Annotated in this window: 48 protein-coding genes and 4 pseudogenes (2 of these 52 only partly in view); 30 read left to right on the top strand and 22 right to left on the bottom strand. The window is 69.5% G+C overall.

Annotated features, from left to right (window positions below):
- The 3 genes from pdxR to OIE69_RS40885 all read left to right on the top strand — a co-directional run.
- Positions 1-1534, top strand: the 3' portion of a protein-coding gene (gene pdxR, locus OIE69_RS40895) for a MocR-like pyridoxine biosynthesis transcription factor PdxR (RefSeq protein ID WP_392567631.1). 35 nt of this gene lie to the left of the window's left edge; only the last 1534 of its 1569 coding nucleotides appear in the window; its start codon lies off the left edge, out of view; the stop codon is at positions 1532-1534.
- Positions 1535-1947: 413 nt separating this feature from the next.
- On the top strand, positions 1948-3066 hold the full coding sequence (locus tag OIE69_RS40890) for a hypothetical protein (protein WP_326580515.1): 1119 nt from the start codon (positions 1948-1950) through the stop codon (positions 3064-3066).
- Positions 3063-4241 (top strand): ankyrin repeat domain-containing protein, encoded by a 1179-nt coding sequence (locus OIE69_RS40885; protein WP_326580514.1) that lies wholly within the window; start codon positions 3063-3065, stop codon positions 4239-4241. The genes OIE69_RS40890 and OIE69_RS40885 overlap by 4 nt, the downstream gene beginning before the upstream one ends.
- A gap of 179 nt (positions 4242-4420) precedes the next feature.
- On the opposite strand, the gene OIE69_RS40880 is transcribed toward OIE69_RS40885, so the two are convergent.
- The 4 genes from OIE69_RS40880 to OIE69_RS40865 form a co-directional block, all read right to left on the bottom strand.
- A complete protein-coding gene (locus tag OIE69_RS40880; RefSeq protein ID WP_326580512.1) occupies positions 4421-5587 on the bottom strand; it encodes an ROK family transcriptional regulator in 1167 nt (388 codons plus the stop codon).
- 279 nt (positions 5588-5866) lie between these two features.
- A complete protein-coding gene (locus tag OIE69_RS40875; RefSeq protein WP_326580510.1) occupies positions 5867-9175 on the bottom strand; it encodes a PQQ-dependent sugar dehydrogenase in 3309 nt (1102 codons plus the stop codon).
- A 140-nt stretch (positions 9176-9315) separates the two neighbouring features.
- On the bottom strand, positions 9316-10284 hold the full coding sequence (locus OIE69_RS40870; protein WP_326580508.1) for a sugar phosphate isomerase/epimerase family protein: 969 nt from the start codon (positions 10282-10284) through the stop codon (positions 9316-9318).
- Positions 10285-10378: 94 nt separating this feature from the next.
- Entirely contained in the window at positions 10379-11329 is a 951-nt protein-coding gene (locus OIE69_RS40865) for a hypothetical protein (RefSeq protein ID WP_326580506.1), read from the bottom strand.
- A gap of 1046 nt (positions 11330-12375) precedes the next feature.
- On the opposite strand from OIE69_RS40865, the gene OIE69_RS40860 reads away from it, so the two are divergent.
- The gene (locus OIE69_RS40860) at positions 12376-12687 is read left to right on the top strand and encodes a hypothetical protein (protein WP_326580504.1); all 312 of its coding nucleotides are present in this window, start codon (positions 12376-12378) and stop codon (positions 12685-12687) included.
- Positions 12688-12717: 30 nt separating this feature from the next.
- The gene (locus OIE69_RS40855) at positions 12718-13212 is read left to right on the top strand and encodes a hypothetical protein (protein WP_326580503.1); all 495 of its coding nucleotides are present in this window, start codon (positions 12718-12720) and stop codon (positions 13210-13212) included.
- Positions 13213-13323: 111 nt separating this feature from the next.
- On the opposite strand, the pseudogene OIE69_RS40850 reads toward OIE69_RS40855, so the two are convergent.
- Positions 13324-13686 (bottom strand): annotated as a pseudogene (locus OIE69_RS40850) (transposase); the annotation flags it as partial.
- On the opposite strand from OIE69_RS40850, the pseudogene OIE69_RS40845 reads away from it, so the two are divergent.
- Positions 13686-13781 (top strand): annotated as a pseudogene (locus tag OIE69_RS40845) (IS5/IS1182 family transposase); the annotation flags it as partial. The pseudogenes OIE69_RS40850 and OIE69_RS40845 sit on opposite strands and share 1 nt — an antisense overlap.
- A gap of 372 nt (positions 13782-14153) precedes the next feature.
- Positions 14154-14888, top strand: coding sequence for a polyamine aminopropyltransferase (locus OIE69_RS40840; protein ID WP_326580499.1), 735 nt, complete (start codon positions 14154-14156; stop codon positions 14886-14888).
- A gap of 274 nt (positions 14889-15162) precedes the next feature.
- On the opposite strand, the gene OIE69_RS40835 is transcribed toward OIE69_RS40840, so the two are convergent.
- From OIE69_RS40835 to OIE69_RS40825, 4 genes and pseudogenes are all read right to left on the bottom strand, one after another.
- Positions 15163-15627 (bottom strand): DUF1153 domain-containing protein, encoded by a 465-nt coding sequence (locus OIE69_RS40835; protein ID WP_455550607.1) that lies wholly within the window; start codon positions 15625-15627, stop codon positions 15163-15165.
- 208 nt (positions 15628-15835) lie between these two features.
- Positions 15836-16381, bottom strand: coding sequence for a hypothetical protein (locus tag OIE69_RS40830; RefSeq protein ID WP_326580495.1), 546 nt, complete (start codon positions 16379-16381; stop codon positions 15836-15838).
- Positions 16382-17214: 833 nt separating this feature from the next.
- Positions 17215-17532, bottom strand: a pseudogene (locus tag OIE69_RS44960) (transposase); the annotation flags it as partial.
- 411 nt (positions 17533-17943) lie between these two features.
- A complete protein-coding gene (locus OIE69_RS40825; RefSeq protein WP_326580493.1) occupies positions 17944-18465 on the bottom strand; it encodes a hypothetical protein in 522 nt (173 codons plus the stop codon).
- Between the two features lie 234 nt (positions 18466-18699).
- Between OIE69_RS40825 and OIE69_RS40820 the strand changes: the two genes are divergently transcribed.
- A complete protein-coding gene (locus OIE69_RS40820) occupies positions 18700-20112 on the top strand; it encodes a transcriptional regulator (RefSeq protein ID WP_326580491.1) in 1413 nt (470 codons plus the stop codon).
- A gap of 65 nt (positions 20113-20177) precedes the next feature.
- Here OIE69_RS40820 and OIE69_RS40815 read toward each other — a convergent pair whose 3' ends face one another.
- The gene (locus OIE69_RS40815) at positions 20178-20753 is read right to left on the bottom strand and encodes a TetR/AcrR family transcriptional regulator (RefSeq protein ID WP_326580489.1); all 576 of its coding nucleotides are present in this window, start codon (positions 20751-20753) and stop codon (positions 20178-20180) included.
- A gap of 28 nt (positions 20754-20781) precedes the next feature.
- On the opposite strand from OIE69_RS40815, the gene OIE69_RS40810 reads away from it, so the two are divergent.
- From OIE69_RS40810 to OIE69_RS40780, 7 genes and pseudogenes are all read left to right on the top strand, one after another.
- The gene (locus OIE69_RS40810) at positions 20782-22290 is read left to right on the top strand and encodes an aldehyde dehydrogenase family protein (RefSeq protein WP_326580487.1); all 1509 of its coding nucleotides are present in this window, start codon (positions 20782-20784) and stop codon (positions 22288-22290) included.
- Between the two features lie 176 nt (positions 22291-22466).
- A complete protein-coding gene (locus tag OIE69_RS40805; RefSeq protein WP_326580485.1) occupies positions 22467-23417 on the top strand; it encodes a quinone oxidoreductase family protein in 951 nt (316 codons plus the stop codon).
- 16 nt (positions 23418-23433) lie between these two features.
- Complete coding sequence (locus OIE69_RS40800; protein ID WP_326580483.1) at positions 23434-25020, top strand: MFS transporter; 1587 nt, start codon at positions 23434-23436, stop codon at positions 25018-25020.
- Between the two features lie 330 nt (positions 25021-25350).
- Positions 25351-26745: a pyridoxal phosphate-dependent decarboxylase family protein gene (locus OIE69_RS40795; protein ID WP_326580481.1), complete on the top strand. Its 1395-nt coding sequence runs from the start codon at positions 25351-25353 to the stop codon at positions 26743-26745.
- 128 nt (positions 26746-26873) lie between these two features.
- Positions 26874-27224, top strand: coding sequence for a sigma-70 family RNA polymerase sigma factor (locus OIE69_RS40790; protein ID WP_326580479.1), 351 nt, complete (start codon positions 26874-26876; stop codon positions 27222-27224).
- Positions 27208-27981 (top strand): hypothetical protein, encoded by a 774-nt coding sequence (locus tag OIE69_RS40785; protein WP_326580477.1) that lies wholly within the window; start codon positions 27208-27210, stop codon positions 27979-27981. Before OIE69_RS40790 ends, OIE69_RS40785 begins: the two co-directional genes overlap by 17 nt.
- Before the next feature lie 61 nt (positions 27982-28042).
- Positions 28043-28344 (top strand): annotated as a pseudogene (locus tag OIE69_RS40780) (ATP-binding protein); the annotation flags it as partial.
- Between the two features lie 1103 nt (positions 28345-29447).
- On the opposite strand, the gene OIE69_RS40775 reads toward OIE69_RS40780, so the two are convergent.
- The 5 genes from OIE69_RS40775 to OIE69_RS40755 all read right to left on the bottom strand — a co-directional run bounded on the left by OIE69_RS40775 (position 29448) and on the right by OIE69_RS40755 (position 33327).
- Positions 29448-30182 (bottom strand): translation initiation factor IF-2, encoded by a 735-nt coding sequence (locus OIE69_RS40775; protein ID WP_326580475.1) that lies wholly within the window; start codon positions 30180-30182, stop codon positions 29448-29450.
- Between the two features lie 364 nt (positions 30183-30546).
- Positions 30547-30918: a toxin Doc gene (locus OIE69_RS40770; RefSeq protein WP_326580473.1), complete on the bottom strand. Its 372-nt coding sequence runs from the start codon at positions 30916-30918 to the stop codon at positions 30547-30549.
- Positions 30919-31164, bottom strand: a complete 246-nt coding sequence (locus OIE69_RS40765; protein ID WP_326580471.1) for a YlcI/YnfO family protein — start codon at positions 31162-31164, stop codon at positions 30919-30921.
- 372 nt (positions 31165-31536) lie between these two features.
- Complete coding sequence (locus tag OIE69_RS40760) at positions 31537-32193, bottom strand: TetR/AcrR family transcriptional regulator (RefSeq protein WP_326580469.1); 657 nt, start codon at positions 32191-32193, stop codon at positions 31537-31539.
- Between the two features lie 198 nt (positions 32194-32391).
- Complete coding sequence (locus tag OIE69_RS40755; protein WP_326580467.1) at positions 32392-33327, bottom strand: SDR family NAD(P)-dependent oxidoreductase; 936 nt, start codon at positions 33325-33327, stop codon at positions 32392-32394.
- A 446-nt stretch (positions 33328-33773) separates the two neighbouring features.
- On the opposite strand from OIE69_RS40755, the gene OIE69_RS40750 reads away from it, so the two are divergent.
- The 4 genes from OIE69_RS40750 to OIE69_RS40735 all read left to right on the top strand — a co-directional run bounded on the left by OIE69_RS40750 (position 33774) and on the right by OIE69_RS40735 (position 38428).
- Complete coding sequence (locus tag OIE69_RS40750) at positions 33774-34772, top strand: RNA polymerase subunit sigma-70 (protein WP_326580465.1); 999 nt, start codon at positions 33774-33776, stop codon at positions 34770-34772.
- 5 nt (positions 34773-34777) lie between these two features.
- Positions 34778-35083, top strand: coding sequence for a hypothetical protein (locus tag OIE69_RS40745; protein ID WP_326580463.1), 306 nt, complete (start codon positions 34778-34780; stop codon positions 35081-35083).
- A complete protein-coding gene (locus tag OIE69_RS40740; protein WP_326580461.1) occupies positions 35080-35535 on the top strand; it encodes a DUF6069 family protein in 456 nt (151 codons plus the stop codon). Before OIE69_RS40745 ends, OIE69_RS40740 begins: the two co-directional genes overlap by 4 nt.
- A gap of 196 nt (positions 35536-35731) precedes the next feature.
- Complete coding sequence (locus OIE69_RS40735; RefSeq protein ID WP_326580459.1) at positions 35732-38428, top strand: DEAD/DEAH box helicase; 2697 nt, start codon at positions 35732-35734, stop codon at positions 38426-38428.
- 971 nt (positions 38429-39399) lie between these two features.
- On the opposite strand, the gene OIE69_RS40730 is transcribed toward OIE69_RS40735, so the two are convergent.
- Positions 39400-41499, bottom strand: coding sequence for a restriction endonuclease (locus tag OIE69_RS40730; RefSeq protein WP_326580457.1), 2100 nt, complete (start codon positions 41497-41499; stop codon positions 39400-39402).
- Between the two features lie 399 nt (positions 41500-41898).
- On the opposite strand from OIE69_RS40730, the gene OIE69_RS40725 reads away from it, so the two are divergent.
- Positions 41899-42552 carry a class I SAM-dependent methyltransferase gene (locus OIE69_RS40725; protein ID WP_326580455.1) on the top strand — a complete coding sequence of 218 codons (654 nt, stop codon included), beginning with the start codon at positions 41899-41901 and terminating at the stop codon, positions 42550-42552.
- A gap of 176 nt (positions 42553-42728) precedes the next feature.
- Here the strand turns inward: OIE69_RS40725 and OIE69_RS40720 are convergent, their stop codons facing one another.
- On the bottom strand, positions 42729-43520 hold the full coding sequence (locus OIE69_RS40720; RefSeq protein ID WP_326580453.1) for an MmyB family transcriptional regulator: 792 nt from the start codon (positions 43518-43520) through the stop codon (positions 42729-42731).
- Between the two features lie 118 nt (positions 43521-43638).
- Here OIE69_RS40720 and OIE69_RS40715 point away from each other — a divergent pair, with 118 nt between their 5' ends.
- Positions 43639-44259: a GNAT family N-acetyltransferase gene (locus OIE69_RS40715; RefSeq protein ID WP_326580451.1), complete on the top strand. Its 621-nt coding sequence runs from the start codon at positions 43639-43641 to the stop codon at positions 44257-44259.
- Between the two features lie 228 nt (positions 44260-44487).
- On the top strand, positions 44488-45438 hold the full coding sequence (locus OIE69_RS40710) for a patatin-like phospholipase family protein (RefSeq protein ID WP_326580449.1): 951 nt from the start codon (positions 44488-44490) through the stop codon (positions 45436-45438).
- On the opposite strand, the gene OIE69_RS40705 is transcribed toward OIE69_RS40710, so the two are convergent.
- Together OIE69_RS40705 and OIE69_RS40700 are read right to left on the bottom strand one after the other, a co-directional pair.
- Positions 45355-46059: a nitrilase-related carbon-nitrogen hydrolase gene (locus tag OIE69_RS40705; protein WP_326580447.1), complete on the bottom strand. Its 705-nt coding sequence runs from the start codon at positions 46057-46059 to the stop codon at positions 45355-45357. The two genes, OIE69_RS40710 and OIE69_RS40705, sit on opposite strands and share 84 nt — an antisense overlap.
- Before the next feature lie 384 nt (positions 46060-46443).
- On the bottom strand, positions 46444-46641 hold the full coding sequence (locus tag OIE69_RS40700; RefSeq protein ID WP_326580445.1) for a hypothetical protein: 198 nt from the start codon (positions 46639-46641) through the stop codon (positions 46444-46446).
- Positions 46642-47355: 714 nt separating this feature from the next.
- Here OIE69_RS40700 and OIE69_RS40695 point away from each other — a divergent pair.
- Entirely contained in the window at positions 47356-47574 is a 219-nt protein-coding gene (locus OIE69_RS40695; protein ID WP_326580443.1) for a PLD nuclease N-terminal domain-containing protein, read from the top strand.
- 668 nt (positions 47575-48242) lie between these two features.
- On the opposite strand, the gene OIE69_RS40685 is transcribed toward OIE69_RS40695, so the two are convergent.
- A complete protein-coding gene (locus tag OIE69_RS40685) occupies positions 48243-49040 on the bottom strand; it encodes a maleylpyruvate isomerase family mycothiol-dependent enzyme (protein WP_326580441.1) in 798 nt (265 codons plus the stop codon).
- A gap of 229 nt (positions 49041-49269) precedes the next feature.
- Here OIE69_RS40685 and OIE69_RS40680 point away from each other — a divergent pair, with 229 nt between their 5' ends.
- From OIE69_RS40680 to OIE69_RS40670, 3 genes are all read left to right on the top strand, one after another.
- Entirely contained in the window at positions 49270-49626 is a 357-nt protein-coding gene (locus tag OIE69_RS40680) for a hypothetical protein (RefSeq protein WP_326580439.1), read from the top strand.
- A gap of 471 nt (positions 49627-50097) precedes the next feature.
- Complete coding sequence (locus tag OIE69_RS40675; RefSeq protein WP_326580437.1) at positions 50098-51399, top strand: amidohydrolase family protein; 1302 nt, start codon at positions 50098-50100, stop codon at positions 51397-51399.
- Positions 51400-51497: 98 nt separating this feature from the next.
- A complete protein-coding gene (locus OIE69_RS40670) occupies positions 51498-52361 on the top strand; it encodes an LLM class flavin-dependent oxidoreductase (protein WP_326580434.1) in 864 nt (287 codons plus the stop codon).
- A gap of 328 nt (positions 52362-52689) precedes the next feature.
- On the opposite strand, the gene OIE69_RS40665 is transcribed toward OIE69_RS40670, so the two are convergent.
- Positions 52690-53121 carry a hypothetical protein gene (locus tag OIE69_RS40665; protein WP_326580432.1) on the bottom strand — a complete coding sequence of 144 codons (432 nt, stop codon included), beginning with the start codon at positions 53119-53121 and terminating at the stop codon, positions 52690-52692.
- 137 nt (positions 53122-53258) lie between these two features.
- On the opposite strand from OIE69_RS40665, the gene OIE69_RS40660 reads away from it, so the two are divergent.
- Both OIE69_RS40660 and OIE69_RS40655 read left to right on the top strand, forming a co-directional pair.
- Positions 53259-53858: an SMI1/KNR4 family protein gene (locus OIE69_RS40660; RefSeq protein ID WP_326580430.1), complete on the top strand. Its 600-nt coding sequence runs from the start codon at positions 53259-53261 to the stop codon at positions 53856-53858.
- 255 nt (positions 53859-54113) lie between these two features.
- Positions 54114-54650: a hypothetical protein gene (locus OIE69_RS40655; RefSeq protein WP_326580428.1), complete on the top strand. Its 537-nt coding sequence runs from the start codon at positions 54114-54116 to the stop codon at positions 54648-54650.
- A gap of 66 nt (positions 54651-54716) precedes the next feature.
- Here OIE69_RS40655 and OIE69_RS40650 read toward each other — a convergent pair whose 3' ends face one another.
- Complete coding sequence (locus OIE69_RS40650; protein ID WP_326580426.1) at positions 54717-54989, bottom strand: DUF3253 domain-containing protein; 273 nt, start codon at positions 54987-54989, stop codon at positions 54717-54719.
- 606 nt (positions 54990-55595) lie between these two features.
- Here OIE69_RS40650 and OIE69_RS40645 point away from each other — a divergent pair.
- Both OIE69_RS40645 and OIE69_RS40640 read left to right on the top strand, forming a co-directional pair.
- A complete protein-coding gene (locus tag OIE69_RS40645) occupies positions 55596-56717 on the top strand; it encodes a sensor histidine kinase (RefSeq protein WP_326580423.1) in 1122 nt (373 codons plus the stop codon).
- An 8-nt stretch (positions 56718-56725) separates the two neighbouring features.
- On the top strand, positions 56726-57671 hold the 5' portion of the coding sequence (locus OIE69_RS40640) for an endonuclease/exonuclease/phosphatase family protein (protein ID WP_392567700.1). 185 nt of this gene lie beyond the right edge of the window; 946 of the gene's 1131 nt are visible here — the first part of the coding sequence; the start codon lies at positions 56726-56728; the stop codon falls past the right edge of the window.

Genomic DNA, 57671 nt, shown 5'->3' with positions numbered 1-57671 from the left:
GGGGAGGTCCAAACAGACGGAGGATCCAGCGGACAAGGCGCCGGACCGCGGCACTTCACTCGGCTCGGACTTCCTGCAGCTGGAGATCGGCCAGGTACCCGCAGGCGGCCGCACCGCCTGGCTCACGGACCAGCTGCGGACCGCCATCGCCGACGGCCGGTTGCGTGTCGGAGCGAGGCTGCCCGCCAGCCGGGTCCTGGCGGAGGAGCTGCACGTCACCAGGGGCATGGTCACCGAGGCCTACCGGCGGCTCGCCGAGTCGGGACAAATCGCCGGTCGCGGCCGACAGGGGACGGTGGTCGTAGCGGCTCCCGCCGCTCCGCCCGGACGCGCACACGACATGCCGGAGACCGGAGCCGGATCCGGCACCGCGATCTTCGACTCGGGCGACCGCGAGGGCGCCGTCGACATGCTGCGGGCCATGCCCTGCCGAATCGACCTGTCACCCGGTGTCCCCGACCTCGCCGCCTTCCCGCGCCCCGGGTGGCTGCGCGCCGAGCGTGCCGTCCTCGCGGACGCCGCCCCGGCAGACTTCGGCTACGGCGATCCCAGGGGCGCGCCCGCCCTGCGCCGAGCGGTCGTGGGCTGGCTGGCGCGCAACCGTGGAATCCGCGCCGCCCCCGACGAGGTCGTGGTGGTCGCGGGTGTGGCACAGGCTCTGAGCCTGCTCGCGCGGCTTCTCCTGGCGGACGGGATCCGCCGTATCGCCGTCGAGGACCCCGGATCCCTGGGGGCACGCCAGCAGTTGGAGTACGGAGGCCACTCGATCGTGCCGATCCGTGTGGACGCCGGTGGCCTCGACGTCGGCGCGCTGCGTGCCAGTGGCGCCCGGGCGGTACTACTGACCCCGGCCCACCAGTTCCCGACCGGTGTCGTCCTCGACGGGGAGCGCCGCCGAGAGCTGCTGGACTGGGTCGCCGAGGGCGGGGTGGTGATCGAGGACGACTACGACGCCGAGCACCGCTACGACCGGCCGCCCGTGCCGGCACTGCGCTCGTTGATGCCCGAGGGGGTCTGCTACGCGGGCAGCGTCTCCAAACTGCTCGCGCCCGCACTCCGCATCGGATGGCTCCTCGTACCGCCGGACCGGCTGAACGCCGTCGTGACCGCCAAACGGTACGCCGACCTGGGCAACGGCGTCCTCACTCAGCTGGTCCTCGCCCGGCTGATGGACTCCGGTGAGCTGGAGCGGCATCTGCGCCATGTCCGGGGGCGCCACCGCCGGCGCCGGGACGTGATGCTGAAGGCCATCGAGGAGCACCTCCCCGGTGCCCACGTGCACGGGACAGCCGCCGGCCTGCACCTCATGGTCACCTTCGGCAACCCGCCCGACGGCGCCCCCGACCCCGACCTGCGCGACAGCGCCCTCGCCGCGGCGGCCCTCGACCGGGGTGTGAAGGTACATCCGCTCTCCTGGCACCGCATCGGCCCCGGGCCGCCCGGCCTGGTACTCGGCTACGCGGCGGGACCCGCTCACGACATCGAGCAGGGCATCGCCACCATTGGTGCCGCCCTGCGCGGGCTTCTTCCCTGACGCCCGTGCGACTCAACGATCAGGACGGTCAGCCGGCCCCGCGACGCGCCGGGCCTGCGTGACCGGTCTCGGCGTCAACATGTCGGCCCCGTACCCGCCGGCTTGGGTACAGGGCCGATGGGCAACGCAGATGCCACGCCCCCTCCCGTCAGGCCGATCCACAGGTACCGAGCACTGCTCCGCTGCCCTCGGCCGCCGCAGCATCTTCATCGGCGTAGCTCGCTGTTCCGGACCGGCGCCCTGGAGGATCAGGCGGTCCCGCAGCCGGCGCGGCCGGGGGACCTCGCGCTCTTGGGCAGGGGCCAAGGTCTTGCCGTCCGTGGGTGACGCCAGATGAGAAGTCCATTGCCTCGGGAGGTCTGGGCCGGCATCATCCCTGGCATGATCAAGAGAATCGAGTCCTCCGTCCGCCGGTGAGCGTGACGACCGAGCGTGGTCCGCTCGGATCCCGGACGACACTGTTCGAGCACGCTCTGCGTCTGCATCGGCACGATCCTGACAGCGCCCTGCCGCGGGACGGCGAGCCGTATCCGGACGACGACGTCCACCGTCGCCGGCAACCGCCCTGCTCGCCGAAAGACCGGCGCCTCAGGGGCACCGAGGTTGCCGTCATTCTCGACGCGTACTTCGACACGGCTGATGCACCACCCAGTCAACTCGCCGATGCCTTCCATGATGTCGACGTCCCGATCCACCGCAACGAGCACATCGCCGCCGCGGCGCTGCGTGCGGACAGGCAGCGGGTGCGACAGACCGGTCGGTGGCTCGTGCGGCACAGCGCGGATCGATGCTCTGCCACCGTCGGCCTTGCACTGCTGGCAGCGGACTGGGCGGAGGAAGACATCCCGCTGATCCAGACCATAGGCCTGCTGTCGAACCAGTTCGGTGCGTTGGCCGCCCATGCGCTGCGACGTCGCCGCGGCGGCGACCAAGCCCTGTTGTGGCTTGCCCAGCGAGTTGCCGGCTGGGGCCGGGTCTACGTCATCGAGGCACTCTGCCAGCACCCGACGTTGGAGTCCCGCCGGTGGCTGCTGCGGCACGCCTGCGACGGCGACTTCCTCAACGGCTACTTCGCCGGCCAGGTCGCCACCGCCGCTCACCTGCATGAAGCCATCGTGGCCACCGAGGTCGACGACGACCTGGTCGATCACACCGGTCGGCTCTTGAGGTTGATGGCCGATTGCGGCGGCATGGGCATGACCTTGAAGCAGTATCCACCGGCGCCCGACGTGCTCGCCGCACATGCCGCGCACCTCGGCCTGCGGGCACCGACCGCGGGCAGATACGTCGACGCCGCAATGATCGTCGACCACCTGACGGACAAGGCCCCGGAACACGGCGGGTGCACCGCCGCACAACGTGACCGCATCGTGCAGCACTACCTTGCGGTACTCAACCGGCAGGACTGGTGCGACACGGTCCGCGCGGACCTCGACGCGGACACCGACTTCTTCGCCTGGTTCACCAGCAATGTGGCAGCGCGGCTGCACCTGCGAGCTTTCACTGACCTGACGAGTGGTGACGACCGATGAATTCTGCAGACGATCAGCGCCTGATCGAGGCGGTGCAGGCCCGTGACGAGACGGCCGTCGGACAGGCGCTGGCCGACGGTGCGGACCCGAACGTAACGGTCGGCCGGTTCCGGGGGTCAGTGCTGGCCGAGGCTGCGCGCGACGGCAAGCTGGGGATCGTACGGCTGCTGATGGACGCCGGCGCCCGCATGGAGCCCGCTGACCCCTACACCGCGTCGCCGCTGCGCTCGGCCGTACTCGAGGCGCACACGGAGGTGGTGCAGTTCCTCGTTGCCCGCGGAGCCCTCGCGGCGGAGCCCGCCACCAGGTCGAGTGTGCTGACGGACGCCGTGTCCCACACCTCGTTCCACCCGAGACCAGCGGCTCTTGCCACGCTGCGGGTGCTGCTGGAAGCGCGGGCGGCCCCGGGCCCGGCCGACGAGGCACCTCTTGTCACCGCCGTCATGCGTCCCGTCGCGCCGGCCGCACTGCGCCTTCTCCTCGCGCACGGTGCGGACCCCGACCAACGCCGCTCCGACGAAACACCAGCCATCGTCATCGCCGCCCGCCGAGGCGATCACGCCGCCGTGGACGTACTCCTGCAGGCCGGCGCAGACATGGAAGCCCGAGACCGCCAGGGACGAACCGCGTTGATGCACGCGGTGGAACGCAACGAACGACCAGTCATCACCGCCCTTCTGCTGGCCGGCGCCGACACGGACGCCGTCAGCGCCGACGGCATGACCGCGCTGCACCTCGCCCGCGGCTGGCAGCGCCAGAACGTGCAGTTCATGCTGGGCGAACGGCACGCCGGCCTGGACGACGTACCCATCGCTCGCACCGCCGTCCGCCTCACCCCGACCCACGTTCGCCTCACCGGCGATCCGCAGATGCTTCAGCTACTGGCGAGCGTCATCGACATTGCACTCGACGACCTCGGTGACGACGAGTGGCAGTGTCGGACCGGCACAAACGCCGAGACAGCGCAATCCGTTGCGGCCCGGCTGCGCGAGGACATGGTCCGAGCGGCCAACGCATCGTGGCATCAGCTGGACGTGACCGCAGACGAACTCGGCGCCGCGCGCTCGGCTTTGGTCGAACTCGCCTACGGCACCACGCGCGGCACGCCGGCCGGCACCAACCGACTGGAGATCATCGACCTCCTTGCGGAGCTCGATCGACAACTCAGCCGTTGAGACTCCTATAACGGAATGAGAGGAAACGCGTCCTCCTTGTCGCGGCCGTTGCCGCCCGGCCGTGACGGGTCGGCCCGATCGGGCGAGGACCCGGGACGCACGCCGAAGCAGGCTGGCTCTGGCCACGCCGCCGGGGCTGAGTACCGGGGCCGGGGCGACCGGCGCATCCGTGCTTTCCGTCAGAGATGTTGCTGGAAGTCCAGTTCGCTGGCCAGCAGAGCGGCACCGGCGACACCGGCGCGCGGGCCGAGTTCTGACAGCACGATCTGCAGGTTCCCGGTGGCGAGCGGCAGCGAGCCCTTGTACACGACGCTGCGGATCTCGGCGAGCAGCAGATGGCCGAGGCCGGAGACGCCGCCGCCGATCACAATCATCGACGGGTTGATGAAGCTGACCAGCGTGGCGAGGACTTGCCCCACCCGGTGGCCGCCGTCCCGGATCAGGTTGACGCACGTGACGTCCCCGCCGGCCGCGCACTCCGCCACGTCCACGGCGGTGAGGAGGCCCTCCGCGGCGAGGCGTTCGGCCAGCGCCGGCGACTGCCCCGAACGGGCGGCCTCGGTGGCGTCGCGGGCCAGGGCCACTCCTCCGAAGAGGGCTTCCAGGCAGCCGGTTCTGCCGCACGAGCAGGCAGGTCCCTCAGCCTCGACCTGGATGTGGCCGATGTCGCCCGCGGATCCTTCCGACCCGCGGTAGATCTGGCCGTTGACCTGCACACCGCAGCCTATTCCGCTGCCGATCTTGACGAACAGCAGGTTGTCGACGGTCTTGGCGACCCCCGCGTACCTCTCGCCGAGGGCCATCACGTTCACGTCGTTGTCCACCACGACCGGGCAGCCGTGCGCGCGGGTGAGGGTGTCCCGGACGGGGAAGCGGTCCCAACCCGGCATGATCGGCGGGGAGACCGAGATCCCCTCCTTGAAGCTGACCGGCCCCGGAAGGCCTATGCCTATGGAGTTGAACCGCGCGCACCCGGCCTGGTCCGCCATTTTGTTCAGGAGTTCGTTGACCCGGTCCAGGACCGCGCGCGGGCCTTTGCGGATATCGGCCGGCTCGGCATAGGAGGCGATGGGTTCCAGTCCTCCGTCGGTGATCTCGATGTCGATCGAGCTGGCCCCGAGGTCCACCGCTGCGAATCGGATTTCGGGATCGAGTTGGACGAGAGTGGAGGGGCGGCCGCCTCGAGAGGTGGCCGGTCCCGCTTCGAGCACTTTCCCGGCGGCGATCAGGCGGTCGAGTTCAGCCAGCAGCCTCGGCCTCGCCACTTCCAGCTGGTCGGACAGCTGTGCGCGCGACAGCGGCCCGAGGTCGCGCAACAGGCTCAGCGCGCGGTACTGGATGGTCACAGGCTCACTTCCCGGGTATCAGCCGCATGTGTGACAAAACGTTAGGGGCGTTACGTCATAAGCGTCAATGGCTTTCGCGCGAATCGCCGAAAGTTAAATCAGAAACAAAAAAAGCATCAGCGTGTCGAAAAGTTACCCGACCTGAACCCCGGTCCGGGACGGCCGGCATGCGGGCACACTTCAGGGCCCGGCGGCGGCCGTCCGGCGACGGTCACTGGTGGGCCCTGGAGCCGCCGGCAGGGTGCTGCCCGCCGTGACGGCCGGGCAGCACCCTTCGCATCAGTCGGCCAAGCCTCCCTTCACGGCGAGGGCATCGCGGGCAAGGGCGGTCCGCGCGGTCGCGTCGGTCACCAGTTTGGTGTCCTTGGCCAGTTGCGCGACCTGGTCCAGGACCGCGGCTGACTGGTTGGTGCGCCCTGCGTCGGCGTGCGCCCGGGCCTGGTCGAGCCGGACCGTCAGCCGTTGCCGGCCCTGCTCGGTCAGCCGGTTCTCCGCACGCAGTTGGGTGATCAGCGTGTCCATCTCGTCGAAGGAGGTGCGGGTGGTGAAGTGCACCGTGCGCGTGGTGGTGTTGCCCGCCGCGTCACGACCTGTGGCCACCAGGTCGTGGTCACCCAGCGGCAACCGCCACAGCAGCAGTGGCTGCCCCGGGGTGACGGGCGTCCCGTCCAGCGTCGCGGTCGCGGTCGGCCCTCCGGAGACGGCGTCCGTGACCGAGACCACGGGCGTCGGGCGCTGGGAGTCCCCGTAGGCGGTGTCAGCCGTCACGCCCGTGACGGTCACCGCGGGTCCGGTCCGGTCGATCCGAACGGCGATGGTGCCGACCGCGGAGATGTTGTTGGCCGTGTCCGTCGCCCGGTACCGGATGGAACTCATCCCCTCCGCGGAGAGGCTGACCGTGCTGTTCGCGCTCAGCCAGGTCGTTCCGCCGTTGAGCGAGTACTCCCGGCTCCTGACGGCTCCGTTGTCGGTGGCACTGACGGTCAGCGACACATTGCCGGTGTACCAGCCGTTGCTGCCGGTCGGCTGCGCCGGGTTGAGGGTGGCCGTCACCGTCGGCGGGGTCCTGTCGGCGACACCGGACCCCTGGAAGGTGAAGGAGTCCACGTCGACGCCGCCCGAGGACGTGACGTAGAGCTGCCCGGAGCCGGCGGGAGCGTCGCCGAGTGCCGTGTTGATCGTCTGCCAGCCGTCACCCGCCGGGACCGTGATCGTGGCGAACGGGTCGGACCTGGGTGTGCCCCAACGCAGCGACAGCGTTCCGGCGCCGGTGGCACGAGTCTGCACCCCGGTGATGCCGGCGAAGGACACCGGGTCGTAGCCGATCCAGTCGCCGTTGTCGAAGGCGGTCAGCTTGCGCTGTCCGGATGCGGTGGCGTCATCGGTGATCACGACGCCCTGGGACGAGTCGTAGTGTTCGCCCTGCATGAGGGCGGGGTTGAGGACGACCTGGGCGTCGCTGGTCGCAGGCGGCACAGAGCCGGCGCCCCGGTCGGTGTAGGTGAGACCGAGGACGCCGAAGACGTTCTCCGTGTCACCGTGGCCCGCGTCGGCCGGGGTGGTGATCGCCCCCGAGCAGCCGGTCCCGCTGCTCACCGGGTGGCCGTGCTGGTTGTGGCCGAGGCCGAGGGTCCAGGCGGCCTTGGTGCAGTCGACGTTGGTGCCGTCCTCCGGATCGTCGATCCGGGTGGCGTACGGCACCACGTCGCCCCAGGTGAAGAAGCCACCGTTGGGCGGGGAGGTGAACGCGACCGTCGGAGCGGTGTTGCCCACGGTGATCTGCTTGCTGCTCAGACCGGTCTTGCCCTCGGGGTCGGTGACCTTGAGTCGGGCCTGGAGCTGGCCGTTGTCGGCATAGATGCGGGTGGCCGTGGAGCCGGTGGTCTCGAAAGTGCCGTTGCCGTCGAGGTCCCACTGGTAGGTGAGGGCGGAGCCTTCCGGGTCGGTGGAGCCGGTGGCGCCGAAGGAGACGGTGAGCGGCGCCTGGCCCGAGGAGGGGCTGGCGCTGATCACCGCGGTGGGGGCCTTGTTGCCCTCGGCGTAGTCGATCCGGTAGAGGCCCGCGTCGGGGTTCTGCCGGAAGAAGCCGTCGCCGTAGTCGAGGACGTAGAGCGCGCCGTCGGGGCCGAACTCCAGGTCCATCGGGTTGTCCCACGGCGGGATGCCGTTCTCGGAACGCTGGCTGTTGGGGAGTACGTTCTCCAGCTTGGTGACCGGACCGTCCGGGCCGGCCAGGGTCAGGGCGGCGACGTAGTCCTGGGAGAACTCCCCGAAGAAGGCCTTGCCGTCCCAGTAGGCGGGGAACTTGCCCGGAGCGGGATTGGACGCCTCGTAGTGGTAGACCGGGCCGCCCATCGGGGCCTGGCCGCCGGGGCCGCCAGGACCGCGGAAGGCGGTCAGTTCCGGCCAGGGCTGGTCGGTGTCGCGGTCGCCGTACCACAAGGTCGCCGCCCTCGACGGGGGCAGCTCGGTGAGGCCGGTGTTCCAGCGGGAGTCGTTGACCGGGGCGGCGCAGTCGAAGGCGGGGCCGGGGGTGAGGGTGGCGAAGTCGAAGTCCCGGTAAGGACGGGTGTTGTCACCGGTGCAGAACGGCCAGCCGCTGTTCATGGCTGTGGTGGTGGTGTCCCACTCGACGTAGCCCATCGGTCCGCGGTTGGGGTCGGCGTTTCCGGCGTCGGGGCCGTAGTCGCCCCACATCACCGCGCCCGTGGCCTTGTCCACCGTCATCCGGTAGGGGTTGCGCAGGCCCATCACGAAGATCTCGGGACGGGTCTTGTCCGTGCCGACGGGGAACAGGTTGCCCGGCGGGATGGTGTACGTCCCGTCGTCCTGGACGTGGATGCGCAGGATCTTGCCGCGCAGGTCGTTCGTGTTGCCGGAGCCGCGGCGCTCGTCGAGGCCGGGGTTGTAGGTGGCCGCGTCGTTGATCGGGGTGTAGCCGTTAACATTCGGCCCGGACGCCGGCGTGTTGCCGCCGGTGGACAGGTAGAGGTTGCCCTGCGCGTCGAAGTCGACGTCGCCTGCGACGTGGCAGCACTGACCTCGGTTGGTGGTGACGCGAATGATCTCCTGGGCGGTGGACAGGTCGAGCTTGTCCCCCGTCCACTTGAAGCGGGTGAGGGTGTCGTAGCCCTCCCACTGCTTCCAGTACGCGTCGGTCTGCCCGGCCGGCAGCCGCTCGGGGGCCGCGCCGGCGGGAGTGCTCAGCGGCGGCGAGTAGTAGAGGTAGACCCAGTGGTTGGTCGCGAAGTCCGGGTCGAGGGTGACGGTCTGCAGACCCATTTCCGAGTTCTGGTAGACGTCGATGTGGTTGACAACCTTGGTGATCCCGGTGCCGGGGTCGGTCATCCGCAGATCGCCGTTGCGGGCGGTGTGCAGGACTCGCAGATCGGGCAGCACGGCGAGGTCGATCGGCTCGCCGGTGTCCTTGCTGAGTGTGGCCTTCTCGTAGTTCGACCAGTCCACTGCGGGGTCGGCGGCGGCCGTGCTCGCCTGCCCCGTGTGTGCGTCGTCCGGGTGCGCCTGCGCAGCCGGTGCCAGGGCGAGACCGCCCAGCATGGGCAGCGACGCCAGGAGCACCCCGGCCATGAGGCCTCTGAGGGTACGGTACACAGTGATGCGTCTCCTTGGTCTGTGCCGGTCAGGAGGTGCGCAGCCGGGCCGGCCCGCCGGTTGCGCCGTGGCAGCGGTACGCAAACGGCGGGCTGTGCCCGATGAGGTGCCTGCGATCAGGCCAGCAGCTGCTTCAGGGCCGTGAAGCTGCGCTGCGCGGCGGCGAACGAACCCGGCGGGTTGGGCTGGGTGTTGGGCGCCGTGTCCTGCTCCCAGACGCCGACGTGGCTGCCGCGGGCTCCGATGTCCCGGATGAACTGCTGGTACGGCAGGACGCCGGCACCGAACTCGACGATGGAGTAGCCGTCCGCCCCCGAGCTGGCGGCGCCGTCCTTCATGTGGAACAGCGGGTACCGGTAGGGCTGGTTGCGCACGTAGGCCGCGGGGTCGAAGCCCGGCCAGCGGTGCTGGCCCACGTACGCCCAGTACACGTCCAGCTCCAGGTAGACGTAGCGCGGGTCGGTGTTGCGCAGGAAGACGTCGTACAGCCGGACCGACGGCTGGTCGGTGGCGAAGGCGAACTCTCCGGCGTGGTTGTGCTGGTAGAGCTTCAGACCGCGGGCGGCCGCGGCCCGCCCCCAGGTGTTGAACTCTTCCGCGGCGGCGAGGTAGCCGGCGACCGTGTTGGAGTTCGACGGTGCGTTGGCGGTGCCGACGTGCGGCATGCCCAGGATCTGCGCCGCGTCGAGCTGGGCCTGGAGGTTGTTGCGGAAGTCTCCGATGCCGACGTGGCTGCCGATCGCCTTCAGGCCGTTGTCGTCCAGCAATTGCCGGATCTCCTGGAGCGTGATCTGCCGGCCGAGGATCGAGGTGTTCTGCGTGTAGCCCGCGAACTCGACCTCCTTGTAACCGATGCGTGCCATCTCCTCCAGGACGACCCGGAAGCCCAGCGAGCTGACCTTGTCGCGGACGCTGTAGAGCTGCAGGGAGATGCGGTCCTTCGGGATGGACAGGATGCTGGTCGCGGCGGAGGCGGACGGCGCCGTCGCGGCGCCGACGACGGAGGCGGCGGCGAGCGCCACAGTGGTGCCGGCGGTGGCCCGCAGGAAGTCTCTGCGGTCGAAGGATTTGTCCAGGTGGCCCACGGTCACTCCTTGGTGGATGCGGCGAAGAAGAGTGGGGTGTGAGATGTGCGGTGGTGACGGTGCGGAACGCTTCTCGCCCGTGGACGGGCTGGGATCACAGCCCGGTGCCCGCGGCGGCCGCTTCGGCCTCCGCCTGCGCCGTACGCTCCGCCACCTTCGCGGCGAGGTCGGCACCGCGATCCTGCGGGGCCGCCTTGGCGGCCCGGGCGAGCGACGCCGAGGGGGCGGTGGTCGTCGCGGCGATGCCGCCGCGCACGCGGGCCAGTTCGCCCACCTGGAGGGCGGGGCTGTTGTCGCTGGCGGTGAGCTTGCCGCGGACGATGATGTTGTCCAGGACCGCGTTCGCGTTGTTGCCGGTGACCGCGAGGTCGCCGCCGAGGTATGTGGCCTGTGCGCAGGAACTGAGCGGGCCGTCGCCGCCGAGCTGGAGGGTGTCGGAGTTGTTCTGGTACGCCGTGTCGCCCTGGACTTCGCTGGCGCACAGGACACCGCCGAGCGTGTTGGCCTTCACGGTGAGCGTCTTTGAGACCGTGCTGTCGTACACGTCGGTGTAGAGGTTCGCGTCGCCGGAGACGGCGCCTGTGACGGTGGTGCCGGAGATGTACAGCTCGCCCGCGGAGGCTCTGATGTCTCCCTTGACCGTGGCGTCGACGCTGTACAGGAAGCCTTCGACGGCCGAGATGCCGCCGCTGGCCGTGGTGTTCTGCACATGTACGCCGAAGGCCCCCTGCTCGGTCACCGCGCCCTTGACGCTGCTGTCGGTGATGTCCAGGTAGGCGTTGTCCCCGACGGCGACGGTGCTGCTGAAGGTGACACCCTTCGCCACGAGGTCGGCGCCGGCCTCGATCGTCACCGTGCCCTTGACCTTCGTACCGGTCAGCGTGCAGGACGCGCCGGCCGGTACCACGAGGGCGCCGCTCACGGTGACGGCCCCGCCTTCTCCCACACAGGTGGTCGTGAGCGCCGCCTCGGCGGGAGCCGCAATCGTGACCAGCCCGCCCGAGGCCACCAGCGAAGCTGCAACAAGGTAGGAACGGATCTTCATGGAGATTCCCTTCTGCTGCGGTTACGGCCACGGCGACATGCCGCGGCCGGGAACCCCCGCCACGGCGGGGTGCTGCGGAGTGCGGGACAACTGTTACGACGGAAGGCCGCTACATGCGGCCGGCGGGAGCGCTTCTCGTCGGCGGTGAGGACGCGTCACATACGGCCCCGGCATACGGGGTGGGCTGCAAGACCGCACTGGCGTTACGTCGACGCAACATCGCGTCGATCGGCTCGAACGCTAATCCGGGCCCCCAGTGGTGTCCAGAGCTTTGGACGGAGCCATCGGAAACTTTTTGCCAAGCCGTCAAAAGATCGCCAGCATCCGCAAATTGAACCGCCTAAATGCTGAATAGCACTTGACAGCGGTGACGCTCTGCCGCACGCTCGTGACGCTTCGCCACCCAGTCGGCGGTTCCACGCACCATCGCCATCCCTGACAGGAGCACTCATGCCGACCGGAGCGTGGATCACCGGCGCCCGTGGCTCTGTCGCCACCACGGCCCCTCTCGGACTGTTCGCCCTGCGGGCCGGACCGGCCGAACCCACCGGGCGCGTGACCTGGTTACCGCTCCCCCACGCAGGCCTTCCAGCCGGTCCGCCCAGGTCACGGGCGGCCGTGATGTATACAATCCACCTCTGCGCCGGAAGGCGGGGCTGCTCACAACGACGTTGGCGACGGCAGCAACCGGGCGGGCTTGTCCCTGCCCGGACGGCCCAGGGCGAATGAGACGACGCCGGGCCGACAGCATCGCGCTGCCGGCCCGGATCGCGGTACACGAGGACCTCCGAACCTGTAGCTACAGGTCAGCATGTCCCGGACGAGGACCCGAATCTGCAACCGACCTTCCGCGTCTACAGTCCTGACGAGTGCGCGGTTTCCCCTACAAGGTCATGCGCTGCTTCATGGAGCAGGTGGCCGAACAGGTAGAACGCTGCCGCATCCCGTTTCGAGCAGGGGGAAGCTGAGTACCTGTTCCATATCCCTGTGATGCTCCTCTGACGGCGCGGTCCGGGTCCATGTAGCGTCAGCGCCAGGGAGATGAGATGAACTTCGACGAGAATGAACCGCAATCTGTTCGCGAGGAGCGCTTCGTCGCAGAACGAGTTGCAAGAAGAGCGGCACGCAAGGCCGCGGCGCTCGAATCGCGGGGAGCCCACCTCGGCGCGGTCATCGTGACCGTCGCCCTGGTCCTCCTCAGCTGGTATGGCAAGCTGGCCGCTTTGGGCATCGTCAGCGGAGTTCTTCTGCTCTGGTTCGCCGCAGCCCTTGCATGGGCCTACGCCGACGGGGCCGAGGGTCGGCACGCACTCCAGCGCGCGTACAACGTCACCTTCGGATGGGGCGATGGGTTCTGAACATCAAGGCCAAGCCAGAGGGGGGGCGGTTTGAAGAGCGATGTCGACTTGGTGGGGAGCGGCCCGCAGTACGCCGATGAGCTGACGACTGACGTTGTGTGGGAGATCGGCGACTTCCTGCTTCCTCGACTGGAGCGGGCGGCTAGTGCTCACCCATCAGACAGCGAGGAGGGCATCACGGCCTCGGCACTCGCAGAGGCAGTGGCCACGTTGGTTCTCACCTTGGAGTGGACCATCACCGGCGGAACGCCCGGCCGTGTCCGTATTCCGGTCGGGATTCCGCTGCCCCCGATGCCCACTGAGGAGGAACGCCGGGTACGGGCGGAGACGCGGCTGGATCGCCTCAGGGACGATTGGAATACTCTCTGTCTCCTCGCCGGCTACTGGCGCTCCGCACCTGGCTATCAGGACTCCCGTTGGCGCAAGCTTGAGTTCCGCGACGCCGAGCATGAGCGTTGGTACCAGCAGCAGTTGTCCTACCGTCATGTGGGGAGCCGCGTCATTCGACCGCCGCGGCAGGAATGACGCCTGGTTCCTGCGTGAGTCGGAAGGTGCGGTTGGCGTTCGCGGCGGTGACTGCGGTCAGTCCCGCTGTGCCTCGCGTGAGGCGGGATGGCCGGTCCGGCGGGAGGTGCGGCGGGTGATTCGCCTGGTCATCAGCGTGATCGCGGCCCAGGTGATGAGCGACTCGGAGTGCTGGATGAGCCGTTCGTAGTCGCGCGCGTGCCGACGGGCGTGCATGACCCAGGCGATCGACCGTTCGACCACCCAGCGGCGGGGCAGGACGACGAACCCCTTCGCGTCCTTCGGCCGGCTCACCGTCTTGACCGTGAGGTTCAGGTACTTCTTCGCCCAGCCCACGAGTTGCCCGGCGTAGGCAGAGTCGGCCCAGACGATCGTGATCTCCGGGTGCATCAACGGCAGCCGGAACAGCACTTCCTTGGCCGCGTCGCGGCTAGAGCTCCGGACGCCTCGAAAACCGGGATATGGAACAGGCACTGATGACGGTTCTGCGGCGCGAAGGCGCGGACGCGGTCCGCAGGGGCCGGCCATGGAGTACTCCGCTGGACGACCGGGCACTGCTGGTCGCGGCTACTGACGCTCAATGCGTGATGTCGTCATGGTGGTGTAGGGGTGAGTCCGATGCCGGCAAGGCAGCCGTCGAGGACGTTGTGGCGGTATTGGAGTCGTCGTAGGCCTTGGCGGAGCCGTGGCGTCCCAACGCCCTCTTTTTCGTCGGTCGTCAAGCCCGCCCGATCACCGGTGCCGCCGACGTCACCGCCGCACTCACCGGCCACACGCGCAGCGACACGCCACCATCCCGCAGGCCCTCACCACGGCCGCGGTCTCACCGGGCGGCATAGGCTGCGGCGTGTTCCGTTCGATACATCACGAGGATCGTCACCGCGGCCTGGGAACACCCGGCCACGCAACTCACCGGCACCGGTGACGAGAAAGGTCAACCGATGAGCGCGCGTTTCGAGGAGATCGACTGGCGCCCGACGCCCATGGGCGACATCAGTCTGCGCCGTCGGCGGGACCCGGAGACCGGCGACGACGTCTACGAGGTGAAGCTCGGTGACGAGTTCTTGATGTCCAGCCTCTTCACCGCAGGCGAGATCGCGCTCACCCAACTCGGCCTGGCGAAGGCGCCGGACACCGAACTGGACGTCGCCGTGGGCGGGCTCGGCCTCGGCTACACAGCAAAGGCCGCACTGGACGACCCGCAGGTGCGGTCGCTGATCGTGGTCGAGGCACTCGCCGAGGTCATCCAATGGCATCAACGCAGCATGGTGCCCCTCGGCGCCCAGCTGACATCAGACCCGCGCTGTCGGCTCATCCAGGGCGACTTCTTCGCGATGGCCGGCGACCCGCACGGCCTGGACCCCCGGACACCGGGCCGTCTCTTCCACGCCATCCTGCTCGACGTCGACCACTCACCACGCCACGTACTCCACCCCCGCCACGCCGCGCTCTACCAGCCCGCGGGACTACGCGCACTCGCCGAGCACCTCCACCCGGGCGGCATCTTCGCCCTGTGGTCCAACGACGCACCGGACAACAACTTCACCGCCGCACTCGCACAGGTCTTCGCAGAACCGGAAGCCCACGTCGTCGAATTCGACAACCCACTCCAATCAGGAACAGCCGCAAACACCGTCTACGTAGCGAAAAAGGCAGCAGACGCACACCTCACCTGAGGCAGGCGCAACCGGCATCCCCTGCCCCGCCTGCCCCGACCCCCGGACACGACAGCGGTCCCCCACCCGGCACAGGTGCGGGGCCGCTGCCGGTCGCAGCCAGTCAGGCGATTGGCTTGGTCCGCTCCACCGCGGCGACCCGCACCGACTTGATGTCGGTGTTGGAGCCGGTTGATGGCTCGTTCGACGGCGTCGCATGTGGATGCCCCGGCCGCACCGGGCCGGGGCATATCGGCGATGGCGCGGCCCACGGTCGCCCGCACGCCGGGGGGCATCAGGTCGAGAAGGGGAAATTCTCCCCGGACAAACCGAGCCAGTCACCGTCCAGAACCTGCTCCTTCCACATGTCGAACACCTTCTCGGGCACCTTGTACTTCTCGGCGACCTCGGAACGGGTGGCATGGCCGGACGTCACGGTCAGAACGATCCGCACCTTGTCCACCGCCGACAGCTTGTCCTCGGGTTTGGCCGGCAGGTCAGCGAGCCGCAGACACGCCGCGCCACCCGCCCCACCCGGCTCGCCCGGACGGCCCGCTTGCCCCGGCTCGCCGGGCCGTCCGCCCTGGCCGCCTTCCCCGCCACGGGCGCAGCCCGCCAATAGACCGGTCACGGAGTCGGTTCCGCGAGCACCGTCGGCGCCTCGGCTGCCGTCGTGGCGGGTCGGTGCGGCCGAGGCTCCTGCGGACGAGCCCTCGAACGAGCAGGCGCCGCCACCGGCGATCGCGGCCGCCATCACCACCAGGGCCAAGGGACGCTTCCATACACGACGTGACTTCACTGGAATCTCCACATCCGCGGCCAGATCCGCGAGAAAGGGGCCCCGGCCCCGGGTCCCACGCCGGCCCCAGGGGCTGGGCTGGGCTGGGCCGGGACCGGGGGTGGAGGCCCATACCTCACGGAGGGTGCGGGCCGTCCACAACGGGTCGTCAGGGGATCGCGCAGGGTGCTCAGAAGATGCTGATCCCGCCGGCGCCACCGACACCGCCGGCGCCACCGGGGCCGAAGACGCTGCCGCCACCGCTGCCGGCCTTTCCGCCGTTGCCGCCATCGCCGAAGACACTGTTCCCGCCGGAGCCTCCGTTGCCGCCGCCACCCCCGGCGCCGAAGACACTGTCCCCGCCGGAGCCCGCGCCGCCGCCGTTGCCGGCGTTGCCGAAGATGCTGCCGCCTCCGGACCCACCGTTGCCGCCCTTGCCTCCGTTGCCGAAGACGCTTTCGCCGCCGCCGCCCCCGCCACCGCCTCCCCCGGCGGGGCCGAAGACGCTGCCGCCGCCGGAACCACCGGTCCCACCCGCCCCACCGTTGCCGAAGACGCTGCCGCCGCCGGAACCACCGGAGCCACCGGAGCCGCCGGGACCGAAGACGCTGCTGCCCCCCGCGCCGCCCTCGCCACCCTTTCCGCCGTCGGTCACCACACCTGCCGTGGCGGTGGTGCTCCTGCTCACCTCCACCGTCGCCGCCGAGGCCGGCAGGGCGATGGCTCCGGAGATCAAACCAGCCGACGCGAAGAGCACCACCGCTCGAAGCCCACGACGCGGGGAACGAACCTGACCAGAACTCTGAGTGCTGTGAAACATGACCGAACTCCTCAGAAAGATAATTTCAATGGGAATGCCGGAGAAATATCCGGACCAACGACGGGAACAGCTGGGAGAGGATTTCCTGCTGCTGGGACCTGCCTCGCATTTCCTGTCCGGCGAGGCCTGCATCTCCATTAGGCCCGGCCACAGTGCCGGGGGCACGTTCCGACAACACGGGACTTGACGTGGGCGAAAAGCGCGTTCACACTGCGCGCGGCCATGCGGCAGCGTGGTACCGCCCGTCGTCACGACGCGGGTTGCGGCAGAACAACCGGCGGCAGGGGGCGCGTGGCTGGGAAAGCGACGGCGCAGTCGTTGTCGCTGAGACGAACCCGATCCAGCAGGGCGTCGTTGATAGACCCGGAAAACCGCGGGCCAGCCAGGCGGCGTGCCTGCTGACCGGCTCCAGACAGGCATCACGGACACCGCCTGACACAACCGCCCCACCGACTCCTCCCCTCCACAGGGGAGGCCGGCGAGGGCGAGGCAGTGACGCGCGTCTTGTGGGCTGCGTACTCCCGGGTTGCGGCAGATCATCCGGATCCTCAGGCGTTGACGAAAGACGCCTTTCGCGCGAAGCAGAGTGCGCGGGCCCTCGTGGCTGAGGTCGTCGACCGCCCCCTATGCACCCAGGACGCCCGCCGGTTCGGTCAGGCTCGACTGGAGAACCGCAGGTCGCGTCCCGGCACGGACGCCAAGAACTCTGCGGGTCTGTCCAGCGAATCGTGCAGCTCGGGTGATGTGAGTCAGCGGCGGCCGAGGGAGAGTCGGCCGCCGAGGCGGTGTCGAAGGCCTGCAGAACAGGCTTCCCTCGCATGGCCCATGCCTATGCGGCCCTGACCGGCGGTGGGGTCCATGCTCATCACGGCCAGGTAGACGCACTTCGCGCGAAAGCCTCGTTCGGGAGGTGCTCGCGGGCCGGGACACCTTTGTGCATGGGCGCGGTGACCGACTCGACGGCGTTCGTGGTGCGAAGGCCGCGGCGGATCCCGGTGCCGACCGAACTGCAGGAACGGCACGAACCCGGCCCAGGCGTCGCCCCACAGCCGCACGATGGCCGGAAACCCGGCCGCCGAACAGTGGCGCCAGGAAGTACGACGGATCAGGCGGGACCTCGCAACACGCACTGATCACTCACGGTGGCCGCATCACGGAAAGCGAGCCAGGACCCGTCCCGCGGCAGCGTTGCGACAGCACACCGGAAAGCACCCCCGTGAGGGGCCCCACCGCGCTGCGATCGGGCCCCTCGTGCTCGTCCGGCTCATTGTCCCGACAGAGGGTGTCTGCCGGCCGCGCCACCGTTCACCGTGTCGCACCGATGCCGGACGCCGATCACGTCACGACGCGGGGGCCTCTGGGGACAGGCGCCCCCGCGGATCGAGGGCAGGGACGATACCCGGACCCCGGAGGGAATCCGTCCTCCCACCCCGGGGCCGGCCCCGAGGTGGGACGCACCGGGCGGAGCGGCTGTGCCGTCAGCGGCTGCTCGCGGTGCCGATGTCGACGATGTGGTCGTACCGCTCCAGCAGCACGAAGAGCTTGATCTTCTGCGTCGTCCCCCCGCTGCCGAAGGTCAGCGTGACGATGACCTCATGGCCGTTGCCCACAGCGCCGTTGTCGGTCACCGTCCAGTGCGCAGGGACGTTCTGGGCACGCAGGACGCCGTCCGTCCCGTTCTCCTCCTCCCAGGCCGCCAGCCGCCGGGCGAAGTCGGGCGTCAGGTAGTGCGTGCGAAGCACCGTGGCCAGGGTGGCGTCCGGGTCCTCGTAGTCGCCCTTCGCGTCGATGTACGCGCCGTAGAAGTCGGCGACGCGGGTCATCGCTTGGCCGGGTGTGCCGCTGACCGACCGCGGCGCGACGGCGGACACCTTGGCGGGGACAGGGGCAGACGCCTGTGCCGAGGCGGTGAGCCCCAGCGGGAGGGCCACGGCAGCGACAACACCGGCGATCAAAGCGGTGCGGCGGACGTGCTTGCGGGCGGTCGTGTTGCTTTTCATCAGTGTGCTTCCCCGATTCGATGGGTTCGGACGTGCGTCGCTGTTCGCGGGGCAGCCTCCTCGACCCAGGTGGTGCAGGGGCGGCTCCGGCGACACCACGAGCGTCGGCGGCGGCACGGTCCGGACACAACGCACGGAGCCCCATCCACAACGGTGGAACCGTCCCAGGCCTGTTGACCTCTCCTTATAGGGAGTGCCTGGGATGCCGTCCTGGGACGCGAGAAGGGGGAAGCGGTGCCGTCGCAGGACGAGGTGGAGGAATTCGCGGCGCTGCTGCGGCATCTGAAGGCCCGCACCGACCGCAGTTACGCGGCACTCGCGCGCCGCCTGAACATGAACGCCTCGACGCTGCACCGGTACTGCGCGGGGGACGCCGTGCCGCTCGGCTTCGCACCCGTGGAACGGTTCGCCGCGATGTGCCAGGCCAGTGCCGCCGAACGGATCGAACTGCACCGGCGGTGGGTCCTGGCGGTGGCGGCACGGCAACGGCCCCGCACGGCAACCAAGTCCGTGCCGCAAGACGCCGGATCCCACCCGGCCGACAGCCAAAGCCCCTCGACCGGCGGGGCGGAACAGCCCGCTCCAACGGCAGCCGCCGACTCCGTCTCCACGACGGCCGCCGACCCGGTGCCCGCAGCAGCGTCCGGCCCCCGGCCCGACCCCCGGCAGACCCCCGCAGAGAGCCTTGCCGACTCGTCGCACGAGCACGACCCGGCGTCGCGCCCCGCCTCGCGACAGCCCCGGCACAGGCGCCGCACGGCGGTCACCGCAGCTGTCGTGACCGCGCTGATCGCCACCCTGGGCAGCCTGACCGCCCTGCCGTCCGGGCTCTCCTGGACCACCGGTGACAACCAGGCGTCCGATACGGCGACCGCGAAGACCGCGGGCGCACGGCACGACTCCACGACACCGTCCCCACCCGCCACCACTACGCACCGCCGACCGCCCGGCACGCCCTCGCCGAAGTCACCCGCCACGGGCAACCCGCCGCCGGGCGCGTCCGTGAACCCTTCCGCCACGGCCGTCCCCGCCGCCCCGCCCCTCACCTGGACCGCGAACTCCCAGCTCTGGGAGCTCGGTTGCCAGCACGACTACGTCATCGACAAGACGCCCCAGCAGGTGCCGCCACCCCCGGCCCCACAAGACGCCGCCCCCTGGGCGCGTACACAACGCGCCGTGCACGGCGGCCACACACTCGTGGGCATCTCCGTGCAGGGGCGCACCGAGGCAGCCGTCGTCCTCGAAGCGCTGCGGGTCCGCGTCGTGGGGCGGGCCGCCCCGGTGAAGGGCACCGTCTACTCCACAGGCCAGGGCTGCGGCAGCGACATCAACCCCCGCTCGTTCACCGTGAACCTGGACATGGGCCGACCGATCGCCCGTCCGGCCCAGGGCAGTGAGCACGCGACAAGCACCCCGGCACTGCGCATGCCCTACCGGGTGTCCTCAAAAGACCCCGAGGTACTGCTGGTCGACGCCCGAACCGCCCACTGCGACTGCCGCTGGTACCTGGAACTCGACTGGTCCTCACAGGGCCACACCGGCACCGAACGCATCGACGACCACGGACTCGCGTTCCGCACCAGCGGCATCGAGAGCCTGCCGCGCTACTGGTACGCACGCGACGGCTGGGCCCCCCTCACAAACTGAGCAGAACCCATAGCCCCAGCTCCGGGCACTCGGCGCGGTTTCCCGGACCGTGCCACGGCGCGCTGTCAGGGCTGCGAGGTGTGGTCCTGAGTGATGCGGCTGACGGCTGTGACGACGGCTGCCCTCAGCTGCTGCCAGCGCTCGGCCGACCACGGTGCGCCGCTGTCCGCGATCTGGAGGCTCAGCGGAGTGAGCGCCTGGACGTGGTGGATGGTCCAGATGACGGCGTAGAGATCGGCGGGGGACAGCGACTGGCCGGGCTGGGCCGCGGCTAGTGCGGGGAGGCGCTGCTGGTAGTAGTCGAGTTCCACTTGTATGGGTGTGGGCCGTTCGAGCTGGCGCCAGAGGGTCAGGCGTACCCGGTCGGGGTCGGAGGCGTAGTAGTCGAAGACGGCGCCGGCGAACTGTGGAAGGTCCTCGAAGGAGGACGGCAACGTCTGGAGGCTGACGCTCAGACGTTCAGTGACCACATGGTCGAACAGGTCTTCCTTCTTCCCGAAGTACTCGTAGATTGCGCGTTTGTTGGCCTTCGCGTTCTCCGCGATCCGGTCGATGCGGGAGCCCGCCAGACCGTAGGCGGCGAACTCGCGGTATGCCGCTTCGAGGATGCGCGCCTTGGTGGCGCCGGAGTCGTTGGTCACACGGCCAGCCTACCGAACGAACTAGTTCTTGACATACCCGGCGGCAAGGTGGACTCTCGAACTAGTTCGTTCGCTGTCTGAAACGTACTGCTATGTGACTGAAAGAAGCATCCTTGTGTCTGTCTTCACCCTCCCCGCACCTCTGACGGCTACCGTCGCGGGCGCGGCACATCCCACGCGGGCCACGTTCGATGTGGTCAATCCGGCCACCGGTGAGATCTTCGCGGCTGCCCCGGACGCCTCGGTGGCCGACGTCGACGCTGCGGCACGGGTCGCACACGACGCGTTCCCCTCCTGGCGGTCCGACCCGGCCGCGCGCCGGGTCGCGCTGCACGCCGCCGCCGACGCCCTGGATGCCGCGCGTGACGAGATCGTTCCGATTCTGACGGCTGAGCAAGGCAAGACCTTGGCTCAGTCGGCCCGTGAGGTCGGCGTTGCTGCCGCCTATCTCCGTTACTACGCGGACATGGAACTGGAACGTCAGCTACTCCGTGACGACGCGGACGCTGTGGTGCAGATCGTGCACCGTCCGCTCGGGCCGGCAGCGATCATCGCGCCGTGGAACTTCCCCCTGATCATCGCCGTAGCGAAGATCGCACCGGCGCTGTCCGCCGGGAACACAGTGGTGCTCAAGCCGTCGCCGTACACCCCGCTGTCGTCACTGAAAGTCGGAGAGGTGCTGCGCGGAGTGCTGCCGCCCGGCGTGTTCAACGTGCTGAGCGGCGGCAATGAGGCGGGAGCGGCCCTGACGGCACATCCACTGATCCGCAAGATCAGCTTCACCGGGTCCACCGCCACCGGCAAGGCCATCGCGGCTGCCGCCGCGGCCGATCTGAAGCGCACCACGCTGGAACTCGGGGGCAACGACGCGGCGATCATCCTGGACGACGCCGACCCCGCTGTGGTCGCCACGGGCATCTTCGCCCGCGCCTTCCACAACACCGGTCAGGTGTGCGTGGCACCCAAGCGGGTCTATGTCCCTGAGAAGTTGCGCGCGGCGGTCGTCGAGGCCTTCGCCGGCCTGGCCCGCGACGCCCGGATCGGGGACGGTACCGACCCCGCGACGCAGTACGGTCCGCTCAACAACCGCTCCCAGCGCGACCGGGTCGCCGAGCTGGTCAGCGATGCGGTGAGCCAGGGAGCGACGCTCGCTGCCGGCGGCAGCGTCATCGAGGGGAGCGGATTCTTCTACCAGCCCACGATCCTGACCGACATCAGCGACGGCGTCCGCATCGTCGACGAGGAGCAGTTCGGGCCCGCGCTGCCGGTCATCGGCTACCGCGACGTGGAGGACGCGTTGGCCCGGGCGAACGCCACCCACTTCGGTCTGGGCGGCTCCGTGTGGGGCACGGACCCCGAGCGCGCCGCCGCCGTCGTCGAGCGTGTGGAGGCCGGCATGACATGGGTGAACACCCACTCGGCCACGACGTTCGACCAGCCGTTCGCCGGTATCAAGTGGAGCGGCATCGGCATCGAGAACGGCCGCTGGGCGCTGGAAGGCTTCACCGAGATGCAAGTCATCCACCAGGCCCGCTGAAGGCGGGAGACCGCTGCCGGAGCGTGCCGCGGCACGGTCCGGAGTCAGCCCCCGGACGTTGCGTTCACACCCGCCGGTCCGGCGGCATTCATTCCTGCCGGTACGACGGCAGTCACCCCACTACGAGTAGAGGCCCCCGGGCGATGTTGACAGCTGAAGCATGGCAGGCACGGTCATTGGGCGCGCCCGACCAGGTACTGGAACTCATCGAGCGCACCTACGGCGCCCCGGAGGAGGGGCGTCTACTGATCAAAGTGCACGCAGCCGGCCTGGGCCTGCCCGACCTGCTGATGCTGGAGGGCGCCTACCCCGGCATGGGCGCCCTGCCGGCCCCGGGACAGGAAGCGGTCGGCGTGGTCGTCGAAGCACCACGCGGCTCCGCCTTCGCCGCAGGAGATCGCGTCATGGGCCTCACGCCCTTCGCCGAAGGCATCGGGGGATGCGCGCAGTACACGTACGTACGTGAGAACAAAACGCGGCGTGTGCCGCAGGTGTTCAGTGACGAGCAGGCGGCGGGATTCATGCTCGCCTTCCGGAGCGCCTATGCCGCGCTGGTCCAGCGAGTGCCCGTGACCGAGGAACAGACACTGCTGGTCAACGGCGCCTCCGGTAGCACCGGCACCGCGCTTGTCCAGCTCGGCAAAGCACTCGGCGCCACCGTTGTCGCGGTGGCTCGGACCCAGGAGCAGCGAGACTTCTGCGCCCGGATCGGTGCCGACCACACCATCGACCCTTCCGCCACCGATGTGGCCGAGGCTGCACGGGAACTCACCGGCGGCCGCGGTGTCGACGTGTTCTGCGACAGTGTGGGCGCGGAACCCGGCACCCAGGCTCTCAAGGCGGTCGCACGCGCCGGACGGGTAGCCCTCCTCGGCTACGCCGCGGGATCCTGGCTGACGGTCGACCCGATCGACCTGGTGATGCGAAACTACTCGGTCTCCGGCGTGTACGCGGGCGGGTTCGACGCGCGGGAGGACGCCGAGGCGTACGACGCTCTCTGCGACCTCGCCGAACACGGTCTCATCACCACGCCGCTCGGCAGTGTGTACGACTTCCGTGCCGTCCCCCAGGCCGTGGCGAGCCTGCGGAGCACCCGGATCGGCAAAACCGTCGTCCGTGTCGCCTGAGGGACCGGCCGACATCATGACGAGTTCGCGTCACGGCCTTGGCACAGGCATACGCAAGGAACCGGCGGACCGCAGCGTTTCCACGGCTCGGCGGGTCACCTTCGCCCTGGCCTTCGCGGGCCTGATGACTTCGATGGCCCAGACCGCCCTGCTCCCGCTTGTTCCCCAGTTGCCACGCCTGCTGCACACCTCACCGTCCGGCGCGGCCTGGGCAGTGACCGCGGCCCTGATCGCAGGAGCGGTCTCGAATCCGATCGTCGGCCGGCTCGCAGACATGTTCGGCAAGCGCCGGGTGCTGCTGTGGACTCTGGCCGCCCTCTTCGCAGGCTCCCTGCTCTGCGCAGCCGCCCACACCCTGCCCCTGGTGATCGCGGGACGTGCGATCCAGGGTTGCGCGCTGGCCGCGATCCCGGTGGGCATCAGCATCCTCAGGGACGTGCTGCCCACCGCCCGGGTCGGCACAGCCGCAGCAGTGATGAGTTCCATGGTCGGCGTCGGCGGCGCACTGGCCCTCCCCGCGGCTGCTCTGCTGATCCAGGGCGCCGACTGGCACTTGCTCTACTGGGCCTTCTCGGGCCTGAGCGTGGCGGCGCTCGTAGCGGTGTGGATCGCCGTGCCCCCTTCGCCGCACTCCAAGTCCGCTTCCAGGATGGACACCGGCGGAGCTGCGGGACTCGCCGTGAGTCTGGTCGCGTTGCTGCTGGCCGTGTCGCAGGGCGGCGCGTGGGGCTGGACCAGCCCGCCTACCTACGGCCTGTTCCTGGTCGCCGCGGTGGTGCTTGCCTGGTGGGGCAGGTGGGAATGGCGGCGGCCCGACCCGCTGGTGGACCTGCGGGTGTCGTCAGGTCGCCAGGTGCTCGTCACCAACGTGACCGCGATCCTGATGGGTTTCGCCACCTACGCTGTGGCGTACTCGATGAGCCAACTGCTGCAACTGCCCCGCGGCACCCACTACGGACTGGGCCTGTCCACCCTCGCCGCCTGCCTGTGCCTGGCGCCCTCGGGCATCGCCATGCTGCTGTCCTCACCGCTCTCGGCTCGCCTGTCCACCCGGCTGGGCGCCCGCACCACTCTGGCGGCGGGCTGCGCAGTCACCGCGCTGGGCTGGATGCTGAGCCTTCTGCTCATGCACGCGGCCTGGAAACTCGTGGTCACCAGTTGCGTCATCGGCATCGGCGTCGGGCTGGCCTACGCGGCAATGCCCCTGCTGGTCATGGCAGCCGTCCCCGCTTCCCAGACGGCATCCGCCAACGGCCTCAACGCCCTGACCAGGTCACTGGGCACGTCCTCGGCCGGCGCCGTACTCGGGATGATCATGACCAGCCAGGTGACCACCTTCCACGGTTCCCCTGTCCCCTCCGAAGGAGCCTTCCACACGGTATTTCTCATCGCGTTCGCCGCCGCCCTGATCGCCACCACAACGGCTCTCCTGCTCCCTCGAACCACGCACCCGCACGGCAGACAGGCCCACCGCCCCCATCAGAACACACGCGTCGCAGACGCCCACGGCCTTGATCGGACGCCCAAGACTCGATGGTCACGGACACGGCTTCCGACGGCGGGTCTGTCCAACGACCGGTGTGACGCCGGTGATGTGAGTTAGCGGCGGCCGAGGGAGAGCCGGCCGTCGAAGAGCCGGACGGTGCACAGCGTCACCGGCTCTCCCCGCAGCCGGACGGAGGACGGCGTCGCCGCGCACGCCATCGGCCCGGACAACGCCGCACCCCTCCGGCAACTCGCGCTGCACCTGCTGTAGCCGAGGACTGTGCCCTTCGACTGGTGGGTGCGCTTGGGCCGGTCCCTCGCGGTCACCGCACCGCGGAGCCGTGCCACTTGCACGCCGTCCGACCTGAGTACCCCCTTCATGGCCGATGAGCCCACATATTTCTATTGAAAGATGAACGAAATGTTTCTGGAGCCGGACCGTGCCGCCATGTCCGAGATGGGTGGCCTGGTCCTCGACCGCGTCATCGACTTCATCGAAGGTCTCCCGGACCGCCCCACCGACAACACCACCGGTGCCGCGGTGACCGCTGATCTCGTGGAGTCCTTCCTCGCCGCGCCGCCCGAGCAGCCGGGCGACCTGAAGGAGCTGCTCGACCGCCTCGACGGCGCCGTCGGCTGTGCCTATGAGACAGCGGGTCCCGGATACCTGGCCTACGTCCCGGGCGGGGGCCTGTACAGCTCCGCGCTCGCCGAGTTCTACGCCCGCGGCATCAACCGATACGGCAGCCTCGCCTTCGCCGCCCCGGCGCTGACGGCCCTGGAGGAGAGCGTGCTGCGCTGGATGGCCCAGGAGGTGTGCGGGCTCCCCCAGGGGAGTGCCGGCCTGCTGACCACCGGCGGCTCCATGGCCACCTTCTCCGCGGTGGTCGCCGCCCGCCAGGAACACCTCGGCGAGGAACTCGACGGCGGAACCCTCTACGTCACGCAATACACCCACCACTCCGTGGCGAAGGCCGCCCGGCTCGCCGGGCTCAAGGCGCGACACGTCCGCACCGTGCCCTGCGACCAGGACCTGCGGATGGACCCCGGCGCCGCCGCGGCGATGATCGACGCCGACCGAAGAGCGGGACTACGGCCCTTCCTGATCGTCGGGTCCGCCGGCACCACCGACACCGGCACCGTCGACCCCCTGCCCGCCCTGGCCGATCTCGCCGAGCGGGAAGACCTCTGGTTCCACGTCGACGCGGCCTACGGCGGCTTCTTCCGCCTCACCGAACGGGGACGCCGGCAACTGGAGGGAACCGAACGGGCCGACTCCGTGACACTCGACCCGCACAAGACCCTCTTCCTGCCCTTCGGCACCGGCGCCCTCGTCGTCCGCGACCCCGCCAAGCTCTACGCCGCACACGAAGGCACCGGCGACTACCTCCAGGACATCGGCACATCCGGCGGACTGCCCAACTACGCCCACATGGGACCGGAACTCACCCACGAGGTCCGCGGACTGCGCGCCTGGCTACCCCTCCACCTGCACGGCGTCTCCGCCTTCCGGCAAGCCCTCGACGAAAAGCTCGACCTCGCCGAGCACACCCACACCGCACTCAGCCGCATACCCGCACTGGAAGTCCCCCGCCGCCCCGACCTCAGCACAGTGACATTCCGGGTCCGCCCCCACGACCACAGCACCCACGCAGCCACAGAAGCCGACACAGCCACCCGCAAGCTCCTGAAGCGCATCAACAACGACCCGCGCCTACTACTGTCGAGCACCCTGATCGACAACCGCCAAACCATCCGCATCTGCATCGTCACCCACCGCACCCACGCCAACCGGATCAACGACATACTCGACCTCATCGCCCACCAGACCGCGCAACTCTGACCGGCCCCACCGGCCCGGGCAGCCACGCTCGTGAGATCACGCACGGTGTCCTCGTCAGCGGCCACGAGCCGGGCGATGACGGGCACCCGGTTCCCGCCGGCCGACGCCGGCAGCATCGTCGCGCGGCAGTGGCGCAACGATTGGTCAACACATACGCGTCGTGGTGGCAGCGGCGCTGGCGCGGTGAGATCCCGCACCATGAACTGCCCGCCCGGGCAGAGGCCAGCGATCCCTTTCCCTCTGTCGACCTCGAGCTGTCACTGTCGACCTTGCTGCGGAAACTTCCGCCGCGGCAACGGGCGGTGGTCGTCCTGCGCTACTTCGAAGATCTGCGTGTGGAAGAGACCGCCCGTGTGCTGGGCAGCCCGCCCGGGACCGTCAAACAGCAGACGGCCAAAGCGCTGGGCAGGCTGCGCGCAGAACTGGCGGCAGCACCGAGCCTGGTGGATGGGACTAAGGAACATGCGCGGCATCTCTGACGAGCAGTTGCACGAGACGGAGCAGGTGCTGCGCCTCCTCATGAAGGACGCCTTGCCCGGAACCGTCCCGCCTGCCGACCACCTCGCACAGGTCGGGCGAAAAATTCAGCGGCGCATGCGGCGGCGCGTCGCGATAGCCGGTGCGGCGGCGTCCCTGGTCGCCGCCGTGGCGTACACCACGGTCGCTCAGATAGAGCCGGAGCCTGGCCAGAAGGACATAACAGCACCCGCGGCATCGCCCGCGACGAACGCCACCCGGGGTCTCACGACCGTGCACCTGCCGAACCTGTCGGGACTCACGTTGCAGGTCCCACAGGGCTGGACAGCGGCCGCATCCGAGAACAGCCGCGAGGCGAACGCGAGCTTCGTTTCCTCCCAGCTCCTGCACGCCCCACCGCACGACTCCTGTTCCAGCGACCAGGACAAGGTGCTGGGCGCCTGTCCACCGATCACGGCACTGAACAAAGGGGAGGTATTGATGGCTTTTCAGGACATTGGTGTGGATGCGCTGAGTGACACAATGCCGCTGGTGATGGATCAAGCGTCCCACCCGAACAAGCACTGCCAAGCCTTGAAGGGCGATACGCAGATGAACGGCGTGGGCCGCGCTCGCGCCAGTGGCAGTGGCAGTGGCAGTGGCAGTGGCAGTGGCGAACCCTTCGACGTGAGCATCTTCGTTTGTTTGAGGGAACCGTCGGACCAGACACTCGCCGCGGTCAGGGAGACCTTGGAAGCGTTCACGCAGTCCCAGGGCTGAGCGGAATCGGCACCTCGTGTGCGGGCACGTCGGTGAAGTGCCGGGTGTTCAGCCAAGCCCGAAGCTGGTCAACGAACTCGTCGAGGCCGCCGATGAGAAGCAGCTCACCAAGACCGTCGCCCACTACGGCCGCCTCGACCTCCTCTGCATCGACGACCTCGGCCACCTGGAGCTCGACCGCCGTGGCGCCGAACTCCATTTCCAGGTCCTCACTGAACGCAAGGAGAAGAACAGCGTCGCCATTGCCTCCAACAGGTTCTTCTCCGGCTGGACCAAGACTTCACCGACCCCCGCCTCTGCGCTGCCATCGTCGACCGCCTCGCCACCACCCGCGCCCGAGCCGAAGAGCAAGCAGCCAGGTGATCGCTTACTCTTCGGACTGACGCCACCTACTGTCGATCTGTTTCTCGTCTCACCTGCTGGAAGTGCCCATGCCTCGCCGGTCACCGGGCGAGATCAGAGCCGAACAACCCCGTCGCAGGAGCGCCGGAAGTCGACAGGTCATCCCTGGTTTGTCCGCTGCGACGAACCATCAGATCGCATACTTCGAAGGTCGGTACCGGTTGCCTCCCGGCCACGTCGCCCACGCCTTCCAGGCATGGGCTCTGGCACTTCACTCATGGCCTGACCACGGTCCCAACCACGGGCGGGGAACCACCATCTGGCGGGACATGCACGCGCGAACACTGCTGCAAGGCGTGGCCTCGACCATGAATCGCAAGGCGCGCCGTGAACTTCTCGGAGCGGTTGCTCCCCTGGACGACCGCTTCTTGACAGGTACCCTGCCAGATCCGTTCTCACCGCTCACAGATCCCTGGTGGAAGCGCCGCCTCACGGAGTGATCCTCCCGACCTTTCAGACACACAGGCTGCCGAAGCGTTGCTGCTTCTCATCAACATTCCCGTGCCTCTGCCCTTGGGGTCGCTCCCGAAAGCCACGAACATCTGCTCTCAGTGCTGACCCACGTAGCCGGACCGGCCTCCTTGACGCCTGCGCCGGGCAGGGGTGACGCCGCCGCCGTTCGAGTGGAGGCGCGGCACCGTAACGCCGCGCCTCCCCTCGCTCAATCCGCGGATCGGCTTCAGTGAACCGTGCGCGCCAGCGTCACCATCACCGCAGGCGCACACTGCGGGGCCCCGACCTCCCCCCTCGGGGCCCCGCCCACCACGCACCACCGCCCGAACATCGCACGGTGAGCAGCCGGCCGGCCGGCGAACCTTCGTACCGGGGCTCGCTCACCGGCGCTGTGGGGTTACGGTGAGCCCCGGCGGCCGCAACGGCGCCGACGGGCGGCCCCCACCGGGGCGTCGCACAACAGCCGGGCCGGGCGTCCTGGCGACCACCCATCGGGTTCCTGGCTACTTCCACTCATCACCTCGTCCTTCTGACGGACGGTAAAGGCGATGGGCGCCATCGCAGAGGCGGCGGATAAGGTACAGGCCATTCGCCCGAGGCAGGCACCTCATTCAGTGCGGTGACGGTTTCGGGTCCAGTGCGTTGCCGACGGTACAGCCGCCCTCTCCGGGCATCCGCTGGATCCGGGGCGGCACCCACACCTCGGTGGCGCCTGGGCCCACGCGGGCAAGGAGGCAGTCCTGCGCGTCAAAGCCGTTGCCCTTTACCGACAGGACGACGCCGACCCGGCCGCTGCCCGCCTTCACCTCGGTACGGATCGCCGGATGCAGGTCGAGGGCAGCGAGCGTACGGCGCACCTCGGCCTCGTCCACCCGGCCGCCCTCCGGTACCCGGGGAAGTCTCGCGCGGAGTTCCTCGTACGGCAGCCGGGGCGGTTCGGGTGGCGGGGCGAAGGTCAGCGCAGGGCCATCCGGGCAGGCCACGTCACGGGGATCCTCACGCCACTCCGACTTGGGCGACACCCGCACCGCGAAACAGCGCCGTACGGTGACCTCCTCGGCGTCGAGCCATCCGTTGTACGCGGAACCGGATGTGCGGACGACCACGTCGACGCCATCCCCGTCGTGTGTGGAGGTACCGATCACCCGTAGTACCTCCACCCCGTCCATACCGGACGCGGAGCGGCCGACCTCCTCCCCCGTGCGCGGGCGCTGGCCGTAGAGCCGCTCTCCCACCTTCCTGGCCACCTCGCGTGCCGCGTCCGTCGCCTCGTCCTGGGAGGACTGCACCACCCCGCAGCCGGCGGTGAACAGCAACAGCGGGGCGAGCAGCAGTAGTCGACGCATGCGTCCACCCTTCCGGCCCCGCCCGCGGCGGACAACCGCTCGCGTACTCAGACCGGCGTAGATGATCGTACTCAGCCGGTCCGGCACGAGAACGGGGCGAGCCACCCCTTCGGCCACTGACCTGAGGACGGCTTCGCGTAACCGCTGGGGTCTTCGAGGTCATCACGCACCGCACGACAACCGAAGGCCCCGACCCAGCCGGGCCGGTACGGACAAGGAGACCCAGAAGCAGGCGACTGCCTGGGAGAACCCACCTCTCCCCCACAGCTCGACGTCGACGTAGTCCATGTCGATGCCGATGTCGAGCCAACTCCACCTCCAGGCCCGTCGCGCGGCAGCTTCCGGGTCGACCGGACGGTGCGGGTCAGATTCGCCAGGAGCGGATGCGGTCGGCGGTGTCGTATCCGTCGGCCCGGCCGGTGTCGATGTCGCGGGCGAGGTCGATCAAGGCACCGTAGGGCGGGTCGATTCCCTCACCCACAGCGTCCATGTAGGCCGTGGCGAGGGCTGCGCCGTACAGGGCGTTGCGGGCCGGCAGCGGGCGCAGTCGGATGATGGCGTGCATCAGGGCTGCGGCGCGCCAGGCGTTGTCGACGGTGGCGCCGATCTGCGGGGTGTTGACGCGGTGGCGGGCGACGGCGGCCACGAGGCCTGAGAAGTCGTGCACGGAGGGCTGCTTGGGCAGGACCTCGGCTTGGCGTTCCAGGAGCCAGCGGATGTCGATGTACAGGTCCACTCACGCCACCCGGGAGGCGTCCAGGCGGGCCGGGGCGTCGTCGGGGAAGGCCGCGTCGAAGGCGTCGGCCTGGTCGGCGACGAAGGCCCGGAAGACGTCGGCTGCGCTCTCCAAGCGGGGGTCGCGGACCGCGTTGCGTGCGGCCTCGGTGATGAGGGCGGTCACCGTGGTGCCCTCGGACTCGGCACGCTGCTGCAGCAGCGCGTGAAGTTCCTCGGGGACCCGGATCGTGACTGGCTTCGACATGCCCCGAGCGTACAGCAAGGCGTACAGCAATGGTGTGGAGAAGGGCGTACTGGCTGGTCAAGGACAGTGTGGGCGCGGGCGCCCAGCTACCCGGGCAGCACGGCCCGGACTCGGGCCAAGCCCTCCGGCGCCTCCTGGAGACCGGGCTCGGCGGCGTCGAGCGGCCTCATCGCACTCCGTACACGGCCCCGGACACCGCGGGAGCGGGGCACCCAGCGGCCCGCCGAGCCCCCTGCAGACCATCGCCGACGGCATTCGGCACCTGCCCCCGGGAGACGACACGACATGCCATCCCTCCCACCGAAGCACCGATTCCCGCCTGACCAGTGCAAACGCACCTACCACCTGCGGTAGGAAAACAGCTCCCGAGATTCAGTCGGGCCTCGGGCCCTGTTCGGCTCGGGCGGGGCGACGGTAGGCGCCGTACCACCAGATCCGGGCGAGTTCGCGGGCGAAGGCGGCGTCACGACTGCCGTCGTCGACCTGAATGTGGTGCGCGATCGCCTGGGCGCCGCCCCAGACGATGATCCGGCTCGCGGAAACGGCGTCCAGGTCCTCCGTCGTCGTGCCGGCGGCCTGCTCGGACAGCACGGTGCGCAGCGTCGTCTCCTCGAAGCCTTCGAGGTTGGCGGTGTAGAAGTCGCTCACCGCGGAGTCGTAGGAGGCCGCCTCCCGGAGAGCGGTGATCACGCCCTGATGGGCGCGGTGGATCCTGATGACTTCCTCGAAGAACCGGGCGAAGCGGTCGGCCCCGTCCTCGCCGCCGGCAGGGTCCCACTGCCGGGCCAGCGTCAGCAGCGACTCCCGCAGACCTTCGGTGAGCCCCACCAGGACGTCCGACTTGCTCTGGAAGTGCGCGTAGAACGTGGCCCGCGACACGCCCGCCTCCTCCAGGAGTTTCTGGACGCTGATGTCGGAGAAGGCCGTGCCGGAACCGAGCAGCCGCTCCAGGGTGGACGTCACCTGAGCCCGGGTCGCGGCCGAACGCGCGGCGTAGCTGTCGGCCTGGCGTCGGGTCACGGGTCGCATCAGGCGTCCTCCGGTGTGTGTCGTGCCTCGAATCGACCCGGGCTCGGCGAAGGAGGTCCGCTATGGGGTGGCAGTGATCCTCCGGCGCGGCTCGCCCCACCCCCCGAGGGGGAAGCGGCCACGTGCCCGATGGGGGACCTGCCGGCGGCTTCGTGCGGCCGCCGGGTCGGCCCCCCATTGTGCACCGGGGTTTCCGGGTCAGCGCACCACGGGAAGGGCGTGGTCCCACAGCCGGTCCGCGGCGGCGGGGTCCACCGACCACTTCGCGACACCCGCCATCACATCAGGACCCCCATCGACGACCTGCGATTCCTGATTGTCCTCGAAGTACCGCCCTGTCACGTCGTCGACGAGCGGCGAGGCGGCCAGCAGCACCGTGGTGGCAGCTCCCTGGGCCGGGGTCTTGAAGTGGTCGGGGGTGACCAGGTTGCCGTCCGCGTCCATGGCACCGAAAGCCTGCATGGTCGCCCGGTCCATGTGGCGAGCCAGGTTGGTGTGAATCACTCCCGGCGCGCAGGCGTTGGCGGTGATGCCGTGTTCGGCCCACCGACGGCTGATCCCGACGGCGAGCAACACGTCCGCGGTCTTCGACTGCGCGTAGGCGACGAACGGGTCGTAGGGGCGTCGCTCGAACTGGGGGTCGTCGAAGTCGAACCCCGCCCGCAGCTGGGCACCGGAGCTGACCACGACCACGCGCGACTTCTCGGCCGCCTGCAGCGCGGTGTGCAGGCCGACCGCCAGGGCGAAGTGGCCGAGGTAGTTGATGGCGAGCTGCATCTCCCAGCCCTGCGCGTTGACCTGATGAGTCGGGAGCATCATCACGCCGGCGTTGGCGATGAGGCCGTCAAGCGGCCCACTCCAGTCGTCGCAGAAGGCACGGACGGAAGCCAGGTCGGCGAGATCGAGTGCGACGGCCCGCGTGCCCGGCAACTCCTTGACCAGCGGCTCGGCGTCCGCGGGATTCCGCGTGGCGATCGTGACCTGCGCTCCCGCACCGGCCAGCGCGCGCACCGTCTCGACACCGAGACCGGACGACCCTCCGGTCACGATCATCCGGCGCCCGCTGAGATCGACTCCATCGAGTACCTCAGCGGCGGTGGCCCGCATCCCGAACGACGTGGTTGTCAGCGTCATGGCTGTGCCCTGCCTTCAAAAGAATTGGTTCCTTGCCTGGCCGGTGAGGTCTCCCACCGCCTCGGCCGAGGCATCACAGGAGAAACCATACACCGTGTTCATACTTTTATTCTGATGCGGGGAGCAGGCCTGCGACGCGGCTTCGCCACGACGCGGCGGCCCTCAGAGTGGACGTGAACGGCGGCGTCGGCGTACAGGGGGCGGCGGCCGGTCAGGCCCTGGATACGGAGACCCCCCGGCTCCTGGCCCTCCGGGCCCGGGCAGGTCCCGCCGGTGTGCTTCGCGAAGGCCCCCGTCATGGCAGCAGTGGCCCGCTCGCCGAGGACGGCATCCCGTCCTTCCGAGGACGAAAGCGCTCAGCCATGCCGACCGGCCCTGGTGATGACTTATCGCGCCCGCACCCGTCACACCTACGACGGGACGCGACGAGACGGAAGGATGACGTGATGAGTGCGGACACACGGCCGAAAGGGCTGGGCGAGAGCGGTCTTGGAGCGGTCGACGAGCCGGCGTTCTCGGGACTGGCGGAGCGGCACCGGCGGGAGCTGCACGTGCACTGCTATCGGATGCTCGGGTCGTTCGAGGACGCCGAGGACACCGTGCAGGAGACGTTCCTGCGTGCCTGGCGGCGGCGGGAGACCTTCGAGGGGCGGTCGACGTTCCGCGCGTGGCTGTACCGGATCGCCACCAACGCCTGCTGGGACCTGCTCGCCAAGCGCCGCCCGGAGCCGGCGACCGGCGGTGAGGTGCTGTGGTTGCAGCCCTACCCGGACCGGCTGCTCGACGAGTTGCCCGCGGCCGACGCGGACGAGCCGGAGAGCGTCGCCGTCGCGCGGGAGACGATCGAGCTGGCGTACCTCGTCGCCGTCCAGCACCTCGCGCCGCGCCCCCGCGCCGTACTCATCCTGCGCGACGTGCTCGGCTGGCCGGCGAAGGACGTCGCGGAGCTCCTCGGCGACTCCGTCAACTCCGTCAACAGCGCGCTGCAGCGGGCCCGCGCCGGCATGCGGGAGCACCTGCCCGTCGAGCGGCAGGACTGGAGCGGCGGTGCCGAGGATTCCGGGACGCGCGAGCTGGTACGTCGCTTCACCGACGCCAGCGTGGCCACGGACGTCGGCCGGCTCGCCGACATGCTCCGTGACGACGTCCGCTGCTCGATGCCGCCCACGCCAGGCCTGTCCCTGGGCCGCGACGCGGTGGTGACCGGCTGGGTCGAGGACGGCTTCGAGGGCATGCAGGGACTGCGCGGCGTCCCCACATCGGTGAACCGGCAGCCCGCCGTCGCCTTCTACCTCTGGAACGAGCGCGAGGGCGCCTACCTGCCGTTGACGCTCGACGTCCTGCGCGTCACCGGCGGGGTGATCACCGAGATCGTCATCTTCCACGCCGACCGGTTCCCGCGGCTCGGGCTGCTGGAGCGCCTGGCGGCGGACGGCAGGGAGTAGTCCCGGTGTGGACGCTCTCGCTGCGCGGTGGCGCTCGTGTCGCGGTGGTCGCGGTGGTCGCGGCGGAATGGTGCGACGCGTTCGTCGTCGTCACTCGCGGTCGGGTGCAGCTGGAGCTGCGCGACGGCGAGCCCGGGCCCGTCCTCGGACGCGACGCCGGGTTCTGGCTTCGCGGCACCGGCGTCCGCGCCCTGCGCAACCCCGGCCGTCGCACGGCGAGGGTGCGCATCGTCACCCCCAAGGCCACGACCGTCACATGCCGGTCAACACACCTCGTACGCCGGTTGCCGAATGGTGGAGGAACGACATGAACGACATGAATGACACCGGGGTCGCCGCAGGCCCGGCATCGGGCCGGGCCAGCCACACCCACCGACTCCGCAGGCTCTCCGGCACCGGCTTCGTCGCCGCGCTCGCAGCGATGGTGGCCACCACCCTCGCCGCTGCGCTTGCCCGGGCCGTCGGCGTCGACTTCGAGGTCCCAGACGGTGGCGAGACGATCCCGTTGACCGGGTTCGCCGTGGTGACCGGCTTCTTCTCGGTCGTCGGCGTCGTCATCGCCGTCGCTCTTCTGCGTTGGAGCGCTCGCCCCGCCGAGCGATTCGTTTGGACGGCCGTGTCGCTGACCGCGGTCTCGCTGGTCCCGCCCCTCCTCTCCGGGGCAGACACGGCCACCACCATCGCCCTCCTCGGGCTGCACCTCGTCCCTGCGGCCGTGATGATCCCCACCCTGGCACGGAGTCTCCGCACCCGCACCGGTTGACAGACCCTGATCAGCCGGGCCGGGGGCCCGCGGTGGGACAGGCCGCTTAGGCCCGCTGCCGACCGCGGGGCAGGGCGGGGCCGGTACCGTGTGGCGCATTGGGCGCTGTGCCCGCCGCCCGTTCCATCAGGCCCGGCGGAGGCGAACCGGGCAGGACGGCAGCGGGTGAGGCGCCGTGGCGGAAGAAGGAGCGGGCGTGCCGGGAGTGCGGCTTCGAGAGCACCAGGTCGACGCGACTGCGCGGATCCGGACATGGGCGGGCTTTCCCGCAAGGTCGGCTGTACCCGCCAAGGGCGCACGCGCGACCCTGGTGTCCGCCACCGGCTCCGGGAAGACCATCACTGCCGCCACAGCCGCGCTGGACCTGTTCCGCGACGGCCGGATCCTGGTGATGGTGCCCACCCTCGACCTGCTCGTGCAGACCGCGCAGGCGTGGCGCACGGTCGGGCATCGCGGGCCGATGGTCGGCGTGTGCTCGCTGCAAGGCGACGAGGTCCTCGAGCGGCTCGGGGTCCGCACCACGACGAACCCGATTCAGCTGGCGCTGTGGGCGGGGGCCGGTCCGGTGGTCGTGCTGGCCACGTACGCGTCGCTGGTGGACCGCGACGACCCCGAGGACATCACCGGACTGGGACGGGTACGAGGGCCGCTGGAGGCCGCTCTCGCCGGCGGGGACCGCCTGTACGGGCAGCGGATGCGCGGCTTCGACCTCGCGGTCGTGGACGAGGCGCACGGCACCGCCGGGGACCTGGGGCGGGCATGGGCCGCCATCCACGACAACGCCCGCATCCCGGTCTCCCACCGGCTATACATGACCGCCACCCCGCGGATCCTGGCCGCGCCACGGCCTCCGGCCGGCAAGGACGGGCGCGAGCTCGAGATCGCCTCCATGAGCGATGATCCGGCCGGCACCTACGGCCAGTGGATCTACGAGCTCGGGCTGTCGGAGGCCGTCGAGCGGGGCATCCTCGCCGGCTTCGAGATCGACGTCCTGGAAATCCAGGACCCCGACCTCACCGTCGGAGCTTCGGAGGAGGCAGTGCGGGGCCGACGCCTCGCGCTCCTGCAGACCGCCCTCCTCGAACACGCCGCGAAATTCAACCTGCGCACCGTGATGACGTTCCACCAGCGCGTCGAGGAGGCCGCCGCGTTCACGGCGAAGCTGCCCGAGACCGCAGCCGAGCTGTATGCGAGCGAGGTGACCGAACACGCCCGGGCCGAAGCCCAGGCCCTGCCGGCCTCGTCCATCGGCGCCCAGGCCTACGAGCTCACCCCCCACCGGCACCTCCCGCCCGACCGCGTGTGGGCCCAGTGGCTGTGCGGCGACCACCTCGTCTCGGAGCGGCGCGAGACCCTGCACCAGTTCGCGAACGGCGTCGACGCTCACGGGCGCGGGGTGCACCGGGCGTTCCTCGCCAGCGTGCGGGTCCTCGGCGAAGGCGTCGACATCACCGGCGAACGCGGTGTCGAAGCCGTCTGCTTCGCCGACACCCGCGGCTCCCAAGTCGAAATCGTCCAGAACATCGGCCGCGCCCTACGGCCCAACCCCGACGGCACGGCCAAGACCGCACGCATCATCGTGCCCGTCTTCCTGGAACCGGGTGAGGACCCGGACAACATGATCGCCTCCGCCTCGTACCGGCCCCTGGTCGCCGTCCTCCAAGGACTCCGCAGCCACGACGAACACCTCGTGGAGCAACTCGCCAACCGCGCCCTCAGCAGCGGACAGCGCACCCTCCACGTCGAGCGCGACGCCGACGGACGGATCATCGGCGCAGACGGCGGCACAGCAAACCGCGAGGGCGACCGCAGGAGCCAGTCGCAGAACGAGGAGGGTGCGGTGGAGTCGGCACTGGTGCACTTCTCCAGCCCCCGCGACCCTGCCACCGTCGCCGCGTTCCTCCGCACAAGGGTGTACCGGCCCGAATCCCTCGTGTGGCTGGAGGGCTACCAAGCGCTGCGCAGGTGGCGAGCCGAGAACGGCATCACCGGCGTGTATGCCGTGCCCTACGACACCGAGGTCAAGCTCGGGGTAGCCCGGTTCCCCCTCGGACGCTGGATCCACCAACAACGACGCGCTCACCGGGCCGGGGAACTCGAAGAACGCCGCAGAAAGCTCCTCGACGAGCCCGACGCCGGCATGGTCTGGGAACCCGGCGACCAGGCTTGGGAGACCAAACTCGCAACGTTCCGCGCGTTCCGCCGCGCCCACGGACACCTGGCCCCGCGGCAAGACGCGGTATGGAGCGACGGCCCCGGCGGTGAGACCCGTCCCGTACCCATCGGGCAACACCTGGCCAACCTCCGCCGCAAAAGCGGCCTCGGTACAGACCCCGAGCGCGCCACAACCCGCGCAGCACAACTCGCCTCGATCGACCCCGACTGGAACTGCCCCTGGCCACTGGACTGGCAACGCCACCACGCCATCCTCCGCGGCCTCGCCCAGACCGAGCCCGACGGCACCATCGCCGACCTCCAGCCCGGCGTCATGTACGAGGGCGACGACCTCGGGGCCTGGATCGCACGACAAACACGCAACTGGACCCAGCTGACCGAAGAACAACAACGGCGGCTCACTGCGCTGGGCCTGACACCCGCGAAGCAGCTCACGCCTCCCCCAAGCGCCCAGAGCGCCAAGAAGCCCTCGACCAAGGCGGAGCAGGCCTTCCAGCGCGGCCTGCAAGCCCTCGCCCAGTTCATCGCCCGCGAAGGCCACCGCCGCGTCCCCAGAGCCCACACAGAACCGATCACGATCCAGGCCACGGACGGAGGACCGGCGCCGGAGGTAGCCGTGCGCCTGGGCGTGTTCCTCAGCAACCACAAGACCCGCCGCGACAAACTCACCGAGGAGCAGCGGACCGCCCTCGCCGAGCTCGGCATGGAATGGGCGTAACACCCCGCGGGCAACAGCCAGTGGCCTCAGAGGGTCGGCAGGTACCGCGGTGAGGGGATGCCGGACCGGCAGGCGCACGGGTGCCTTCTGCGGGATCTGCTCCCCGCGGGCAGACGAGGCGCTGTTCGCCCGCACCACAGGCGCAGACGGGCTGGCCACAGCCACACGGGTTCCGGCGCCGGGCGGCGGGCGAGATCGATCGCGTATGTCTGCGCGAGGTTGTGAGTGTGGCTGGGCACCATGGTGGCGGGCCCATTGCGGGCTGTCCAGCGGCCGTTCACAGGGATGTCCAGTGCCAGTGGCGGGGCCTCTCCACTCGGCGGGCGCTGGGCACGCGTCATCGCCTGCCGCATGAGCAGACCTGCCGCCAGCAGGGCGAGTCCGGCGAGCCATAACGGTCCGATGCCTTTGCCGTTGACGATGATGGACGCGGCGCCGACGGCCAGCACCGGGCCATGGCGTTTCCACAGGGACTACGGCATTGGGTCCTTTCGGTGGGGGACTTGCAGGTCCACGCAGTATTCCAGAGCCTCGGCCTGCCGGCCCGCCCGTGAACCCCAACGTGGGGCGACTGTGCGCGGGAGGTGACCTTCTTCGAGTTGCCGATCGGCCGGGTAGCCGGGGATATGACCGATCCATCGCGCCAAGTCGCTTTTGCTTGAGGCGGGCCTGTCAGCAGGGGCGAGCCCGGTACGGGCTTCAGGCCCCGCGTTGGCAGGCGGTCGCAGCTCGCCCGCCGAGGCACCCAGTGCCTGACCGAGCGGGACGTCTCCGGCTGGATCCGCTCGACTCACCCGCGGGGCTCACGGCCGACCCCGTCCCCTGGCAATACCAGGCCGCTCGGCAAGCGGACCTCCCGACCGCTGAAGAACGAGCTGCTCCTTCGGACGAAGCCCCCACTGCACCTGCCGGAGCAGCGGAGGTGTGCGGCATACCCTTCGGGCCTCGTCGCCTGGAGACGGAGCCCGAAGCTAGGACACCTCGATGCCGTGCTCCTGCACCAGGGCTTCCAGACCACCGGGGTATCCCTTGCCTCCGATGACGAAGTCCCAGTCGCCACTGGCCCGGCGACGGAAGGACCCGAGGACCAGGGCCGTCTCACCGCGGCGGCCGTCGGATACCTCCAGGCGGCCCAGTTCCTCACCATCGGGACTCAGGAGCCGGATGAAGGCATCAGTGAACCCTGACAGGTCTGCCTCAGGATTCATGACGGGGTCGATCGCCGCGGCCAGGACGAGCCGGTCCGCCTGGTCGGGCAGCGCGTCGAATGTCACACGCAGGGCGGCCTTGTCCGGGACGAGCGCGGTCACCGACCGCACGCTTCCGTCCGGGGTCTGAGGGTTGTTGAAGAACACGAAATGGTCGTCGCTCAACACCCGGGATCCCTGGCACACCAGGGCGCACACGTCCAAGGCGACACTGCCCGACCACGACATGCCCAGCACGTTGTCGTCGCGCGATGAGCCGGCGTCGGTCTCTGCCGGCGAAGGCCGTTGCTGCGGGACGCTCGGGGCGGCGCCGCCGAGCCTGCCGCTCAGTCCGTGGCGGTGCAGGAGGTCCACCAGCTCGGCACCTGCGATCAGTTCCAGCGGTTTTCCATTGGCAAAGGTGTGTGAACCGGGGCCGAACCCGGAGGTCGTCACAAGCACGCCCTTGTTGGCACCGGCGTCCTGCACGGTGCCGTACAGGTCACGCACAGCGCTTGGCGGCACCGTGTTGCGGTAGCGCTTGACCTGGACGACGATCTTCCCGCCGCGGATCGGGGTGGGATCCTCGGCCTGCACGTCGACGCCGCCATCGTTGGAACGCCGAGTTGTCACCGCGTCCATGCCCATGGCGCGGAACAGGTCCGCCACCAGCGACTCGAAGGCGATCGGATCCATCTCGTAGAGATCCGGCTCCTCCCCACCGTGGCTGACCATGCCGGTCCCGCCGACATCGCCGGGCAAACGGTGCGGCCGTATCGCGGTGCGCTGGTCAGGGCGGGGCGACAACTGCCCCCGCAGCCCGTCGGCCAGGCAGTCCACGGCGCTGACCTGCTCCAGGTTCAGCGGAGTGAACGACGTACGAGTGGCCATCACCGTCGCCACAAAGATTTCCGCGCGCTGACCGGTCGCCGGATCGTGATCGTCGACGAACCCGTTGAGCGCGACCGATTCCAGGACCCCGAACTCGTCCGCGGCAAACAGGTCCCGCAGCGCCAGCAGGACGCACTGGGCGAGGACAGCGCGGTACAGCTCCCGGCGCTGCGCCACAGGGCGGGCGGTCTCCTTGTCCTGGTCCGCGCCAGGCATGTACCGCACCAGCTTCGCCTCGGGGACGATGTCGTACTTGGGCAGCTCCCAGTTCACGACCAGCTGCCGCGCCGGCGCGTCGTACACGGCAGTCAGCCGGCGCGGCAGACCCTCCGGCCAGCCGGCCGAGGCATACAAGGCGGCCGAGAAGTACTCCACAGCCGCCTCAGGGTCCCCGTTGCGAACGGCGCCGGCCAGCTGCGCGATGCCGGCGTTGTGCCGGCGGATCTCCGCCAGCTGGCCGGCCGCCCACTGGTCGTACTGCTGCTGATACGCAGCCAACTGCTGCTGACGCTGGGCTTCGGCAGCCTGGGCTGCATGCCAGTCACGCTCGTACCGGTCCCGTGCTTCCTGCTGGGCCTGGGCCCGTCGGTTCGCCGTCCAACCGCCCTGCGCTGCCTGGTACTGATTCGGGTCCGGCATCGCCACGGGACAGGCCAACTGGCCGGGCGTGAAAGGCTCGAGCTGCTCGGAGCGCGCCAGAGCATCCAGTCGGAACTCCGGCGTACGGCACCCGGCCACCAGCAAGGTCCGCAACTCTTCGACGCGGGCCTCCAGCTCACGCGTACGCCGATGCGCATCGGCCTCCCGGTGCTGCCGGTACGCCGCCTGCTGCTCACGTCGGCTCCGAGCGAGATCACGCTCGTACGCACGCTGCTGCCGCTCCACATTCCTTTGCTGCTGTACCCGGGCCCGCTGCTGGGCCTCCACCTGCCGCTGCTGCTGACGCTGCGCCTCAGCCCAGATCCCAACCAACCCACCAGAGCGACGACTCATCGCAAAACAGGCCCTCCCCTGGGACACCGTTGTCCCACCCCACCCCCATGCCGGCCCCCGACCAGCAACAACACAGCAACTCTAATCCGTAATCAGCCAGTCACCCACCCCACAACACAAGATCCCAGCACCAGCACCAGCACCAGCACCAGCACCAAGCGCGCATCACGGTCAGCCAGCCTCAAGACACACTGCACGTACCGAACCCGGTGACGGCACCCGCTTGCTCGCCCTTCCTAGAGTGATCGACCGGATCGTCGAGCGCCTCACGGCAGGCTTCGGGCTGAGCACGCCCGGACTCTCGGGACGGACGGACTGAGGGGGAACGGCAGAAGCGTGGACGACGGACAGGAATATCCGTGACACGGCCTGTCAGTTCCGTGGTCTAGGGTCGCCCGCATGGCTGAGCCCTCCTTTCTGACCGCCGTGCGCGAGTCGTACGACACGGTCGCCGCCGATTACGTCGAACGCGTCCCGCCTCCCGCCGCGATGGACCCGCTGTCGCGCGCGATGCTCGCGGGGTTCGCCGAACTCGTGCGGACAGCCGGTCTGGGGCCGGTCGCAGACCTGGGATGCGGCCCCGGCCGCGTGACGGCGCACCTGGCCGGGATGGGAGTGTCCGCCTTCGGCATCGATCTGTCGCCGAAGATGATCGGGCTGGCCCGGCACGCCTATCCGAACCTGCGGTTCACCGAGGGCTCGATGACCGCTCTGGAGATGAGGGACGACGAGCTCGGCGGCATCCTGGCCTGGTACTCCACCCACCACACGCCCCCGCAGTGGCTGCCGGCGGTGTTCGCCGAGTTCCACCGCACGCTCGCGCCCGGCGGCTACCTGCTCTGGGGCGACTACGTCGGCGATGAACGGCTGCAGCCGACCCAGGGCTATGGCCGTCCGGTGTCCTACGAGTCGTATCTCCTGCCACTGGACCGCATGGTCGGCCTGCTGGAGCAGGCCGGGCTCGTCGTCACCGCGAGGCTGGAGCAGGAGCCCGGCGGACGGGTGAACAGACCGCACGCCTGCCTGCTGGCCCGCAAGCCCGAAAAGGCCTGACGGGGCTTGTGCGTGCGGCGAGGCCGCTCGTGTCGGATCGCACGGTCACAGTGCGGCAATCAGGCCGCGGGGTTGAGAGGTCGTCGAGAACGAAGCTGTACGGTCACCGGGCTTCAGCCGCTCGCGGCCGCCTGCCGGTCGCGGCTCCGACCTGCAAGAAATCCGGCCGGCCGCTCTCAATCGTGGCGCCGCAGGATGGTCTCGGTCTGCTCGTCCGCAGGGAAGAACAGCTCGATGGACAGATCGGCGAGGGTGACGTCCATCGGGGTCCCGAATGTGCTCAGGATGCTGAACATCGACAGTTCCTCGTCACCGAGCTCTAGCCGCCACGACAGCACCGGGTCGTCCACCTCGTCCGAGGAAAGGTGGCTCCAAGTGTGGCGTTCCGGGATGTCCGGCCAGGTCGCGATCTCGTCGGCGAGCGCGGCGAGACGGGGGTCCTGGATCCGCACGACGGCCCGGTCGAGCCGGCGCAGCAGGTACGCGGACCATTGCGGAAAGTTGCGGGTGCGGCCGGCGAGTCCGGAAGGGTGCAGGGCCGTACGGAAGAGGTTGGTCGGCGTGCCGCACACGTCCTCTGGGATTCCGGAGACCAGTCGGCGCGCAGCGCGGTTGCTGAGATGCACATTCCACCGGGGGTCGATTGCGACGCCGGGGAACGGGTCGTGCCGGTCCAGTAGCGCTTGCAACGAGGCCCGGACCCGGGAAAGCGCCGGCCCGGTCAGCGGCGTCTCCGGATAGCGGGGAGCGTATCCGGCCGCCAGCAGCCAGTCGTTCCGCTCCCGCAGGGGCAGGTCCAGATGCTGGGCGATCTTCATGAGCAAGCCGCGACTCGGCTTCGACTTGCCCAGTTCGACGAAGCTCAGGTGGCGGGGCGAGACGCCGATCTCATGCGCGAGGTTCATCTGGCTGCGCCGGGCCAGTCCACGTTGCCGGCGGATCAGGTGTCCGACGTTCGAATCTGTCACAAGACGTCACGATAGCCGGGCGGCACGCGTCGGATCGAGTACCTGCCAGGTATTCGCATCCGCGTCCTCCATGGGGACAGGATGGCGACGTTCGGCCAGTTCGTGAAAGGAACCGAGAATGTCGCTCTTCGACACCAGAAACGGAATCGGGCTGTTCACGCGAAAGCCGGTGCCACTGAGGGAACATCGGCGAGTCTCCGTCAACGGTACCGAAACCGGCGTCATCCTCATTGAGCGGGCGACGGTCGGAGATCTCCCACAGGTCAACGCGATGCACCGTCGTTGCTCACCGGCCAGCCGCCGAGCCCGGTACCACCAGTCGCGTGAGTCGCTCAAGCCCAGCGAATGGAGAACGCTGTGCGGTCATGGGACCGGTTGGACCTGGCTCGCACGTCCAGCCGCCGATGACGGCCGGATTCTCGGCATGGTCAGCGTGTTGCCGTATTCCAACCGTTCATCCTGGGACCTCTCGATTCTGATCGATGATGCCTGGCAGGGTCGCCGACTCGGTACGATCATGGCCCGTCACGCCGTCGCGTCGACCCAGGCCGCCGGCGTCGATTCCCTTGAGGCACTTGTCGAACGCGATAACGTCAGGTCCCTCAAGCTGCTGCGGCGCCTGGGCGCGGCCATCCGCTTCAGCGACGCGTTCACTGCGGAGGCGCACATTCGCCTGCGACGCAGCACAGTCACGTTCGCTCCCGCCTGGGCGCTCAACGACGAAATGCGGGGTTGGTAAATCCCCTCCTTGCTGTCAGCCGGTATGTGCCGTGTCACTGTGCGGCAGTGAAGGGGCGCAGCAGTACCTCCCGGAAAAGTACCTCCGGATCCCAACCACGCCAATCCAGGGTGGCAGCTTCCGCCGAGCGGAATATCGCATACCTGCGAGGTATTTCCTCAGCGCGAAAAGATCGCACCTATCCAGAATTTTCAAGAATACACATCACACAAGGAAGAAGGTGAAACGGTGACCGACCTCGTCCTTCAGCTGTTGCGTGACCGAAGGAGAAAAGGAAGTACTCCCGGGCGACGCACCGACGACGCACGCTTGGTGCTGCTGATCGAAGGCGGCAGCTCTCGCGGTGCCTACTCGTACGGCATGGCGATCGCCATCGAAAAACTCGGCCTGCTACCGCTTTTTGACGCCGTCTACGGCAGTTCCGCGGGAGCACTGAACGCGGCATGGCTCCTGTGCGGGCGCGCTGAAAGCAGCATGCACGCGTGGTGGGATCCGATCATCATGCGGACGACCATCAACCCGAAGCGTGCACTGCGCCGACTGCCGGTCGTGGATACTCAGTTCCTTGTCCACACCGTGTACACCGAGCTCATGCCGATGGGATTCCAGGAGATCCTCGACAGCACTGTCACATTCCACCCGATCGCCACAGACGCCCTCACCGGCCAGGCCACTGATCTCCATGAGCAGATCCGTGACCGATCCAGCTTGCAGGCCGCACTCCGCGCGTCGGCCGCCATGCCGCTCCTCACAGGCGAACCCGTCGTCATCGACGGACGCGCCTTCGTTGACGCCGGGGTGAGCGAGGCGGTCCCCGTACGGACGGCACTCGCTCAAAAGGCCACGCACATCGTTGCGCTTCGGACTCGACGGATGGACGAGACCACGTCAGCTCTGTCCCTCGGCGAACGTTTGGTCCTGTCGCGATGGTTCGCCCAGCACGCACCAGGAGCCCTCGAACCGTGGCTGCGCCGCCAGGCCGTCAGAGCAGAAGAAGAACAGCTTCTGGCCTCGCATCCCGCGACCTTGCAGATCCGCCCGCCGATCGGCAGCGCGCCAATCGGGCGTAGCGAGCGACGCGCACGCGTGCTTCGTTCAGCTGTCGACACGGGCCGGCAGACGGCACTGAACGACCTGGGCTGCATCGGGGGCACCTCTATGACGCTCGCCGCGAAGTGACATCGATCCCCGAGACCGGCTGACGCCGACCTGACGCCCTCCGGTCGCCGCGATGATCGCAGAGTTCCTCGAGGCCTTTGACCTCGCGGACGTCACCGTAGTCGCCAACGACTCCGGAGGCGCACACACCCAGATCCTGAGCCGCGCCTGCTGGTCGGCGTCGAGCCACGCAGTGGCGTTGACCACGAAGGCAGCTGATTCCAGGGCGCGCTGACGGATGGCGACCTCCATCTTCTCGGCGAACAGCGGGCCGCCGAACGCGCCGGGGAACATCGAGGCGTGGATCTGTTCGCCGTCGGCGATCAGGGCGTAGCGGGCGAGGGGCTGGTAGTGCTCGCAACAGGCGAGTTGGCCGACACGGCCGACGGCACCGGCGATGCGGGGGCCGGCGCTCTCGGCGCCGTGGTGTCCGTGAACGGGGCTCAGCAGGCGAAGTGACCGGCCACTTCCTGCCCGCGAAGCCCGAGGCCGCCCCGGAGGACGCCGAGCTGCGCTGCCGGCTCTGTTCAGGTGGCCTCGGCGGCCACTCTTCACGATAGGAGCAGATGCTTCTATCTGAGGAGTAGGCGATGGCCGGCTCCACCGAACCGGCGGACATGACGCTCGCCGGGCGGCCGGCATCCCGCGCACGACAACGACCCCGGGGAACGACGAAGGCGACACGGCCCGGCGCTGCCACGGCGAGGGATGCGGGAAGTGGGCTACCCGCGGGCTCAGGGCCGGCTTCCCCGGATCCGCCCCACGATTGCTCCGTACGTGGCTCGATACGACCCGGCCCGCGCTCCGCGCGAGATCGAGGCCGAGCGGGGGCCCGCACCCGCTGCCGCTTGCGGCGCCGTCGCACGAGCGAGGGGCGGCCCGCCGAAGGCGGGCTCTGCCCCCCACGCTGCACGCCAGACTCCATCCGCCCAGCGGCCCGCAGGTCAGACGGCAAAGTCCTGCCGGAGCACAAGTGGCTCCAGGCCGGACATCGCAGGGACCTCTACGCCGAATCTCACATGAATGTCATCGATCGTACTGGTCGGTGTACTGCGGCCCGTCCGTCTCGGCCTTGCATCCCTCACTGCCATTCGGCTGGCCATGAGAGAGCACGAGAGCGTAGGACTGCGGAACGAAGTCGCAGCCCTTGCCGGACCACTGGGACGCAAGGAACGTCCAGCCGACGGCAGCAGCGGCGAGCGTGTATTTGGTCTTCACGTTCATACCTGATCGCGCCTCGGTCACACCAGGCCATCACAACCTGGCTTGGGATTTATGCGTAATTATGACCGGATTATGATCAAACGCGCGACCCGGCCCTTGGAAGGCAGGCACATACCGCACGGCAGCCGACCGCAGGCCTCGCCGAGGCGGCACTCACCACACTGCTGACGGCAGGCGGCCAGGACAGAGTGGGCGCAGGCCTCGCCCACCATCGGGTGTGGCCAAGGGCCTCGTGCCTACGGCGCCCGATCACTCGGCCGCAGGCGGCGTTCATCGACACAAGCCGACCACGCCGCGACATGGCCACGCCCCACGCCGTCGTGGTGTCGGGCCGGCCCAGAACCGAGGGCGGACGCACATGCCACAGGCGAGGACGACCACAGTGTCTGCGGCGGCAGCGGGGCACGGCATCTCCGGCATCGCGAAGTGGCTGGCCGGCTCCGCGGTTGACCATGGAGGACACCGGAGCAGCCGCGCCGGGCCAGGTCTTGGCCAGCACTGGTGATGTCGGCAAGACCCAGCCAGCCGCACACTGCGCACGCCACAGCTCTGGAGTCACCACCGAGGATGTCGGCGTGTCGTGCTTACCGTCGTGGCCGTGGGTCGCCGCAGGGTCTCTTCGACTGCTTGAGATACCCGTTAGGATCACCGGGCAGTGGGGCAGGGCCGTGCCGCACACAAGCGGGCAGCCGCCCTTCCGCATGAGGTGACTCGATGACGTCAGTGCTGGTCTACGCGATTTACGCAATAGTCGCGGCGTTGTACGTCTATGCGCTGGTCGACTGCATCAAGACCCCAGCGGCACACATTCGCATGCTGCCCAAGATCGGGTGGCTGGTCGTCATGGTCCTGCTCCCCATTCTGGGCGCCATAGCCTGGCGGAACCTGGGCAAGCGATCCGCTCCGGTCGAGGGCCGGCCGTCCACGGCCTGAGCTTGGTCACGCGCTACTTCCCCCACCGCGGTGGGGGGCTGTTTCGAAGTCCTGCTCATCATGCGAGCAGGCTGCAGTGGCCGTGTGGGCCGTGTCGAACGCAACGAAGCTCCAGTTGTCCGGGGTGACCTTCCCCAGTCACCCCGCGACCCGACCCGCCGGGCAGCCCGGCCCCTGCGGGACCGGTCCGGTCCCGCCAGTGCCGCAGTGCCCGGCCCAGGTCGCCGTGGCGCGCGTCCGCTTCGAGGGCGTCGGCCAGAGAGCGGTGCGGTGCTCGGCTCATCCGTCCAGTATCGGCGAGCTCCGCGTGTTCCAGCCTGGTACTACTGGCCCCCCGCCCGTCCCCGCGCCGAGCAGGGCTCTGCCCCGGCCCGCAGGCCGGGACGAGTGTGGACGCCATGACCATCACCGTGATCACCGGGGCCAGCAAGGCCTCGGCTACGAGACAGCCCGCCGACTGATCGAGCAGGGACACACCATGTACGCGGGAGCACGCGACCGCGTCCGTGGAGAGCAGGCCGCCGCGCGAACTGGGTGCCCGCCCACTGCTGATCGATGTCACCGACCCGGCGTCGGTCGCGGGTTTGAGCCCGGTGCTGGGACTGACGGACCTGGCGAAGAGTCGTGTCCTACCGGCTCGAGGCGCGGCCAACCGCCCCCGCTACGTCCTACTCCTCCGGCTCCCAGGCGCGGAGCAGGTCGAGCAGCCCCGCGTCGCCGTCAACATGCAAGGAGTCGGCGGGGATACGGTCGTACAAGTAGAGGACCAACTCACTGGCCGTGCCATGGATGGAAGCGCCGGCTGCGTCCGAGCCCTCGCCGGTCGCGGCAGTGGGCGCGGGGATGCGGGTGGAGCGTGCGCCGTCGCCGTCGACCGTGAGGCGCCAGGAGCGGCCCTCGGCGGTGTGGAAGTCGAAGGCCGTGGGCTTGTGCGGCCAGGCGCTGGGCGTCGCGACGCAGGTGAACAGGAACTCCTCGACACCGTCGAGTGCGACCTCGGCCGGCAGCGGCTGCGGGGCGCCCGCGGCGAGTTGGACGTCGCAGGTGTGCACCGCGCTCTCCTGGACCCGGTGCCGGGCGACTCCGCCAGAGGTCCGCGGCGTCTGCAGGGCACTCCACCACGCCCAGCAGCCGGCGTCCGGTCCTGCCTCGCGCAGGGCGCTCAGCAGAAGCTGCGTCGACGCGGCCAGCCAGGCCAGCAGGGCCTCACGCTCCCGCGGCACTTCCAGAGCGGCGCGCGCAGCGGTGGCCCCGGCCGGGGGAGCGTCGGCAGGCCCCGCGCCGACGATGGCGGCCCAGTAACGGTCTCCCCCACCCAGGTGCTTCACCAAATCGAACAACGTCCACCCGGGGCAGGTCGGCACCTGTGCGTCGAGACTGGGCGCGGCGGCAACCGCGGTGCGGAAGGCGGTCGACCGTTCATCGATCAGTCGCAGCAGGTCAGGGAACTCGAAATTCTTTTCCACGCCGGATGTCTATCACCGTGCTCCGGTGATCGTAGAGCGATTTTCACACTCGCCGCCGGTTGGCCATCGTGGACGTGGTCCTCGCCTCCCACCGCTCGGATGACATGCTGCGCACTGTCGCGAGGACGCTGGTGGTGGCGGTACGCCCGGCGTCGTGCCCGTCGGTGCTCCGGCCTCGCCGCGCGGCCGGGCACCTCGGCGACGTGACGTCCACCCGGTGCGCGCGGTCATGCTGCCGTTCGATGTGATGGACGCGGAGGTCACGACGGCGGGGCAGGAGCGGTCGGGTCTGGAGTTCATGTCACGCCAGGAGAACCGGCCGGTCCGGGTCCGGCGGGTTCGGCGCCGGCAGGGGCGGGGTTCGGCCGGGACACCCCAGGCCGCGGCGGATACCAGACCGGTGGCCGGACGTGCGGTCCTGATCCGCAGCGCGCGGACGTCGCGCACCGCGAGCATGGCGATGGTGCGACCGAGGATCACCAACGCGGCCCCGAGCAGTGTCGTGCGCACGCCGATCGCGGCGCTGAGCGGGCCGACGGTCGCCTGGGCGAGTGGGATGGCCACGAAGGAGCCGAGCGCGTCGTAGGAGTAGACGCGCCAGCCCGTCCTCGGGGATCTCCCGACGTCGATGTCGAAGTCGTGGTGACCACCGAACGCAACCGCCCGCCTCACCGGGGGCGACGTGCCGCCGGACCCTACGGGGACGGGCGACTCCGGCCTTCGGTGCACGCGCGACCAAGTGGGAAATCGAGAGCGGGCCTGACCGGTTTTCGCAGATCCTCATCAGAGCTCCCGCGCTGACGTGCCGTGTATGCGGAAACCGGGACAACACCAGCGTCTGGTACGACGGCAACTACCGGATCCATCAGCTGTGCACGCATTGCGGGGTCATTCTCGCGATGCAGCGTACCGACGCCCCCGACCCGCGGTTGGCGGCCGACCATGCCGTGGAGGAGGGGCGACTCCCCCGCCGCTGGGGGGCGAGTTAACCTGACGCCGCGTGACGCTGCGGCGTCCCGCGCCTGCCCATCAAGCGCACTCGTTCAGGAGGGGCCTCGTGCCCAAGGCAACGGCGATCGTCAACGCGAGGGTCTTCGACGGCACCCGGCTGCGGGACTGGACGTCGATCCGGTTCGCCGACGGCACCATCACCGACTGCGCCACCGGTCCCACTGCCCACGACGGCGACGAGGTCATCGACGCGGGAGGCGGCACCATCCTGCCGGGGCTGATCGACTCGCACGTCCACCTGGTGGCCGGAGCTCTGGCGCAGGGGCTCACCTTCGGCGTGACCACCGCACTGGACATGTTCAGCCAGGCCGACGTGATGGCCGTGGCCAAGCAGCAAGCCGGCGCTCGGTCGGACGTGGCCGACGTGCGTTCCGCGGGAATCGGTGCCACTGCGCCGGGCGGGCATCCCTCGGCGATGTACGCTCCGTTCCCGACCCTGACCGGCCCGGAGCAGGCGGAGCAGTTCGTGGCTGACCGGGTCGCCGAAGGCTCGGACTTCGTGAAGATCTTCGGCCCCTCGGGTGCAGCGGGTCCGTGGGCGATGCCGTCTTTGAACCCGGCCACGATCGCCGCGTTGACCGAGGCGGCGCATCGTCGCGGACTCGTGGTCGTCGCGCACGTCAACTCCCTGGCCGGTTTGCGCGAGGTCGTGTCGGCGGGCGTCGACGTCATTGCGCATGTGCCCGTGGACGGCGAACTGGACAGGGCGCTGGCGGAGCGGATCGCCGAGGCCGGAATCTCGGTCGGCCCGACGCTGGCAACCGCCGAGAACGTCTTGGGCGAACCGGGCGGCGCCGCCGTGGCCGCGGATCCGCGACTCGCCGGGATGCTCGGTGACGCACAGGTGCGGAGGCTGACCTCTGGCGCATCAGCGCAGCATGGGCGGAAGACGCCGCCCTATTCCCGTGCCGAGGAGAACGTCGGCCGCCTGGTCGACGCGGGCGTCACGATCCTGGCCGGCACCGACGCCCCGAACCCGGGAACGGTGTTCGGGGCAAGTCTGCACCGGGAGCTGGAACTGCTCGGCCGCTGCGGCATGACGCCCGATCAGGCACTGAACGCCGCGACCGCCGCTCCGGCACGAGTGTTCGACCTCCCCGACCGCGGGCATGTCGCACCTGGTCGGCGCGCGGATCTCGTCCTCGTATCCGGCGACCCGCTGACCGACATCACCGCGACCCGGGCCATCGAACGGATCTGGCGGGCAGGCGTCCCATGTGAACGACGTGCGTTCGTCGCCAGCGCCGCCGAGGCGCAAGAACTCGACGCCTTCGACGCCCGGGTCGCCAAGGTCGTGGCAGCCGTCCGCGAGCGCCGCTACGGCTTCGGCCAGGCCAAGGCCGACTAGGGAGCGACACAGTCCGGTGTCCGGCAGCGGCCTGCCACGAAGCCCCCTGCCTCCGAATGCGATTGCCCCGTCAGCGGCCGACTGGGCATCCTGCTGGCATGCGCTTCTCGATCAACATCCCCAACTTCGGTGACTTCGCCGACCCACGCAACGTCGCGACCGTGGCCGTTGCCGCCGAACAGGCCGGCTGGGACGGGCTCTTCGTCTGGGACCACGTACTGCACCGGCGGCATCAGGGACGTCCCTTCGGGGACCCCTGGATGCTACTGACCGCCGCCTCGCTGGCGACCTCCCGAATCCGACTGGGCGCACTGCTGACGCCGGTTCCCCGTTACCGTCCCCAGCAGCTGGCCCGCCAGGTGGCCACCTTGGATCACCTCAGTGGCGGCCGGGTGATCTTCGCCGCGGGCCTGGGCGGTCCGATCGACGACGAATACGGCAGCTTCGGCGACGCCGCCGAGCCGCGCCTTCTTGCCGAACGTCTCGACGAGGGGCTGGAGGTGTTGAGGCGCTTCTGGACCGGGGAGGCGGTGAACCACCAAGGCCGGCACTACGAGGTCCGGGACGTGACGCTGCTGCCCGCCACGGTGCAGCAGCCCGGCCCGCCGGTGTGGATCGGCGGTTTCTGGCCGCGCCGGGCGCCCATGCGGCGAGCAGCGCGGTGGGACGGTGCGGTGCCGCTGTTCGAGACGGCCCGGCATGGGCATGTGCCGGATGTCGCAGAGGTACAGGAACTGGTCAGCTACGTGCGCAAGCACCGTACAGCCGAGGTCGAGCGCCCCTTCGAGTTCGTGCTCGGCGGTGCCACGTCCGCGGACCCGGCGAAGACCAGGGACGTGATCGGTCCGCTGCATGACGCCGGAGTCACCTGGTGGGACGAGCGGCAGGTCCAGAGCGATCCGGACCTGGACCGACTTCTTCCGGTGCTGCGCCGCATCGAAGCGGGGCCACCGGTGATCTAGCACCGCCTTCGCTGGCCTCAACCGGACCCTATCCGCCGCGGCCCCCCGCCGGAGAAGCCGCAGTCGCCACAAAGGGCAGCGGCTCCGTGTTCCAACTCGGTTTTGCGCGGTGGAACGATGCGCAGCAGGTGGCCTGCCTGGTCGGCAGGAACATACTCCGGGAGGTCCCGGACGGCACCCAGCAGTCCCCGGCCAGCTGGTGGTAGCAGCGGCTGCCCCTCAGGCACCGGCGGTGCATGCGCGGCCGGCGCGGCGGGCTTGCGTGGAGAGCGCGGGCCGGCTGCCGGGGACGGTCCCGAGGCATGACGCCACACCAGTCACGGCGTAGTCATTCCGCCGCTTCGGATCCTCCCTGCTCGAACGCGATGCGGCAGCGATCAACCTGGTCGGCCACCTGCTCCATGAACCAACCCATGATCTCGTAGGGGACGACGCGCTCCTCAGGGCTGTAGACGCGAACGGTCGGTTCCAGATTCGGGTCCTCGTCCGGGACAAGAGCCACCAGGAAAGCCGCGCCAGGCACGTGGGTCACCGCGACGTCGGGATTCTCAGCCGCCGGTGCCGTCACCGGCACAGCCTCGCTGAGCTCGACGGCCCAGGCATCGTCGGGCAGGGCGTAGTGGAACAGGACAGCGAAGTGACGGCCTGCGTGTTCTCGCAGCTCCCATGGCATGTCAGCAGGCTGCCACAGCGGCTGCGCCGGAGTCTCGCGGATATCCCCGCCCGCCTGCGTGAACGAACCCGACGCGGGAAGCGTCACTCGCCCCTCGCCGCCGCCTTGATCTGCTGCAGCAGACCGGCGAAGGCCATCACCTCGACGTGATCCGTAAAGTACGGGCCGACACGACGTCGGCCCGCCGCGGAGAACCGAGCCGGGCATACACCACGGAGGACTGCATGACCGACTGCATGACCGCAGTCATGGCGATGCTCGGCCCCGCCCAGAACCGCTTTGCAGACCCTGCTGCATGGGACCGTCTCCACGCGGATCTCGGCATACAACTGCCTTCCGACTACCGGATCCTGATCGACGCGTACGCCCCGATCCAGCTCAACAGCCACCTGTACCTCTATCACCCGGCAACCGAGCGATGGAATCTGGGCGAGGAGATCCGAACAAGTATTCAGGCATGGTCCGAGGTGCCGTGGGACAAGCTCGACCTCGACGCGGACGAAGACCCGCGCCAGCTCTTCGGACTCGACGAGCTCAGCTTCGGCACCCCCAACGGGCTGTGGCCGATCGCGAGCACCGACCGCGGCGAGACCGTCTTCCTCATCGGCGCCACCAGTGCCCCCAGGCTCCTGGTGAGCTATCACGACACCTGGGCAGAGCACCGCATCAGCTTCGCCGAATGGCTCTACCGCTATCTCATCGGCGAAGACATGACCGGTCCCAACAGCGCAGCCTTCTATCCCGGCCCCGTGCAGATGCAACATCTGCCGATGTCCGCCAACGAACACCCACAGCCCTGGTACGGCCCCGACCGCGGCATGTAATTCGGGCGTGCCGTGGCCGCGCGGACTCCGCCGCCCCTCCCCCGCATTGGAGTCCGGCAGGGCGGGTCGCGCCCACCTCCCTTGCGAGCGAGCCGCCGAAGCCGCCCGCATCAACCAACCTCGGCCCTGTCTCGGAATGACGGCAACATCGGCTGAGCCTGGGGGTCGTCGGGAAGTGAGGTCCCTCCCTGGCGGCGCCCGCCAGTTCGACGATCCTCAGGCCGGCGGGCTGCTCTTCCGCCTAGGCTGTCGATCATGTTCAAGTCAGGGGTGGGGTTCCTCGCGCTGTTCGGGCTCGGCTGGTGGCTGCTGGCCACGAGCGCATTCGACGGCACGGCTCGGCTGATCGAGGTTGTGGCCGGGTGTTCCGTCGCGTTGGGGCTGATGCTTGCCGCGCGCCGCTTTCTCCCTCCGTCGACAGGGGGTCCGTTTCCCACCGACCGACGCCGGCGGTTCAACCAGATCAACGGCTTCCAGTGGCTCCTGATCGTCGCCATCGCCGTGGTGTGCGCCCGCGCCGGGATGCCGGTGCTCGTTCCCCCGCTGGTAGCGATTGTCGTCGGGCTCCACTTCCTCCCGCTCGCAGCGGTGTTCGAGCAGCCCCGGCTGCGGGTGCCGGCGGCTCTGTTGATGGCGGCCGGAATTTCGGGCATGGCCGTGTGGCTCACGAACGGCCCGGACGCGACCGTGCGCCTTGTGGTGGGCCTCATCGCCGCGCTCTCCCTGTGGGGTATGGCGATCTGGACGGTCACGGGTGCGGCGTCCGCTGCCGCGCGTGCCGTGAGGGAGTGAGGGTTCCGCGGTACGTGATGGCCGTCCTGTCCGGGGGCGCGCCCCCGGACAGGAGCGCCCGCGAGGTCAGCGCAGGCGTCGGATACGGATGGGGCCGCGCGCCTTGGCCGGGTCGACGGGACGGCCGGCCTGAGTGATCTCCACCTCGCGGGCCGCGGCCAGCCGCCGGGCCGCACGCCGAGCCGGTTCCATCAGCGCGCGCCAGCCGTCGTCGTCCCCTTCGTAGACCGCCCGGGCGGCGTCGGAAGGGCAGATCGTCGCGGCCGGGGCATGACGGTCCAACAGCTCCAGGATGGCTCGCTCCAGGCGCTGGTCCGTCTGCCGTTCGTGCTGCGGCACTCAACCAGTGTCCCAAAGACAATGAGCGGTCGCTTCGCCCAAGAGGAAGACGGCGGGCCCCGAATGGCAACGCCTGATGCCGGCAACCGGGTGCGGATCGACAATCCGGAGACGTCGAAGGCGACGATCATCTCCAGCGGGACGATGGCCTCCCCCTCGAGAGCGACTGAGCGGAGCATGAGAACCACGTCAGGCGATACCACGTAGGTCGGTGGCATGACCTGGCTCATCGCGATGCGCACCAGCGGAGCGGGCGACTGTTGCCGAGGCCCGCCGCAGCCCGGGCCCGGGCGCACACACCTCCGCGGTTTTCGATACGCCGACGATATGTGGCGACTCGTACCCTCGGAACATGCAAGTGTCGATCATCGAGGACGAGCCCACACGGACGACTGCGGGCTCGAGGCTCGATCCGTTCCGCCATGACCTCTTCCGCAACGGCCACCACCTCTCGTCGGCCGGGAAGCAGTTCGACGCTCTCGAAGGCGCAGCCGCGGACCCGTTCGCCCCTGCCGTACGCGCCACGGTCTCGGCCGTGCGCGAACGGCCCGGTGGCCGGGTACCGCGGCGACACGCGGCCGGCGGCCGACCACGAGGGAGGAGAGCGTGAACAGGCAGCCTGGGTTCAGCGTCCGTTTCAAGCTCACCCTCAGCTACGCCGGTTTCCTCATGTTCGCCGGCCTCCTGCTGCTCGCGGCGGTGTGGGTGTTCCTCCTGCGCTACGTCCCCGATCGCGCGATGCTCATCAACCCCGATGACAGGCTCAAGGGTGTCTTTCCCGTCCGGTCCGCCCTCCTGGACGTCTTCGTTCCGAGGGCAGCCGCGGTACTGGCGTTCCTGCTGGCGTTCGGACTCGTGGGCGGGTGGATTCTCGCCGGTCGCATGCTCGCCCCGCTCACCCGCATCACGGACGCCACGAGCACGGCCGCGAAAGGATCACTCTCCCACCGGATCCGGCTGCCGGGCCGCAAGGACGAGTTCCGTGAACTGGCCGACGCCTTCGACACGATGCTCGCCCGCTTGGAGGCGCACGTGGCCGAGCAGCGGAGATTCGCGGCCAACGCCTCGCACGAACTGCGCACCCCGCTGGCGATCTCGCAGGCGCTTCTCGACGTGGCCCGCAACGATCCGACGCAGGACCTCGGCGAGATCATCGGCCGCCTGCACGCCGTGAACACCCGCGCGATCGACCTCACCGAAGCGCTGCTCATGCTCAGCCGCGCCGACCGGAGGTCCTTCTCCCGGGAGCCTGTCGACCTTTCCCTGCTCGCGGAAGAGGCCGTCGAGACGCTGCTCCCGCTCGCCGAGAAGCGTGGTGTCACCTTCGAGACCTCCGGTGACGTCGCCCTTGCCTTCGGCTCACAGGCGCTCCTGCTGCAGTTGACGACGAACCTCGTCCACAATGCGATCGTTCACAACCTGCCCGACCGGGGGGCGGTGTGGGTGGAGACCGGCGCCGGGCCCGAGACCGTGGTGCTCACGGTCGAGAACTGCGGCGAGAAGCTCTCCCCGCAGTTGGTCTCGACGCTCACCGAGCCTTTTCAGCGCGGCACCGAACGTATTCGCAGCGACCACGCGGGGGTCGGACTCGGCCTGGCCATCGTCCGGCGGATCACCGAGGTGCACGACGGTTCCCTCACCATCACCCCGCGTCCTGGGGGCGGACTCCGTATCGAGGTTCGGCTGCCCGCACCACCGGTGCTTTCCCGAAGGACATCTGACAAGTGAGTGAAGCAGTGCGAGAGGTTCCGGATGCCCGGAAGCAGGGCGACGTCCAAGGGCGCGCCGAGATCGCGGACACGGGTCGGGACGGGCAGGGCGGCGCCGATCGCGGGGGCACCGGCCGGGGCCCCCGACGGGCTCGTATCCGCCGGGCGCTCCGCGGCCTCCGCGGGCCGGAACCGTGGAGGCGCGCCCCGGTGCTCACGGCGCTGGCACTGCTGCTCGGCCTGCTGATGCTGCTGCACGCGGAGATCACGGACAGGGGCGGTCTCGGCAGCCTGGTGGAGACGTTCCTGCCCTGGTTCGGCCTGATCATCGCGCTGTTCCTTGCCGGCGCGCTGTGGCGCCGCTCCGCCGCGGCGGTGGTCGCCCTGCTGCTGCCGGTCGTGGCCTGGCTGAACCTCTTCGGCGGACTGGTTATCGACAAGTCCCAGCCGGGCGCCGACCTCACCGTGGTCAGCCACAACGTCAACGCCGAGAACCCCGACCCGGTCGGTACCGCCCGCAAGCTGGCCGCTTCCGGGGCGGATCTGCTGGCGCTCGAGGAGATGAACCCGCAGACCACGGTCGTGTACGGGAAGGAGCTGGCGAAGGCGTACCCGTACCACACGGTGCAGGGCACGGTCGGGCTGTGGAGCAAGCTGCCGCTGTCGCACTCCCGGTCCGTCAACGTCCTGCGCGGCAATGTCGGGCCGCTGGCGAAGACCCGGAAGGCCGAGGACCTCCCCGTGGACCCGCCTCGGGCGCTGCGCACCACGGTGGCCACGGAGCGGGGGCCGCTGGCCGTGTACGTGGCGCACCTGGGGTCGGTGCGCATGATGCCCAGAGGGGGCTTCTGGACGGACTCGCGTGATGTCGGCGCGGTCGCCCTCGCCAAGGCCGTCACTGCCGAGCGGAACGAGCGGGTGGTGGTGCTCGGCGACATGAACGGCACCATCGAGGACCGCGTCTTCCACGGCC

The sequence above is a fragment of the Actinacidiphila glaucinigra genome, assembly GCF_035918135.1.
In the GTDB taxonomy this organism is placed as follows: Bacteria; Actinomycetota; Actinomycetes; order Streptomycetales; family Streptomycetaceae; genus Actinacidiphila; species Actinacidiphila glaucinigra.
Note: the sequence above shows the minus strand (reverse complement) of the source record. Positions and strands in the feature narration are given on the sequence as shown.

Coding starts and splice junctions, on each gene's coding strand:
- OIE69_RS40765 (WP_326580471.1), bottom strand. CDS start 31,164: ATGTCGAAGCCAGTCACGATCCGGGTCCCCGAGGAACTTCACGCGCTG.
- OIE69_RS40755 (WP_326580467.1), bottom strand. CDS start 33,327: ATGACGCTGACAACCACGTCGTTCGGGATGCGGGCCACCGCCGCTGAG.
- OIE69_RS40715 (WP_326580451.1), top strand. CDS start 43,639: ATGTCGCTCTTCGACACCAGAAACGGAATCGGGCTGTTCACGCGAAAG.
- OIE69_RS40825 (WP_326580493.1), bottom strand. CDS start 18,465: ATGAAAAGCAACACGACCGCCCGCAAGCACGTCCGCCGCACCGCTTTG.
- OIE69_RS40865 (WP_326580506.1), bottom strand. CDS start 11,329: ATGAAGATCCGTTCCTACCTTGTTGCAGCTTCGCTGGTGGCCTCGGGC.
- OIE69_RS40660 (WP_326580430.1), top strand. CDS start 53,259: ATGACCGACTGCATGACCGCAGTCATGGCGATGCTCGGCCCCGCCCAG.
- OIE69_RS40795 (WP_326580481.1), top strand. CDS start 25,351: ATGTCCGAGATGGGTGGCCTGGTCCTCGACCGCGTCATCGACTTCATC.
- OIE69_RS40680 (WP_326580439.1), top strand. CDS start 49,270: ATGCTGCCGTTCGATGTGATGGACGCGGAGGTCACGACGGCGGGGCAG.
- OIE69_RS40860 (WP_326580504.1), top strand. CDS start 12,376: ATGAACTTCGACGAGAATGAACCGCAATCTGTTCGCGAGGAGCGCTTC.
- OIE69_RS40700 (WP_326580445.1), bottom strand. CDS start 46,641: ATGAACGTGAAGACCAAATACACGCTCGCCGCTGCTGCCGTCGGCTGG.
- OIE69_RS40800 (WP_326580483.1), top strand. CDS start 23,434: ATGACGAGTTCGCGTCACGGCCTTGGCACAGGCATACGCAAGGAACCG.
- OIE69_RS40670 (WP_326580434.1), top strand. CDS start 51,498: ATGCGCTTCTCGATCAACATCCCCAACTTCGGTGACTTCGCCGACCCA.
- OIE69_RS40875 (WP_326580510.1), bottom strand. CDS start 9,175: ATGGCCGGGGTGCTCCTGGCGTCGCTGCCCATGCTGGGCGGTCTCGCC.
- OIE69_RS40655 (WP_326580428.1), top strand. CDS start 54,114: ATGTTCAAGTCAGGGGTGGGGTTCCTCGCGCTGTTCGGGCTCGGCTGG.
- OIE69_RS40775 (WP_326580475.1), bottom strand. CDS start 30,182: ATGCGTCGACTACTGCTGCTCGCCCCGCTGTTGCTGTTCACCGCCGGC.
- OIE69_RS40695 (WP_326580443.1), top strand. CDS start 47,356: ATGACGTCAGTGCTGGTCTACGCGATTTACGCAATAGTCGCGGCGTTG.
- OIE69_RS40885 (WP_326580514.1), top strand. CDS start 3,063: ATGAATTCTGCAGACGATCAGCGCCTGATCGAGGCGGTGCAGGCCCGT.
- OIE69_RS40840 (WP_326580499.1), top strand. CDS start 14,154: ATGAGCGCGCGTTTCGAGGAGATCGACTGGCGCCCGACGCCCATGGGC.
- OIE69_RS40750 (WP_326580465.1), top strand. CDS start 33,774: ATGAGTGCGGACACACGGCCGAAAGGGCTGGGCGAGAGCGGTCTTGGA.
- OIE69_RS40760 (WP_326580469.1), bottom strand. CDS start 32,193: ATGCGACCCGTGACCCGACGCCAGGCCGACAGCTACGCCGCGCGTTCG.
- OIE69_RS40785 (WP_326580477.1), top strand. CDS start 27,208: ATGCGCGGCATCTCTGACGAGCAGTTGCACGAGACGGAGCAGGTGCTG.
- OIE69_RS40730 (WP_326580457.1), bottom strand. CDS start 41,499: ATGAGTCGTCGCTCTGGTGGGTTGGTTGGGATCTGGGCTGAGGCGCAG.
- OIE69_RS40725 (WP_326580455.1), top strand. CDS start 41,899: ATGGCTGAGCCCTCCTTTCTGACCGCCGTGCGCGAGTCGTACGACACG.
- OIE69_RS40740 (WP_326580461.1), top strand. CDS start 35,080: ATGAACGACATGAATGACACCGGGGTCGCCGCAGGCCCGGCATCGGGC.
- OIE69_RS40705 (WP_326580447.1), bottom strand. CDS start 46,059: ATGCCGGCCGCCCGGCGAGCGTCATGTCCGCCGGTTCGGTGGAGCCGG.